This window comes from Pseudoduganella sp. GCM10020061, from assembly GCF_042683405.1.
GTDB lineage: Bacteria > Pseudomonadota > Gammaproteobacteria > Burkholderiales > Burkholderiaceae_D > Telluria.
Genome location: NZ_JBHUJS010000011.1, coordinates 229,766 through 285,612 on the forward strand (window position 1 = coordinate 229,766; position 55,847 = coordinate 285,612).

Annotated in this window: 54 protein-coding genes (2 of these 54 running past the window's edge); 24 read left to right on the forward strand and 30 right to left on the reverse strand. The window is 67.1% G+C overall.

Annotation, left to right across the window (positions count from 1 at the left end):
• From ACFSQR_RS15370 to nadC, 4 genes are all read left to right on the forward strand, one after another.
• On the forward strand, positions 1-435 hold the final stretch of the coding sequence (locus ACFSQR_RS15370) for an NAD(P)/FAD-dependent oxidoreductase (protein WP_377730827.1). It extends 843 nt beyond the left edge of the window; the window shows 435 of its 1,278 coding nt (coding positions 844-1,278); its start codon lies off the left edge, out of view; its stop codon occupies positions 433-435.
• A gap of 104 nt (positions 436-539) precedes the next feature.
• Positions 540-2,138: an ABC-F family ATPase gene (locus ACFSQR_RS15375; RefSeq protein WP_377730828.1), complete on the forward strand. Its 1,599-nt coding sequence runs from the start codon at positions 540-542 to the stop codon at positions 2,136-2,138.
• A gap of 113 nt (positions 2,139-2,251) precedes the next feature.
• The gene (nadA, locus tag ACFSQR_RS15380; protein ID WP_377730830.1) at positions 2,252-3,385 is read left to right on the forward strand and encodes a quinolinate synthase NadA; all 1,134 of its coding nucleotides are present in this window, start codon (positions 2,252-2,254) and stop codon (positions 3,383-3,385) included.
• On the forward strand, positions 3,382-4,245 hold the full coding sequence (nadC, locus tag ACFSQR_RS15385) for a carboxylating nicotinate-nucleotide diphosphorylase (RefSeq protein ID WP_377730831.1): 864 nt from the start codon (positions 3,382-3,384) through the stop codon (positions 4,243-4,245). Before nadA ends, nadC begins: the two co-directional genes overlap by 4 nt.
• A 40-nt stretch (positions 4,246-4,285) precedes the next feature.
• On the opposite strand, the gene ACFSQR_RS15390 is transcribed toward nadC, so the two are convergent.
• Together ACFSQR_RS15390 and nadB are read right to left on the reverse strand one after the other, a co-directional pair.
• Positions 4,286-5,185, reverse strand: coding sequence for a DMT family transporter (locus ACFSQR_RS15390; RefSeq protein ID WP_377730832.1), 900 nt, complete (start codon positions 5,183-5,185; stop codon positions 4,286-4,288).
• Positions 5,182-6,810, reverse strand: coding sequence for an L-aspartate oxidase (gene nadB / locus ACFSQR_RS15395; RefSeq protein ID WP_377730834.1), 1,629 nt, complete (start codon positions 6,808-6,810; stop codon positions 5,182-5,184). Before nadB ends, ACFSQR_RS15390 begins: the two co-directional genes overlap by 4 nt.
• Positions 6,811-6,982: 172 nt before the next feature.
• On the opposite strand from nadB, the gene ACFSQR_RS15400 reads away from it, so the two are divergent.
• Positions 6,983-8,377 carry a TIGR03013 family XrtA/PEP-CTERM system glycosyltransferase gene (locus tag ACFSQR_RS15400; protein ID WP_377730835.1) on the forward strand — a complete coding sequence of 465 codons (1,395 nt, stop codon included), beginning with the start codon at positions 6,983-6,985 and terminating at the stop codon, positions 8,375-8,377.
• 8 nt (positions 8,378-8,385) lie between these two features.
• On the forward strand, positions 8,386-9,759 hold the full coding sequence (gene prsR, locus ACFSQR_RS15405; RefSeq protein ID WP_377730836.1) for a PEP-CTERM-box response regulator transcription factor: 1,374 nt from the start codon (positions 8,386-8,388) through the stop codon (positions 9,757-9,759).
• Between the two features lie 65 nt (positions 9,760-9,824).
• On the opposite strand, the gene ACFSQR_RS15410 is transcribed toward prsR, so the two are convergent.
• Genes ACFSQR_RS15410 through ACFSQR_RS15425 form a run of 4 tightly spaced genes read right to left on the reverse strand, consistent with a single transcriptional unit; the run spans position 9,825 to position 12,709 of the window.
• Complete coding sequence (locus ACFSQR_RS15410; RefSeq protein ID WP_377730837.1) at positions 9,825-10,406, reverse strand: tetratricopeptide repeat protein; 582 nt, start codon at positions 10,404-10,406, stop codon at positions 9,825-9,827.
• A gap of 4 nt (positions 10,407-10,410) precedes the next feature.
• The gene (locus tag ACFSQR_RS15415; RefSeq protein WP_377730839.1) at positions 10,411-11,187 is read right to left on the reverse strand and encodes a hydrolase 1, exosortase A system-associated; all 777 of its coding nucleotides are present in this window, start codon (positions 11,185-11,187) and stop codon (positions 10,411-10,413) included.
• Positions 11,184-11,972: a hydrolase 2, exosortase A system-associated gene (locus ACFSQR_RS15420; protein ID WP_377730840.1), complete on the reverse strand. Its 789-nt coding sequence runs from the start codon at positions 11,970-11,972 to the stop codon at positions 11,184-11,186. The genes ACFSQR_RS15415 and ACFSQR_RS15420 overlap by 4 nt, the downstream gene beginning before the upstream one ends.
• A 41-nt stretch (positions 11,973-12,013) precedes the next feature.
• Entirely contained in the window at positions 12,014-12,709 is a 696-nt protein-coding gene (locus ACFSQR_RS15425) for a hypothetical protein (protein ID WP_377730841.1), read from the reverse strand.
• A gap of 229 nt (positions 12,710-12,938) precedes the next feature.
• Between ACFSQR_RS15425 and ACFSQR_RS15430 the strand changes: the two genes are divergently transcribed.
• Complete coding sequence (locus tag ACFSQR_RS15430) at positions 12,939-14,393, forward strand: hypothetical protein (protein ID WP_377730842.1); 1,455 nt, start codon at positions 12,939-12,941, stop codon at positions 14,391-14,393.
• On the forward strand, positions 14,368-15,174 hold the full coding sequence (locus ACFSQR_RS15435; protein WP_377730843.1) for a class I SAM-dependent methyltransferase: 807 nt from the start codon (positions 14,368-14,370) through the stop codon (positions 15,172-15,174). Before ACFSQR_RS15430 ends, ACFSQR_RS15435 begins: the two co-directional genes overlap by 26 nt.
• On the opposite strand, the gene ACFSQR_RS15440 is transcribed toward ACFSQR_RS15435, so the two are convergent.
• Complete coding sequence (locus ACFSQR_RS15440; RefSeq protein WP_377730844.1) at positions 15,161-16,450, reverse strand: putative O-glycosylation ligase, exosortase A system-associated; 1,290 nt, start codon at positions 16,448-16,450, stop codon at positions 15,161-15,163. The genes ACFSQR_RS15435 and ACFSQR_RS15440 overlap by 14 nt on opposite strands.
• 96 nt (positions 16,451-16,546) lie before the next feature.
• Here ACFSQR_RS15440 and ACFSQR_RS15445 point away from each other — a divergent pair, with 96 nt between their 5' ends.
• The 5 genes from ACFSQR_RS15445 to ACFSQR_RS15465 are packed head-to-tail and all read left to right on the forward strand — an operon-like array spanning position 16,547 to position 23,747.
• Positions 16,547-18,622, forward strand: coding sequence for a glycosyltransferase (locus tag ACFSQR_RS15445; protein WP_377730845.1), 2,076 nt, complete (start codon positions 16,547-16,549; stop codon positions 18,620-18,622).
• Complete coding sequence (locus ACFSQR_RS15450) at positions 18,619-20,049, forward strand: oligosaccharide flippase family protein (protein WP_377730846.1); 1,431 nt, start codon at positions 18,619-18,621, stop codon at positions 20,047-20,049. The genes ACFSQR_RS15445 and ACFSQR_RS15450 overlap by 4 nt, the downstream gene beginning before the upstream one ends.
• An 11-nt stretch (positions 20,050-20,060) precedes the next feature.
• Positions 20,061-21,125, forward strand: a complete 1,065-nt coding sequence (locus ACFSQR_RS15455) for a glycosyltransferase family 4 protein (protein ID WP_377730847.1) — start codon at positions 20,061-20,063, stop codon at positions 21,123-21,125.
• On the forward strand, positions 21,115-22,542 hold the full coding sequence (locus ACFSQR_RS15460) for an MBOAT family O-acyltransferase (RefSeq protein ID WP_377730848.1): 1,428 nt from the start codon (positions 21,115-21,117) through the stop codon (positions 22,540-22,542). Before ACFSQR_RS15455 ends, ACFSQR_RS15460 begins: the two co-directional genes overlap by 11 nt.
• Positions 22,543-22,550: 8 nt before the next feature.
• Positions 22,551-23,747: a hypothetical protein gene (locus ACFSQR_RS15465; RefSeq protein WP_377730849.1), complete on the forward strand. Its 1,197-nt coding sequence runs from the start codon at positions 22,551-22,553 to the stop codon at positions 23,745-23,747.
• Between the two features lie 4 nt (positions 23,748-23,751).
• Here ACFSQR_RS15465 and ACFSQR_RS15470 read toward each other — a convergent pair whose 3' ends face one another.
• From ACFSQR_RS15470 to ACFSQR_RS15495, 6 genes are all read right to left on the reverse strand, one after another.
• Positions 23,752-24,510: a class I SAM-dependent methyltransferase gene (locus tag ACFSQR_RS15470; RefSeq protein ID WP_377730851.1), complete on the reverse strand. Its 759-nt coding sequence runs from the start codon at positions 24,508-24,510 to the stop codon at positions 23,752-23,754.
• A gap of 18 nt (positions 24,511-24,528) precedes the next feature.
• A complete protein-coding gene (locus ACFSQR_RS15475) occupies positions 24,529-25,701 on the reverse strand; it encodes a glycosyltransferase family 4 protein (RefSeq protein ID WP_377730852.1) in 1,173 nt (390 codons plus the stop codon).
• A gap of 44 nt (positions 25,702-25,745) precedes the next feature.
• Entirely contained in the window at positions 25,746-26,936 is a 1,191-nt protein-coding gene (locus tag ACFSQR_RS15480; protein ID WP_377730853.1) for a glycosyltransferase, read from the reverse strand.
• A 5-nt stretch (positions 26,937-26,941) separates the two neighbouring features.
• Complete coding sequence (locus tag ACFSQR_RS15485) at positions 26,942-27,688, reverse strand: XrtA-associated tyrosine autokinase (RefSeq protein WP_377730854.1); 747 nt, start codon at positions 27,686-27,688, stop codon at positions 26,942-26,944.
• 10 nt (positions 27,689-27,698) lie between these two features.
• Positions 27,699-29,228 (reverse strand): XrtA system polysaccharide chain length determinant, encoded by a 1,530-nt coding sequence (locus ACFSQR_RS15490; protein ID WP_377730855.1) that lies wholly within the window; start codon positions 29,226-29,228, stop codon positions 27,699-27,701.
• A 201-nt stretch (positions 29,229-29,429) separates the two neighbouring features.
• Positions 29,430-30,350, reverse strand: a complete 921-nt coding sequence (locus ACFSQR_RS15495) for an EDSAP-1 family PEP-CTERM protein (protein ID WP_377730856.1) — start codon at positions 30,348-30,350, stop codon at positions 29,430-29,432.
• A 430-nt stretch (positions 30,351-30,780) separates the two neighbouring features.
• On the opposite strand from ACFSQR_RS15495, the gene ACFSQR_RS15500 reads away from it, so the two are divergent.
• Together ACFSQR_RS15500 and ACFSQR_RS15505 are read left to right on the forward strand one after the other, a co-directional pair.
• Complete coding sequence (locus ACFSQR_RS15500; RefSeq protein ID WP_377730857.1) at positions 30,781-31,518, forward strand: long-chain N-acyl amino acid synthase; 738 nt, start codon at positions 30,781-30,783, stop codon at positions 31,516-31,518.
• 1 nt (position 31,519) lies between these two features.
• Positions 31,520-33,145 carry an FAD-binding oxidoreductase gene (locus tag ACFSQR_RS15505; protein ID WP_377730858.1) on the forward strand — a complete coding sequence of 542 codons (1,626 nt, stop codon included), beginning with the start codon at positions 31,520-31,522 and terminating at the stop codon, positions 33,143-33,145.
• 93 nt (positions 33,146-33,238) lie between these two features.
• Here the strand turns inward: ACFSQR_RS15505 and prsT are convergent, their stop codons facing one another.
• Entirely contained in the window at positions 33,239-35,995 is a 2,757-nt protein-coding gene (prsT, locus tag ACFSQR_RS15510; RefSeq protein ID WP_377730859.1) for an XrtA/PEP-CTERM system TPR-repeat protein PrsT, read from the reverse strand.
• 168 nt (positions 35,996-36,163) lie between these two features.
• Here prsT and ACFSQR_RS15515 point away from each other — a divergent pair, with 168 nt between their 5' ends.
• Positions 36,164-36,661, forward strand: coding sequence for a pyridoxamine 5'-phosphate oxidase family protein (locus ACFSQR_RS15515; RefSeq protein WP_377730860.1), 498 nt, complete (start codon positions 36,164-36,166; stop codon positions 36,659-36,661).
• Positions 36,662-36,726: 65 nt separating this feature from the next.
• Here ACFSQR_RS15515 and ACFSQR_RS15520 read toward each other — a convergent pair whose 3' ends face one another.
• A complete protein-coding gene (locus ACFSQR_RS15520) occupies positions 36,727-37,188 on the reverse strand; it encodes a MarR family winged helix-turn-helix transcriptional regulator (RefSeq protein ID WP_377730861.1) in 462 nt (153 codons plus the stop codon).
• Between the two features lie 142 nt (positions 37,189-37,330).
• Here ACFSQR_RS15520 and ACFSQR_RS15525 point away from each other — a divergent pair, with 142 nt between their 5' ends.
• Genes ACFSQR_RS15525 through ACFSQR_RS15535 form a run of 3 tightly spaced genes read left to right on the forward strand, consistent with a single transcriptional unit; the run spans position 37,331 to position 39,512 of the window.
• Positions 37,331-38,053 (forward strand): CBS domain-containing protein, encoded by a 723-nt coding sequence (locus tag ACFSQR_RS15525; protein WP_377730862.1) that lies wholly within the window; start codon positions 37,331-37,333, stop codon positions 38,051-38,053.
• An 8-nt stretch (positions 38,054-38,061) separates the two neighbouring features.
• On the forward strand, positions 38,062-38,526 hold the full coding sequence (locus ACFSQR_RS15530; RefSeq protein ID WP_377730863.1) for a universal stress protein: 465 nt from the start codon (positions 38,062-38,064) through the stop codon (positions 38,524-38,526).
• Entirely contained in the window at positions 38,523-39,512 is a 990-nt protein-coding gene (locus ACFSQR_RS15535) for a ribose-phosphate diphosphokinase (RefSeq protein ID WP_377730864.1), read from the forward strand. Before ACFSQR_RS15530 ends, ACFSQR_RS15535 begins: the two co-directional genes overlap by 4 nt.
• 60 nt (positions 39,513-39,572) lie before the next feature.
• Here the strand turns inward: ACFSQR_RS15535 and ACFSQR_RS15540 are convergent, their stop codons facing one another.
• The 4 genes from ACFSQR_RS15540 to ACFSQR_RS15555 form a co-directional block, all read right to left on the reverse strand.
• Positions 39,573-40,589, reverse strand: coding sequence for a hypothetical protein (locus ACFSQR_RS15540; RefSeq protein ID WP_377730865.1), 1,017 nt, complete (start codon positions 40,587-40,589; stop codon positions 39,573-39,575).
• 173 nt (positions 40,590-40,762) lie between these two features.
• Positions 40,763-41,086: a pyrimidine/purine nucleoside phosphorylase gene (locus ACFSQR_RS15545; RefSeq protein WP_377730866.1), complete on the reverse strand. Its 324-nt coding sequence runs from the start codon at positions 41,084-41,086 to the stop codon at positions 40,763-40,765.
• Positions 41,087-41,409: 323 nt separating this feature from the next.
• Positions 41,410-41,634 carry a DUF6139 family protein gene (locus tag ACFSQR_RS15550; protein WP_377730867.1) on the reverse strand — a complete coding sequence of 75 codons (225 nt, stop codon included), beginning with the start codon at positions 41,632-41,634 and terminating at the stop codon, positions 41,410-41,412.
• A gap of 153 nt (positions 41,635-41,787) precedes the next feature.
• On the reverse strand, positions 41,788-41,985 hold the full coding sequence (locus tag ACFSQR_RS15555) for a hypothetical protein (RefSeq protein WP_377730868.1): 198 nt from the start codon (positions 41,983-41,985) through the stop codon (positions 41,788-41,790).
• A 220-nt stretch (positions 41,986-42,205) separates the two neighbouring features.
• Here ACFSQR_RS15555 and ACFSQR_RS15560 point away from each other — a divergent pair, with 220 nt between their 5' ends.
• A complete protein-coding gene (locus ACFSQR_RS15560) occupies positions 42,206-43,402 on the forward strand; it encodes a PepSY-associated TM helix domain-containing protein (protein WP_377730869.1) in 1,197 nt (398 codons plus the stop codon).
• 27 nt (positions 43,403-43,429) lie between these two features.
• Here ACFSQR_RS15560 and ACFSQR_RS15565 read toward each other — a convergent pair whose 3' ends face one another.
• From ACFSQR_RS15565 to mltG, 8 genes are all read right to left on the reverse strand, one after another.
• On the reverse strand, positions 43,430-44,353 hold the full coding sequence (locus ACFSQR_RS15565; protein WP_377730870.1) for a methyltransferase domain-containing protein: 924 nt from the start codon (positions 44,351-44,353) through the stop codon (positions 43,430-43,432).
• A gap of 103 nt (positions 44,354-44,456) precedes the next feature.
• The gene (locus tag ACFSQR_RS15570; RefSeq protein ID WP_377730871.1) at positions 44,457-45,122 is read right to left on the reverse strand and encodes an ankyrin repeat domain-containing protein; all 666 of its coding nucleotides are present in this window, start codon (positions 45,120-45,122) and stop codon (positions 44,457-44,459) included.
• Between the two features lie 13 nt (positions 45,123-45,135).
• Positions 45,136-45,915 (reverse strand): TatD family hydrolase, encoded by a 780-nt coding sequence (locus ACFSQR_RS15575; protein ID WP_377730872.1) that lies wholly within the window; start codon positions 45,913-45,915, stop codon positions 45,136-45,138.
• Between the two features lie 50 nt (positions 45,916-45,965).
• Entirely contained in the window at positions 45,966-46,478 is a 513-nt protein-coding gene (locus tag ACFSQR_RS15580; protein WP_377730873.1) for a GNAT family N-acetyltransferase, read from the reverse strand.
• A 7-nt stretch (positions 46,479-46,485) separates the two neighbouring features.
• Positions 46,486-46,863, reverse strand: coding sequence for a PilZ domain-containing protein (locus ACFSQR_RS15585; RefSeq protein WP_377730874.1), 378 nt, complete (start codon positions 46,861-46,863; stop codon positions 46,486-46,488).
• 10 nt (positions 46,864-46,873) lie between these two features.
• Positions 46,874-47,905: a DNA polymerase III subunit delta' gene (locus ACFSQR_RS15590; RefSeq protein WP_377730875.1), complete on the reverse strand. Its 1,032-nt coding sequence runs from the start codon at positions 47,903-47,905 to the stop codon at positions 46,874-46,876.
• Between the two features lie 64 nt (positions 47,906-47,969).
• Positions 47,970-48,590: a dTMP kinase gene (tmk, locus tag ACFSQR_RS15595; protein WP_377730876.1), complete on the reverse strand. Its 621-nt coding sequence runs from the start codon at positions 48,588-48,590 to the stop codon at positions 47,970-47,972.
• Positions 48,587-49,576 (reverse strand): endolytic transglycosylase MltG, encoded by a 990-nt coding sequence (gene mltG, locus ACFSQR_RS15600; protein ID WP_377730909.1) that lies wholly within the window; start codon positions 49,574-49,576, stop codon positions 48,587-48,589. The genes tmk and mltG overlap by 4 nt, the downstream gene beginning before the upstream one ends.
• 108 nt (positions 49,577-49,684) lie before the next feature.
• Here mltG and ACFSQR_RS15605 point away from each other — a divergent pair, with 108 nt between their 5' ends.
• Genes ACFSQR_RS15605 through ACFSQR_RS15615 form a run of 3 tightly spaced genes read left to right on the forward strand, consistent with a single transcriptional unit; the run spans position 49,685 to position 51,684 of the window.
• Positions 49,685-50,683 (forward strand): YgfZ/GcvT domain-containing protein, encoded by a 999-nt coding sequence (locus tag ACFSQR_RS15605; protein ID WP_377730877.1) that lies wholly within the window; start codon positions 49,685-49,687, stop codon positions 50,681-50,683.
• Positions 50,680-50,946, forward strand: a complete 267-nt coding sequence (locus tag ACFSQR_RS15610; protein WP_377730878.1) for a DUF4936 family protein — start codon at positions 50,680-50,682, stop codon at positions 50,944-50,946. Before ACFSQR_RS15605 ends, ACFSQR_RS15610 begins: the two co-directional genes overlap by 4 nt.
• Positions 50,947-51,684 (forward strand): NRDE family protein, encoded by a 738-nt coding sequence (locus ACFSQR_RS15615; RefSeq protein ID WP_377730880.1) that lies wholly within the window; start codon positions 50,947-50,949, stop codon positions 51,682-51,684.
• Positions 51,685-51,799: 115 nt separating this feature from the next.
• Here ACFSQR_RS15615 and ACFSQR_RS15620 read toward each other — a convergent pair whose 3' ends face one another.
• From ACFSQR_RS15620 to ACFSQR_RS15630, 3 genes are read right to left on the reverse strand one after another with little or no spacing between them, the layout of a single operon-like run.
• A complete protein-coding gene (locus tag ACFSQR_RS15620; protein WP_377730881.1) occupies positions 51,800-52,798 on the reverse strand; it encodes an NADP-dependent oxidoreductase in 999 nt (332 codons plus the stop codon).
• Between the two features lie 4 nt (positions 52,799-52,802).
• Positions 52,803-53,105, reverse strand: a complete 303-nt coding sequence (locus ACFSQR_RS15625) for a Dabb family protein (RefSeq protein ID WP_377730882.1) — start codon at positions 53,103-53,105, stop codon at positions 52,803-52,805.
• An 18-nt stretch (positions 53,106-53,123) separates the two neighbouring features.
• Positions 53,124-54,302, reverse strand: a complete 1,179-nt coding sequence (locus tag ACFSQR_RS15630) for an acetyl-CoA C-acyltransferase (protein ID WP_377730883.1) — start codon at positions 54,300-54,302, stop codon at positions 53,124-53,126.
• A gap of 227 nt (positions 54,303-54,529) precedes the next feature.
• Here ACFSQR_RS15630 and ACFSQR_RS15635 point away from each other — a divergent pair, with 227 nt between their 5' ends.
• Positions 54,530-55,847: the 5' portion of an MFS transporter gene (locus tag ACFSQR_RS15635; protein WP_377730884.1), read on the forward strand. 380 nt of this gene lie beyond the right edge of the window; 1,318 of the gene's 1,698 nt are visible here — the first part of the coding sequence; it begins with the start codon at positions 54,530-54,532; its stop codon lies off the right edge, out of view.

Here is a 55,847-nt window from a genome sequence, read left to right on the forward strand (position 1 = left end):
ACCCGGTTCGCCTTCGATTACTACCGGCCGCTGGCCGATTCGCGCATCCTGTGGGGCGGGCGCATCTCGGTGCGCGACCGCAGCCCGGCCGACGTGGCGCGCCTGCTGTTCGGCGACATGATGAAGGTCTATCCGCAGCTGGCCGGGACCCGCGTGGACTACGCCTGGAGCGGCATGATGAGCTACGGCCGCCACAAGATGCCGCAGCTTGGGCGCCTGCCCGAGGGCCTGTGGTACGGCATGGGCTTCGGCGGCCACGGCGTCGGTCCGACCACGCTGGCGGGCGACGTCCTTGCCGCCGCCATCTGCGGCGACGGCGTCACGCTCGACCGCTTTGCGCCGTGGGGCCTGCCATCGACAGGCGGCCCCGCCGGGCTGGTTGCCGCGCAGTTGACATACTGGTACTACGAGCTGCGCGACTGGCTGCGCCAGTGACACGCAGGGGAGCATTCTGCCGCTCCGCGGCGCAGGACGGTTCCCCCATTGCTCAGTGGTAGAATAGAGGGTTATCCCATACCGCATCTTTAGAGGCATTACCCGTGCTACAAACAGCAAACATCACCATGCAATTCGGCGCCAAGCCGCTGTTCGAGAACATCTCGGTCAAGTTTGGCGACGGCAACCGTTACGGCCTGATCGGCGCGAACGGCTGCGGCAAGTCCACCTTCATGAAAATCCTCGGCGGCGACCTGGAGCCGAGCGCCGGCAACGTGTCGCTGGACGTGAACGAGCGCCTGGGCAAGCTGCGCCAGGACCAGTTCGCGTACGAAGACATGCGCGTGCTGGACGTGGTCATGATGGGCCACACCGAGATGTGGGCGGCGATCCAGCAGCGTGACGCGATCTACGCGAACCCCGAAGCGACCGACGACGACTACATGCAGGCGGCCGAGCTGGAAGGCAAAGTGGCCGAGTACGACGGCTACACCGCCGAGTCGCGCGCGGGCGAACTGCTGCTGGGCGTGGGCGTGTCGATCGACCTGCACCACGGCCCGATGAGCGCCGTAGCGCCGGGCTGGAAGCTGCGCGTGCTGCTGGCGCAGGCACTGTTCTCGAACCCGGACATCCTGCTGCTCGACGAGCCGACCAACAACCTGGACATCAACACGATCCGCTGGCTGGAAGATGTGCTCAACGAGCGCAACTCCACCATGATCATCATCTCCCACGATCGCCACTTCCTGAACCAGGTCTGCACCCACGTCGCCGATATGGACTACGGCACGCTGAAGATCTATCCGGGCAACTACGACGACTACATGCTCGCCTCGACCCAGGCGCGCAACCAGCAATTGGCCAACAACGTCAAGGCCAAGGAAAAGGTCGCCGAACTGCAGGACTTCGTGCGCCGCTTCTCGGCCAACAAGTCCAAGGCCCGCCAGGCGACTTCCCGCCTGAAGATGATCGACAAGATCAAGGTCGACGACATCAAGCCGTCTTCGCGCGCCTATCCGTTCGTGCGTTTCGAAGGCGAGAAGAAGCTGCACCGCCTGGCGGTGGAGGTCGAGGGCATCGAAAAGACGTACGACCGCACGCTCTTCAAGAACTTCAGCATCATGGTCGAAGCGGGCGAGAAGATTGCGATCATTGGCGCCAACGGTGCCGGTAAGACCACGCTGCTGCGCTGTATCGGCGGCGACCTGGCCGGCCTGCATCCGGACCGCGGCATCGTCAAGTGGGCGGAAAACGCCAACGTCGGCTACATGCCGCAGGATCCGACCGAGGACTTCGCGACCGACACCACGCTGACCGACTGGATGGGCCAGTGGACCAAGGAAGGCGACGACGACCAGGCCGTGCGCTCGATCCTGGGCCGCCTGCTGTTCTCCGGCGACGAAGTCAAGAAGTCCGTGCGCGTGCTGTCCGGCGGCGAAAAGGGCCGCATGATGTACGGCAAGCTCATGCTGGGCCGCCACAACGTGCTGCTGCTCGACGAGCCGACCAACCACATGGACATGGAATCGATCGAGTCGCTGAACATTGCGCTGGACAAGTACGCCGGCACCATGATCTTTGTGTCGCACGACCGCGAGTTCGTCTCCTCGCTGGCCACCCGCGTCATCGAGATCAAGGAAAACGAGATCATCGACTTCCGCGGCAATTACGAAGAGTACCTGACCAGCCAGGGCATCGCCTAAAGCGTCATCCCCGCGAAAGCGGGGACCCATACGGGCCAGGATGGCGGCGTCAGCATGGGTTCCCGCGCCTGCGGGAATGACGGCGCTTTTCAATCTGTGGGATAGTAATAGCTATGCAAATACTACCGATCAAAACCGTCGAGTACGACCTTCCGCAGGCGGGCCAGACCTGCACCGCCCACGCATGGGCGCGCACCCCGGCCCCGCTGGAGCCGGCCCAGAAAAAAGAACTCAAGGAGCGCATCCGGCGCCTGCTCAAGGAGCAGGAAGCCGTCCTGGTCGCCCACTATTATGTGGACGCCGAGCTGCAGGACCTGGCCGAGGAAACCGGCGGCTGCGTGTCCGACTCGCTCGAGATGGCGCGCTTCGGCCGCGACCACCCGGCCAAAACGCTGGTGGTTGCAGGCGTGCGCTTCATGGGCGAAACGGCCAAGATCCTGAGCCCGGAAAAGCGCATCCTGATGCCGGACCTGGACGCGACCTGCTCGCTCGACCTGGGCTGCCCGATCGAGGAGTTTTCCGCCTTCTGCGACCAGCACCCGGACCGCACCGTCGTGGTGTACGCGAATACCAGCGCCGCCGTGAAGGCGCGCGCGGACTGGATGGTCACCTCGTCGATCGGCCTGGACATCGTCGCCCACCTGCATGCGCAGGGCAGGAAGATCCTGTGGGCGCCCGACCGCCACCTGGGCTCCTACATCCAGAAGAAGACCGGCGCCGACATGCTGCTGTGGCAGGGCTCGTGCATCGTCCATGACGAATTCAAGGGCATTGAACTGGACCTGCTCAAGGCGGAGCACCCGGACGCGAAGATCCTCGTGCACCCCGAGTCGCCGGCGAACGTGGTGGCCCTGGCCGACGTGGTCGGCTCGACCACGCAGCTGATCAACGCCGCCGTGACCATGGATGCCACGCGCTTCATCGTCGCGACCGACAACGGCATCCTGCACAAGATGAAAATGGCCGCGCCCGGCAAGGAATTCATCGAAGCGCCGACCGCCGGCAACAGCGCCACCTGCAAGAGCTGCGCGCACTGCCCGTGGATGGCCATGAACGGCCTGCAGAACCTGGCCGACGTGCTCGAATCCGGCCGCAACGAAGTGTTCGTGGATCCCGAGATCGGCAGGCAGGCGGTGCGTGCGATCGACCGCATGCTCGACTTCGCCGCCGCCAAGAAAGCCAAGGCGTTCCCGACCGGCAAGCTGGAGCAGGAATCCAATCTATTCAAGGGAATCGGCCCCGCATGAGCACGTTGCGCAACCCGTATGACCAGTTCGACGAGGCCCTGCAAAAGGCCTTTGAATCCAATCTCCTCGCGGCGCTGCTGGAAGACGTCGGCACCGGCGACCTGACCGGGCAGCTGGTACCGGCAGACACGCGCGTGAAGGCGCGCGTGCTGGTGCGCGAAGAAGCCGTCCTGTGCGGCGCGCCGTGGTTCGAAGGCGTGATGCGCGCGCTCGACCACAGCATCCGCATCGAGTGGAACTATGCCGAGGGCGACCTGATGGAGGCGAACAGCATCGTGTGCATGATCGATGCACCGCCACGTTCGCTGCTGACGGCAGAGCGCAGCGCGCTCAACTTCATGCAGCTGCTGTCCGGCGTGGCGACGGCCACCCGCAAGTACGTGGAAGTCGTCGCCGGCACCAATGCGCGCATCCTCGACACGCGCAAGACCGTGCCGGGCCTGCGCCAGGCGCAGAAATATGCGGTGCGCGTGGGCGGTGGCCAGAACCAGCGCATGGCGCTGTACGACGGCATCCTGATCAAGGAAAACCACATCGCGGCGGCGGGAGGCGTGACGCAGGCGCTCAAGGCGGCCGAGCAGCTCGGCGCCGGCGTGCCGGTGCAGGTGGAAGTGGAGACGCTGGCGCAGCTGGAAGAAGCATTGGCGGCGGGCGCCAAGTCGATCCTGCTCGATAACTTCGACCTCGACAAGATGCGCGAGGCGGTGAAAATCAACGCCGGGCGCGCGCTGCTGGAAGCGTCCGGCGGCGTCAACATGAGCACCGTGCGCGCGATCGCCGAGACGGGCGTGGACCGCATTTCGATCGGCGCCCTGACCAAGGACGTGCGCGCGGTCGACTACTCCCTGCGCATCATTTAGCGTATTTGCCATCCCCGCGTCGGCGGGGATGGCGAAACGCTTAGCGGCGGGAGGAGAGCACGATTCCCGCCACGATCAGCCCGAACGCGCCCGCGTGATACAGCTGCGGCGCCTCGCCCAGGAACGCCGACGACAGCAGCGCCGCGAATAGCGGCGTCAGGTTGCTGAAGAACGCCGCCACATTCGGCCCGGCGCGCTGCACGCCGGCGCCCCAGCAGCGCAGCGCCACCACCGCCGGTCCCACCGCCACATACAGTAATCCCAGCACCAGCGTCCACCCGAACTCGATCCGCACCGGCACGAGCGCCCACTCGGCCGCCGTGAACAATCCCGACCACGCGACGCCATACAGCACCTGCGCGAACATGAACGCCGCCCAGTCCGCGCGAATCGCGGGCGGATCGCCCGGCTGCAACAGCAGCCAGGTGTAGAACGCCCACGCGATCGACGCCGCGATCATGTACAGGTCGCCCGGCACCAGGCGCAGCGACTGCAGCACGGCTGGGTCGCCGCGCGAGAGCACGAGCAGCACGCCGGCGATCGACAGCGCGGCTCCCGCGACCTGGCGCGCGCGCACCTGCATCCGGAAGAACAGCAGGCCGACCAGCATCATCCACACCGGCATGCTGGCAGCAACCAGGGTCACGTTGATCGGCGTGGAGGTACGCAGCGCCAGATACTGGAGCGAGTTGTACAGGCCGATGCCGAGCAGGCCGAGCATGCCGAAGCGCCGCCAGTTGCTCCATAAGCCGCTTCCGGGCGCGAACACGGCGCGCGCCAGCGGCAGCACGATCAGCAGCGCGAGCGACCAGCGCAGCAGGTTGAGCGTCATCGGTGGGACGGCGTCGCGCAGCAGGCGGCCGGCGATTGCATTGCCGGCCCAAAGGACGGGCGGCACCGTCAGCAGCAGCGCCGTCGAGGGGGAAAGCTTGTGATTCAACGCGGCGGCGGCGTGAGGACGCTCGGCAGCGCCTTCGGCAGCGTGTCAGGATAGTCGCGGCTGAAGTGCAGGCCGCGGCTCTCGTGGCGCGAGAGCGCGCTGTCGACAATCAGCGATGCCACTTCCACCAGGTTGCGCAGCTCCAGCAGGTCCGGGGTGATGCGGAAATTGCGGTAGTACTCGTCGATTTCCTCGCGCAGCAGTTCGATGCGGTGCGCGGCGCGTTCCAGCCGCTTGGTGGTGCGCACGATGCCGACGTAGTTCCACATCGAGCGGCGCAGTTCGTCCCAGTTGTGCGAGATGACGACTTCCTCGTCGGCGTCGGTGACGCGGCTCTCGTCCCACTCAGGCAGGTCGCGCGCCGGTTCGACCGGCAGCGCGGCGATGTCCTGGGCGCAGGCCCGCCCGATCACCACGCATTCGAGCAGCGAGTTGCTGGCCAGGCGGTTGGCGCCGTGCAGTCCGGTGCAGGCGGTCTCGCCGACCGCGTACAGGTTGGCGATGTCGGTGCGGCCGGCCAGGTCGGTGACCACGCCGCCGCAAGTAAAGTGCACGGCCGGCACCACCGGGATCGGCTCCCTGGAAATGTCGATGCCCAGCTCCAGGCAGCGCGCGTAGATGGTCGGGAAGTGCTCCTTGAGGAACTGCGGCGACTGGTGCGAGATGTCGAGGTGGACGTATTCCAGGCCGCGCTTTTTCATCTCAAAGTCGATTGCGCGCGCCACCACGTCGCGCGGGGCCAGCTCGGCGCGCGGATCGTGCGCGGGCATGAAGCGGGTGCCGGCAGCGGCGCCGGCTTCCGGCGGCAGCTTGAGCAGGCCGCCTTCGCCGCGGATCGCCTCGGTAATCAGGAAGGATTTGACGAACGGATGGTACAGGCAGGTCGGATGGAACTGGATGAACTCCATGTTGGACACCCGGCAGCCGGCCCGCCATGCCATTGCGATGCCGTCGCCGGTCGCGGTGTCGGGATTGGTCGTGTACAGGTAGACCTTGCCCGCGCCGCCCGTGGCCAGCACCGTCTGGCCGGCTTCGAAGGTGATGACCTTGCCGCTCTTTTCGTCCTGCACGTACAGCCCGAGGCATTGCGCCCGCGCCGGCGGGTGCGCCGCACCGGTGTGGACCGTGGTGCGGTCAAGCTTGTCGCTGGTGATGACGTCGATCGCGCAGTGATGCTCGAACAGCGTGATGTTCGGGTGCGCGCGCACTTTCTGTTCCAGCGTGACCTGCACCGCGTGGCCGGTTGCATCGGCCGCGTGGATGATGCGCCGCTGACTGTGTCCGCCCTCGCGGGTGAGGTGGAAGCCCATTTCCGCGCTGGCGTCGCGCGTGAACGGCACGCCTTGCGCGATCAGCCATTCGATCGCTTCGCGACCGTGTTCCACGATGTAGCGCGTGGCAGGCTCGTCGCACAGGCCGGCGCCGGCGACCAGCGTGTCCTGGAGGTGCTCGTCGATGCTGTCGCCCGAGTCGAGGACCGCCGCGATGCCCCCTTGCGCCCAGTTGCTGGCGCCATCGAGCAGCGCACGTTTCGAGATGATGGCGACACGGCGCGTTTCGGCCAGGTGCAGGGCCACCGACAGGCCCGCAAGGCCGCTGCCGACGATGGCAACGTCAAATTTCATGGAATTTTGGGGTTATTTGCAACAAACACCACTATAGACCTTTGCGCGGCTCCCCTCAATGGCGCTTTAACCGTTCCGTTCCGTCGCCACGCTTGGTGTCGATCAAAGTGTGGTGCGCCATCTCGTCCAAGATGAGTTTTGACTAGCCCCGGTATTGACGCCCGGAGGACACGTGATACGCATCTTTAATCATTACGTTTCAAAGATGGCGTTCATCCTGCTCATGCTGGAACTGGCGATCCTGGTGACCGCCGCGACCATCGCAGGTGCGCTGCTCCCAACCGATTCGCACGGGTCTTCCGACCTGTACCATTCCAGCGTGGCATTCGCGCTGGTCGTCCTGTTCAGCATGAGCGCCCTCGGGATGTACCAGGGCAGCGGAAACGGAATGAAATCCACGCTGGGCCGCCTGACCCCGTCGTTCGCGCTGGGGTTCGCGCTGCTGCATGCACTGGTGGCGCTGCGGCCGGAGGTCGATCCCCACGCCATCAACCCGGAGCCCGGCGAGATCGCGCTGGTGTTCCTGCTGGGCGCGGCCGGGGTGGTGCTGACACGCCTGATTGTCTACCGCTCCGCTCGCTCGGAGCTGCTGGAGGCGCGCCTGCTGTTCATCGGCAGCGGGCAGCTGGCGCGCGAGTGCATGGAGCTGGCCCGCGGGCGGGCGGGCTTCCACCGCTTCCGGGTCATCGGGTGCGTGCCGGTGCCGGGCGAGGAGGACAGCGTGGCCGAGACCACCCAGCTCGAGCCTGGCGAAACGCTGCCTGGGCTGGCGCGGCGCCTGAATGCGACCGAGATCGTGGTGGCGGTGGCGAACCGGCGCAGCGGGGCCTATCCGGCTCGCCAGCTGCTCGAATGCGCGCTCAATGGCGTGCGGGTGATCGACAGCGCCACCTTCTTCGAGCGGGAGGCATGCCAGATCCGCGTCGATTCGCTCCAGCCCAGCTACCTGATCTTTGGCGGCGGCTTCGACCAGAGCTTCCTGCGCGCCGGATCCAAACGCGCGTTCGACCTGCTGGCCAGCGCCCTGATCTTCGCGGTGGCGTGGCCGGTGATGCTGGTTACCGCACTCATGGTGCGGCTGGAAGATGGCGGTCCCGTGATGTATGCGCAGGAACGGGTGGGCAAGGACGGGCGCCTGTTCAGGGTGCTGAAGTTCCGCAGCATGCGAACCGATGCGGAGATCGCCGGCCTGCCGACCTGGGCCAGCGAGGACGATCCGCGCGTCACGCGGGTGGGACGCATCATCCGCAAGCTGCGCATCGACGAGCTGCCGCAGATCGTCAATGTGTTCAAGGGCGAGATGAGCTTCGTCGGTCCGCGTCCCGAACGTGCGTACTTTGTCAGCCAGCTGGCCGAGGAAGTGCCGTACTACGAGATCCGCCACCGCATCAAGCCGGGCATCACGGGCCTGGCCCAGGTGCGTTACCAGTACGGCGCTTCGGTTGGCGATGCCGTCGAAAAGCTCCAGTACGACCTGTACTACGTGAAGAACAACAGCCTGTTCCTCGACCTGCTCATCCTGCTCGACACCGTGCAGGTGGTCCTGTCGGGAAAGGGCAGCCGCTAGGAGGAGGGATGGGCAAGCAGAAGCTGCTGGTGGTGGAAGACGACCCGGGCCTGCAAAAGCAGCTGCGCTGGTCGCTGTCCGACTACGAAGTCATCGTGGCCGGCGACCGGGAGGCTGCGGTGGTGCAGGTGCACCGGCACCGTCCCGGCGTGGTGACGCTGGACCTGGGCTTGCCGCCAGATGCGGACGGGGCGTCGGAGGGACTGGCTACGCTGCGCCAGATACTGGCCGCCGCGCCGGAAACCAAGGTGGTGGTGCTGTCCGGGAACCAGGACCGCGCCAACGCGCTCAAGGCGGTGGCGATGGGCGCCTACGACTTCCAGTGCAAGCCGGTGGATGTGGAGCTGCTGTCGCTGGTGGTGGCGCGGGCGTTCAACCTGTACGAGATGCAGCAGGAGAACCGGCGCATGGTGCAGATCGAGGCCGATTCGCCGCTGTCCGGCATCGTCACGCGCGATCCGGGCATGCTCAAGCTGTGCCGGAACCTGGAAAAGGTGGCGCCGTCCGGGGCCACCGTGATGCTGCTGGGCGACTCCGGCTGCGGCAAGGAACTGTTCGCGCGCGCGCTGCACAAGCTGGGCCGGCGCGCGGAGCATCGCTTCGTCGCGATCAACTGTGCGTCGATTCCCGAGCAACTGCTCGAGAGCGAACTGTTCGGGCACGAGAAGGGCGCGTTCACCGGGGCGGCCCAGCAAACGCTCGGCAAGATCGAGCTGGCCAACAACGGCACCTTCTTCCTCGACGAGATCGGCGACATGGCGCTGCCGCTGCAGGCCAAGCTGCTGCGCTTCCTGCAGGAGCGGGTGATCGAGCGGGTCGGCGGGCGCCGCGAGATCGCCGTCGACGTGCGCGTCGTCTGCGCCACCCACCAGGACCTGGACACCCTGGTGCGCGAAGGGCGCTTCCGGCGCGACCTGTACTACCGGCTGTCCGAGATCGTGCTGAGGATTCCGCCGCTGCGCGAGCGCGTCGGCGACCGCGCGCTGCTGGCGCACCACTTCAAGAACCGCTACTGTGCTGCGGAAGGGCGCGCGCAGCTCACATTCTCCGACGAAGCGCTGAAGCTGGTCGAACAGTATGACTGGCCGGGCAACGTGCGCGAGATGGAAAACTGCATCAAGCGTGCCGTCATCATGTGCGAGGGGCCGCAGATCGGGGTGCACGACCTGGGGCTGCCGCTGGAGCACGTTCCAGGGCAACCGGCGAGCCTGCGTGAAGTGCGCGAGGCCGCTGAGTACCAGGTGATGGTGGCCGCGCTGGCGCGCTCGGACGGCAATATCGTCAAGGCTGCCGAGATCCTTGGCGTCAGCCGGCCCACGCTGTACGACCTGATGAACCACCACGGGCTGCGCCGCTATCCTGCGGCGGACTCGCGGACGTAGCGGGCACTCTGCCGGCCGGGAACCCGGGGGACTGTCCCCTGCGAGGGGGCAGTCCCCTCGCGGCGCTACTTGTTCACGGTGGCGAGCTTGTTCTTCAGCCCTTCAAGGGGGAAGCCGCGAGCATAGGCTTCGTCGGCGTGGCTGCGCGCCCTGTCGTAGTCCTTGCGCTTGAAGTGCAGCAGGCCGAGGTTGTAGTGCGCCGTTGCGTTCTCGGGATCGGCTTCGATGACTGCCTGCAGCTGCGCCAGCGCTTCCTCTTCGCGCTTGGCCGCGAGCAAGTAGGCGGCATAGGTGCTGCGTACCTGCGCGTCACGCGCGTTCATGCTGAGCGCGCGCAGGAAGTAGCAGTCCACCGGATACGCCGCGCCGCGCGGCTGCGGTGACTTGTCGCGCAGGGCCAGCCTCGCCATCGCCGACAGCGCGCGGTGGTGGTTGGGGAAGCGTTCCAGCGTATAGCCGATGTCGCCGCCGATCGACCCGGACTGGCCGCGCCGCAGCGCCTCCACATCCGCATTGAAGTGGAACTGCTCGACCACCTTCAGCTTGCTGCGGTCGGACGGGTTCAGGTAGTCGCCGCCGGACGCAAGCCGGGCCGGCGCACCGCAATCGGACGCCAGGGCGGCCGCAAGCACAATCAGTTCGATCATCGGGTCACCATGAGACGATCCAGTTCGCGCTTTCCTGCGCCACGCGGTCGCGCCACTGGCTGGTTGAGAAGGTATGGTTGGCCTGTTCGATGTCCACGCGCCGGCAGCGCTGGAGCATGCGCGTGTCGAGCAGGCCGCAGAATTCGCGCGCGATACGGTCGTTCCCGCTCAGGACAAGCAGGACCTGGCCGTCGAAGCATTCGAGGCTGCGCAGCATGCGCTGGGGCAGCGCCTGTTTGGTGTCGCCGGCGCGCAGGCGCATCGCATGTCGCGCCGCGAACTGCGCGTCGGTCGCACCCACGCCCATCCAGAAATCGAGCTCGCCGCGCGGGGCGGCGGCCGCAGCCGCAGGAATCGACGCGGAGGGACGTACCCAGGGATTCATCAGGACCAGGCCGGTGACGCTGGTGTCGGTGTAGCCATAGAAGGCAGCTGCGGTGGCCGCATCGCATAATCCCAGGATGACAGATTCTTTCATTTCCGGCACCTGGATGAAAAATTCTTTCATGGCGCTGGCGATGTCGTCACCCAGTTCGTCGAAGCCGCGCACCGGGCCTTCGCTGTCGCCGCACCCGCGCGGGTCGAAACGCAGCACCGGGATGCCGGCCGAGGCGAGCGTGCGCGCCAGCAGTGTCATCTGGCGGTGGCTGCCTGCACGGTACTGGCTGCTGGCCGTGACGATCATGACGCCGCGCTGGATCGGCCGTTCCGGTACGTTGACGACGCCGACCAGGTGGCAGTCGTGGCAATCGATCAGCAGGGCGCGCTGTTCGCTGATCATCGCTGCATGCTCCCGAAGGTGTCCATGGTCACGCCGAGCAGCGCCAGCGACTCCGTGATCTCGGTGGTGGCCCAGAACGGCGGCCCGGCCACATGGCGGAAGCGCACCTCCGTCTCCGGCCACAGGGCCTGCAGGCGCGCAGCCAGCGCGGCGGCCGCCGATTCGGCCGGACTGCTGGTCGCTATCCATTCCACCAGTGGCGTGCGCGGGCGCATGCGGCTGGCATCGGCATGGTCGATCGCATAGACCAGGTCGGCCGCCAGTTCATAACCCGCGATCTCGATCGAGCCGTGCCCGATCAGCTGCGCGCGCAGCCCGGCGGTCGAACCGGTCTCGCCGCCGTCGAGCAGGCCCTGGGCGAGCCGCGTGCGCAGGAACTGGTTCATGCACTGGCGCCCGCTGACGACCGGCTGCCACAGGACGATGCCGTCCACCTTGTGCGTGCTGGCCACGTCCAGCGCGAGCAGGCCGCCCAGCCGCAGGCCCCACAGGTAGACGGGAACGCCATCGGTGCGGTTGCGCAGCCAGGCCAGCGCATTCTCGACATCCTCCTGCCAGAACTCCCAGCGCGCCGCGCTGAAATCGCCGCAGCTGTCGCCGCAGCCGAACAGGTCCACCTGCAGCACGGCGAAGCCGTTGGACGCAAACACCCGCGACTGCAGGGCCGCCATGCGGCGCGATTTGTTCATCTCTTCCGCAAACGGATGGATGTACAGCACGGCCCCGCGCGGCGTAATGCGGGGCGCATGGTAGATGCAGAAGCGCGTGCCACGATGGGTGTCCATGAAAAATGGCTCCGGTGGAAGCGGGGCGGGGAGGGCTGCGTTCATGCCTGGGCTCCGGATGCCGGTGGCGCAAGGCGCAGCTGCGGCACCGATTGGTCATTGCGCGAGCAGTGCACAAAAGGCGCCAGCGTGGCCGCCATCCACTGCCAGCCGCCGCAGCGCAGGAACACGGCGCTGCCGATCTCCACCGCGCCCAGACGCGCATGCGCGGCGCGCGACCCGGGATTGAAGGCCGAGATGCGGCTGATGCTCCAGCGGATACCGGCGGCATGCAGGCGCCGGTTGGCCTCGTCCCACAGGCGCGCGAATGCGAATCCGAGCTGGTGCTCGCTGAACACCTGCACGTCGAAGTCCCAGGCCGCGTCCGCGCTGCCGGGCACGAAACTGGCCCTGACTTCATCCTCGCGGTAGGGACCGACGCAGTACCACAGGTAGCCGGCCAGCCGACCCGCCACATAGGCCGCCAGGCACTGCGCACCCTGTGCGAAGCGCTGCGACAGTACCTCCGCGCGGCGGCGGAACTGCTGCGGATCGATGCCGGGACCTTCCGTGCGCACGTCCACCGACCTGCCGCGGTTCCCGCACAGGGGCCGGGTCGTCACTGGCTGCGCGACGAAGCGGTATTTATACAGGGACCAGTGCCCGCGCGAGATGCGCGCCACGCCACGCGCCAGCGCGTACCAGCAGGCGTCGGCAAGACCGAGCTGGCGCAGCGTGGAGTGGATGTTCGGGTTCATGGCATGAATCCAGGGGGATGTCACTTTCATTAGACACCCGCTCACCTGCCTGTCATTGAGCGCACGCAAGCGAATTGGTGGCCGCGATTTGATTGAGGGGCCTCAATAAGCGGCACGGCATTTCTACCAATCATTCAGTGTCCCCCCGACAGGAAGAACACGCCATGCAACCGTCCGCCCGCGCTCCCGCCAGCATGCTTCGCTACCACCGCTGCTGTGGAGGCGCGCCATGAGCGGCTTCTGCGGCTCGTTCGGCCCCGGGCAGGAGGCCTTCGATCCCGAGCGCATGGCGGTGGCGGTCCGCCGGCCAGCGCTGCCGCTGCGGGTCGGCCGCTGCGCCGGAGGGACGGTGGCGCTGGCCGCGAACGCAGGCGAGGGGCGCCTGTTCCGCGACGACGGCCTGCTGATCGCGGTGTGGGGCGGCTGCGCGGCGACACTGGCACGCCAGTGGCGCACCGGCGGCGCTGCCGGCTGCGCCGACATGGGCGGCTCGTTCGCCTTCGCGCTGATCGACGAATACCGGGGCGAAGCATTGCTGGGCGTGGACCGCCTGGCCAGCCGTCCGCTGTGCTACCGGGTGCATGGCGGAACGCTGTCGTTCGCTACGTGCGCGGATGCGCTGGCGCGGCCAGGCGCAAGCGCCGCCCATGATCCCCAAGCCCTCTTCGACTACCTCTACTTCCAGTACATTCCTCCCGGCGCCAGCCTGCATCCGGAAATCGCGCGCCTCGGACCCGGCGAGACGCTGCACTTCGCGCGCGGCCACGCGTTACGCCGGCGCGCATCGCAACCCTTGATGATCGCCGCGCTGGCCGACGATACGACCGAAGTCCTGCCGGCCGCAGGCAGCCTTGCCGACGCCGTGCCGGACATGGCCGCCGCCCTCGACCAGCCGTTCGGCAAGCCCGTGCTGGGCGCGGCCTGGATGGCGGCGCAGCGTGCGGCCGCCAGGGGTGAAGCTGTCGCCTTCGACATCGTCTTCGACAGCGAGCGCCATGCGCGCGAGCGCTTGCGCAGCCGCTACGCCCAGTTGCCGGGACCATTACGACAGGTCGTGATCGAACCGGTGCTGTTCCACATGCTGGGCGGGGTGCACAGCGCCGGGCTGGAAGAGATGCGCGGCCGCGTCGCGCAGTGTGTGGCCTGGCTGCCCGAAGCCCTGGAGGCCGGCAGCCTGCTCGGCATCTACGGCATCGACAAGGTGGTGGACCGCGACCTGCTGGCGGCGGTCGACCGCCAGCGCCCGCTCAAGCTGCTGCGCGACGCGTGGTGGTCCACCTACGGCGAGGACGACGCGCGCCGCCTGGCTGCGATCGACCTGCAGTTCGAAGTGGCCGGCGGCGCCTTGCCTGCCATGGCGGCAGCCTGCGACGCGTTCGGCGTGGCGTTGTCCGTGCCGGCGCTCGACAACGCCGCGCCCAGCGCCACCCTTGGCCGCGCCGCACGGGCCGACTCGTGGCTGGAGCGTGACGAGCACCTGCGTGCGCTTGCCTATGACAGCCTGCTCGACCTGAAGCGCCGCCGTATCGTGCGCGGCGCCTTCATCGACATGCTGCTGTCGCTGAGTGCTCCTGCCAACGCCGACATGGTATGGATGCTGATGATGCTGGAGCAGTGGTTCGCGCAGCGCAGCCGCGCCGCGCAGGGGAGCGTCGCACATGAACAAGCCGCCTGCTGCAAATGAGCCGGGCTGGGACACCGGCACCCACGAAGCGTTCTACCGCTACTACGAGGCGCAGAGCGCAGGCGAGGAGTCGCTGCAGCGCTTCGAAGCCATCTACGCGACGCTCGCACGCATGCTCGGCCAGCGCGGCCCGCTCGACGTGGCCGACATCGGCTGCGGCGCCGGCACCCAGGGACGCCTGTGGGCTGCGCGCGGCCATCGCGTGCGCGGCGCCGACATCAACGAGGCGCTGGTCGGGCTGGGACGCAAGCGCGCCCGCGAGGATGGCCTCGATATCCGTTTCGACGTCGCCTCGGCCACCGCGCTGCCATGGCCCGATGCGTCGATCGACGTTTGCATAGCGCCGGAACTGCTGGAGCATGTGGAGGACTGGAAGGGATGCATCGCCGAGTTCGCGCGCATCCTGCGGCCGGGCGGCGCGCTGTACCTGAGCACCAGCAACCGCCTGTGCCCGAAGCAGCAGGAGTTCACGCTGCCGCTGTATTCCTGGTACCCCGCGCCGCTCAAGCGCCACTGCGTGCGCCTGGCCCGCAGTACGCACCCTCACATCGCCGGGTACGCCACCTATCCGGCCGTGAACTGGTTCACCTTCTACCAGTTGCGCAAACACCTGGCAGGCTACGGCATGCGCTCGTTCGACCGTTTCGACATGGTGGACCTGGCCGCACAGGGCGCGCTCGGCCGTGCCGCCATCGGCGCCGTGCGCGCACTGCCGCCGCTGCGCTGGTGCGCGCACGTGCTCACCCCGTACCTGTCCCTGCTCGCGGTCAGGCAGGAATAGGCGCCCCGGTTCCTCCTGCGGCACGGGCAGCCGCAGCCTGCTCGTCGATGTGGTTCTCCATCAGCCGGCGCGTGACCACCAGTGCGCACAGGAGGTAATAGGGGACGTCGAAGTAGGCCAGGCTGAGGAACGCACCGCCCACCATGAAGCCGACCAGGCTGGTCTGGATCGCCATCGCCATATCGCCGGCCCACTGGAACTCGCTTCGCTCGCTCGCGGTGCGGATGATCCAGCGCGCCGTGCGCCAGGTCAGGATGCCAAGCAGGAGGTACAGGCCCAGCCCGATGAATCCATGCTCGCCCAACACCTGGAAGTAGATGCTGTGCGCGGCGTGGACCGCATTCGGATTCGGCGCATAGACCGCGAACACGGACGGCGTGTAGACCTCGAATCCGCCGCCGAACAGCCGGTCGCTCGCCAGCCGGTAGGCCATCGCCCACGCGTTCAGGCGGCCCTGCGCCGAGGCATCCAGCTCGTAGTTGTCGATCGTATCCATGCGCGAGACCCACTGCTGCGGCATGAACAACAGCAGCAGCGGCGCCGCCAGCAGCAGCGCGCTGCCGACCGCGATCCGCCTGCGGCTCTTGTACACCATGAACAGCCCCATGGCCGCGATCGCGACGAAGCCGCCGCGCGAATAGGACCCCAGCGCGGCGAGCGCAGACAGAAGAATAGTGGCGAGCAGCAGGTAGCGCAGCAGCCGCCGTTTTGTCAGCGTCAGCAGGTAGTACAGCAGCGGGATCGCCATGATGAGGGCAAGTGCGATCGCGTTGTTGTCGCCGATGAAGGTGCCCTCCGGTCCCCATACCCGGTAGGCGCCGCCGGAGCTGATCGTGAAGATGCCACCTTTGAATCCGTAGAAGCCCAGCGACAGCGCCAGCACCCACAGCAGCCGTTCCACCTGCGCTCGGGTCTTCACCAGCGCGAGTACCACGAAGGTCATCAGCAGGATCTTCATGACGCGCGACCACAGTGGCACGGACTGCTCGAAATGCAGCGAGAACGGCAGCGTGACGATCATCCAGGCGCCGAACAGGAGCAGAACGACGGTCACCGGCGACCATGGCACCGATTTGGGCTCGCGCGTGACCAGCATGCTGAAGATGGTGGCGCCGGCGACCAGCGCGGCGAACGGAAAGCTGGTAGCGAAGCCCCAGCCCTGCGTGTGCGGATTCATCACGCTGATCCAGACCCACATCATCACGCCGTTCACGGGCGAACGCAGGATGAAAGGCAGCGAGCCAAAGACGAGCAGGCAAACGAGGATGTCGCGCACCTAATTGGCCTCCTTGAGCCGGCTCAACGAAGCGCCGGTGCTGATCGGTACACTGCCTTCAGGTTCACGCCATACTAGTTCACCATGGAGGCGCGCTTGTTGACGGTTCTCATGGCCAGTTTCAACGGCGCGGGCACGCTGCCCCAGGTTCTCGATGCCTATTGCAGGCTGCTCCCGCCGGACGGCGGCTGGGTGCTCCGGATCGTTGACGACGGCAGCACCGATGGCACCGCACAGCTGGTGGCCGGCTACCGCGGGCGCCTGCCGCTCCAGCTCCTGCGCCTGCCGCGCGGCGGCAAGAGCGCCGCCCTCAACGCCGCGATCGAGCTCGCGCTGCGCGAGGATGCGTCCGGCCTGTTCGTGTTCACCGACGACGACGCTACGCCCGACCCCGACTGGCTGCGCCAGCTCGATGCCTGCGCCCGCGCGCATCCGGGCCACGCGGTATTCGGCGGCACCATCGTGCCCGGCTGGCCGGAGCCGCCTCCCGGCTGGGTGCTGCGCCAGGTCCCGCTCGGGGTGGCGTTCGGGGTGACCGCCTGCACCGAGGGCCCGGTTTTCCCCGGTCTCGTCTGGGGCGCCAATATGGCCGTGCGCCGCGGCGTGTTCGAGGCGGGTCACCGCTTCGACCACCGCATCGGACCCAACGCCGGCGCTTACGCGATGGGCAGCGAGACCGAGTTCACGCGGAGGCTGGGCCAGCAGGGCTACCACGCCTGGTTCTGCGAGGCCGCCCGCGTGACGCACCACATCCGGCCGTCCCAGTTGCGGCGTGAATGGTTGCTGGGACGCGTCTACCGCTTCGGGCGCGGCGCAAGGCGGCAGGAACAGCCGCCGGAGGAGGCGATCCCGCAGCTGTTCGGCGTGCCGCGCTGGATGCTGGCCAAGTACGCCTCCGAGCTTGCGCGCCGGCTGGGCGCGACGCTGATGCGCCGGCACGAGCAGGCGTTCGCGCATGCGTGGGAGCTGGCCTGGCTGCGCGGCTACTTCGTGCAGGCGTGGCGGGGCGCCGACCGCCCTCACATCGTGCTGACCGGCCTGTGCGGCGCGCTGGGCGGCATGGAACTGCGCATGGCGCAGGAAGCGGGCATGCTGGCCGCATCGGGCTACCGCAGCACGCTCGCCTTGCCGCGTTTTCCTGGCGCCGCGCGCATCGCGGAGCTGGCCCGCGCGGGCGGCGCCGGCGCGCGCAACTTCGAGCCGCCCTGGTTCCTCGAGACCTGGCCGTGGCGCCGGACCCGCAAGCTGTGGGCCGCCACCGTGTCGCGCCTGCAGCTCGCGCTGATGCGCCCCAGCCTGGTGCATGTTTCGTTCTGCTGGACCAGCTATGGCGCCACGCTGCTCTGGCTGGCCCGCAAGTGCGGCCGCCCGAGCGTCGTCGCAGTCCATAACGCATTCCCCCCCGCGACGATCCCGGACTGGCATGCGCCGCACTACCGGGAGGCATTCCAGGCAGTGCGCGGGGTGTACGCGGTCTCGAACTCCGCGCTGTCGCACTTCCTGCGGCTGTATTCGCACCTGCTGCCGCCGGGCGTGCGGCTGGCGGTGATCCCCAACTGCGTCGATCCGGAGCGTTTCCTGCCTTGCCCCCTGCGACGCAACGCAGCACGCCAGCGTTATGGACTCGCGTCCGACGCGCTGGTCATCGGCTCGGTGGCCCGGCTGGCGCCGCAGAAGCGGCCGGCCGCGCTGATCGAACTGCTGGCCATGCTGCGTCCGCGCTTCCCAAGCCTGCACCTTCTGCTGGTCGGGTCGGGTCCGCTGGAAGCGGAGCTGCGCGCGCTGGTGCGCGAAAAGGGACTCGAGGAGGCGGTGCGCTTCGCCGGCCACGTGGACGCTGTGGAAGACGTCATTCCGGCGCTGGACCTGCACCTGCTGGTGTCGCGCAACGAGGGGTTCGGCACGGCGACCATCGAGGCGATGTCGTGCGCCGTGCCTGCCGTCGGCACCGACGTTCCCGGCACTGCCGACGTGCTGGCGGAGAGCGCGGGCGGAGTCCTGGTGCCGCTCGGCGACGCGCAGGCGCTGGCGCAGGAGGTCGCCGCGCTGCTGGACGACCCGCTGCGCCGCATCCACATGGGGCGCAGCGGACGCGCGGAAGTGCAGGCCCGCTATACGCCCCAGCTGATGCAGCGGCGCGTGCGCGAGTTCTATGCGGGATTGTCGGCGTGAGCAGCACGCGCGTGTCGCTGCTGTTCTCGTTCAGCGAAAAATACCTGCTCCTGATCGTCTCGACCGCCGGCACCATGGTGCTGGCGCGCCTGCTCACGCCCGAAGAAACCGGGATCTATTCGGTAGCGGCAGTGCTGGTCGGGCTTGCGCAGGTGCTGCGTGACTTCGGCATCGGCCAGTACGTGATCCAGGCGCCGCAGCTCGGCACTGCGGACCTGCGCGCCGTGCTGGGCGCCAGCTACCTCGCCTCTGCGGTGCTGGCGCTTGCGCTGGCGGCGGCCAGCGGCACGCTGGCGGCGTTCTACGGCGAGCCGGGCATCGCCCGGGTGGTGCAGCTGCTGGCGGTGAATATCCTGCTGGTGCCGCTGGTGTCGGTCACGCTGCCGCTGCTGCGCCGCGAGATGCGCTTCGGCGCCGTGTGCGCGGTCAACCTGGCATCCGGCGTCAGCGCGACGCTGGTCTCGGTGCTCCTGGCCTGGCGCGGCTTCGGCTACGCCAGCATGGCCTGGGGCGTACTGGCTGGCACTGGCGCCGGAGTGCTGGCCAGCCTCGCCGTGCGTCCGCGCGGCATGCCCTGGCTGCCTTCGCACCGCGGCATGCGCAAGGTGTTCGGCTTTGGCGCCTACGCCACCGCCGGCACGCTGGTGGACGAGGCGGGAAATTCGGCGCCGGACCTCATCATCGGCAAGATGATCGGGATGGAAGGCGCCGGCCTGTACGCCAAGGCGCAGGCGATCCTCGCGGTGTTCCGGCAGGCGGTGCTGGCGGCCGTGACGCCGGTGCTGCTGCCGCTGTATGCCGCGCGGGCGCGCGAGTCCGGCGGGGCAAGCGGGGCATTCCTTTCCACCGTCGGCTACCTCACCGCTTGTGCGTGGCCGTTCTACGCTTTCGTCGCGGCGACAGCGCCGGAGCTGGTCCGGGTGCTGTATGGCGATCAATGGGACCGGGCCGCGATCCTGATCCGCATCATGTGCATCGCCGCGGCCCTGTATAGCATGGGGACGGTGTCGCGCTACCTGCTGGTGGCGATCGGGCAGGTGCGGCTGCAGGCCAGGCTCGATGCCCTGGCGGCGCTGGCGCGCATCGTCCTGCTATTGGCCGCGTGCGGCGCCGGCCTGGAGGCTGCGGCCTGGGCGATGGTCGCCACGGCCGCGATCCGGACCTGGCTGACCTTCCGCTACCTCGCCCGCGCGGCCGCGATCAGCGCCGGACAACTGGCGCGGTCCTGCGTCCGCAGTGCGCTGGTCACGCTGGCAAGCGGGGCGGCGGCGTTGTCGATGGCGGGGCAGGGCGACGGGTTGGTGTCGCTGGTGTCGGCGGCCTGCGCGACCGGGGCGGCCTGGCTGGCCGCGTTGTTCCTCGTGCGCCACCCGATGCGCGGCGAACTGCAGCTGGCATGGCGCCGGATCGCCGGTGCGCTGACCTGAAAGGATCGCATATGCGAGTCGGATTGCTCTCATATCCCATGCTGTTCCAGCGCGAAGGCGGCCTGCAGATCCAGGTGCGCGAGACGCTGGCCGCGCTCGGGCGGCTGGCGCCTCGCGTGGACGCGATCCTGGCGGACCCGGCCCGGGTGCGGCTTGACCAGTTCGACGTGGTGCACGTATTCGCCGCCATTCATGGCAACGACCGGGTAGTGGAAACGGCGCGCGACATGGGCGTGCCGGTGGTGCTGTCGGCGCTGGTGCCTCCAGGCTGGAACCGCGCCAACGGCACCCGCGCGCGCGTCGCGGACCGGGTACTTGGCAATGTCACCCGCTGGAACGTGCACACCAGCTATGCCCAGATGCGGCGCGCGCTGCAGCAGGCGACCCTGGTGGTGGCGCTGGGCGAAGACGAGCGGCGCGCGATCCGCGACGGCTTCCTGGTGGACGATGGAAAGGTGCGTGTCCTGCCGAACGGGATTGCCCCGGGGTTCTTCGCATCCCGGCCGGCCTTGTTCCGCGAGCGCAGCGGGATCGCCGGCCCCTTCGTGCTGGCGACGGGCGCGGTTTCACCCTACAAGAACCAGCTCGGTATTGCGCGCGCCCTGTCCGGGCTGGACCTGCCGTTCGTGGTGATCGGCGAAGCGCAGGAACGCGACCGCGCCTACCTCGACTCCCTGCGCGATGTGCGCGGCGTGCGCTGGATGGGCGCTTTGAAGCATGACGATCCGATGCTGGCCAGCGCCTACGCGGCCGCATCGGTGTTCGTGCTTCCCAGCCAGGGCGAAGTTGCGCCGCTGTCTGTGCTGGAGGCGCTGGCGGCGGGAACCCCCGTGGTGATGACGGAGGACAGCGCGCTTTCGCTGCCCGGCAGCGAGTTTGCGCTGGAGAAGGTGCGCTGGACCGATGCCGAGGCGCAGAAGCGCGCCGTGCTGCGCTTCCTCGCGACTCCACCTGCGCGTGAAGAGGTCAGCGCGCTGGTGCGGGGCCTGACCTGGGACCGGGTGGCCGAATCCCTGGTCCGGGTATACCAGGAAGCGCTGGCGGTGCCTGCCATTGGAGCGCGCCATGCTGTTTAATTCCTTCGGCTTTCTGTTCCTGTACTTGCCGGTGGTGCTGGCGGTCTATTTCGGCCTTGGACGGATCGGTGTGCGCCTGCCGGTCGCCTGGCTGGCCATCGCGTCGCTGTTCTTCTACGGCTACTGGAGCATCGACTTCCTGCCGTTGCTGCTCGCCTCGATCGTTTTCAATTACTGGTGCGGACGCGCGATCGCGTCCAGCGCCGGTCCTGCGCGTCGCCGGGCGCTGGTGTTCGGCGTGACCCTCGACCTGGTCCTGCTTGGCTACTACAAGTACATGGACTTCTTCCTGCTGACAGCAGGCGAGGACCCGATCGGCATCATCCTGCCTGTCGGGATTTCGTTCTTTACCTTTACCCAGATTGCGTTCCTGGTCGATTGCGCGCGCGGGCAGGCCAGCGAATACCTCTTCATCCCGTATGTGCTGTTCGTCAGCTATTTTCCGCACCTGGTGGCCGGCCCGGTCCTGCACCACAAGGAGATGATGCCGCAGTTTGCCGATCCCGAACGCTCGCGTTTTTCCAGCACCGACTGCGCGGTCGGGCTGTCGATCTTCGTGATCGGGCTGGCCAAAAAGGTGCTGATCGCGGACAACCTGGCACCGCTGGCAGCACCGGTCTTCGAACAGGGCGCAAACCCGCAGGCCATCGAAGCGTGGGTCGGCGCGCTGGCCTACACCTTCCAGCTCTACTTCGATTTTTCCGGCTATTCGGACATGGCGATCGGCCTGTCGCGCATGTTCCGCGTCGACCTGCCGCTCAATTTCAATGCGCCGTACAAGGCGCACGACATCGCCGATTTCTGGCGGCGCTGGCACATGACGCTGTCGCGCTTCCTGCGCGACTACCTGTACATCCCGCTGGGCGGAAACCGGGGCGGCGAAGCGCGGCGCTACCGCAACCTGCTCCTGACCATGCTGCTGGGAGGGCTGTGGCACGGGGCGGGATGGACCTTTGTGGCTTGGGGCGGGCTCCACGGAGCCTATCTCGTGCTGCACCAGGCCTGGGCACGCAATGCGCGCTGGCGGCTGCCCGCGACCGGCGCCCGTATGCTGACCTTCCTCGCAGTGGTGGTGGCCTGGGTGTTCTTCCGCGCCCCGGACTTCCACACCGCCTTCGACGTACTGCGCGGGATGGCGGGCGGGAACGGGATCTCCCTGCCGCGCGGGCTGGCCGCGTATGCGGACTGGCTGGGCTTTGCCAACTTCGACGGCCTGCGCTGGATCGAGTTCGAAGGGCCGGGGCTGCCGGCGCTGGGCATTGCCGCCGTCCTTGCGTTCTGGGCGCCGACCACGCAGGAACTGATGGCGCGCAGCTGGCGTCCCGATTCGCGCTGGAGCCTGGCCTGCGCCGCGCTGTTCTTCGCCTGCGTGCTGGGCATCAACCGGCCGACGGAATTCCTGTACTTCCAGTTTTAGGGGATGCAATGCGCAAGTACCTGGCGATCTTCTGTGGTGTCAGCCTGCTGTCGGTGGGCTCGGTGGCGGCGCTCAACTACGTGGTTGACCCGTATATGATTCACCAATGGGACACGCCCGAGGTGCAGCGCCTGCGTCCCCCGCGCGAGAAGCTGAGTGCATGGGGCAAGACTTACGCCGTCGCCCGCTACCGCCCGGCCGTACTCTACCTGGGCAATTCGCGCACCGAACTGGCGCTGCCGGCGCCCCATCCGGCCTTCGGCGGCGCGCCCTCATTCAATGCCGCACTTTCGGGCGCATCGCTGGGGGACATGGTCGCGATGGCGCGCCATGCGATGGCGCTTGGTCCGGTCGATACCGTGGTGTGGGGAATCGACGCCCCGTCGTTCTCGCTGGTGCTGGGGACGCTGGACTTCGACCGCGAACTGGTCGCCAGCGGCGGCGACTACCTTCCGCGCCGCGCGCTGCTCGACGTGAAGCGTGCGCTGACGCTCGACATGACGCTCGATTCGGTCAGCCTGCTGCGCGGCAGCTTCGGCAGCGTATGCCGCTCCAACCTGGCATTCAACGGGCAGCGCGACGAATCGTGCATCGTCGACCATATGCAGGGTTGGGGCGGGACCGCAGCCGCGGTCAGGCCGCGGCTGGCCGAGTTCGTCCGCGGCGAAGGGCCGACTGCCGCTGCGTTGTCCTCCTTCGATGCAGCCTTGGGCGCGCTGTGCAGCAGCGGCACGCGGATTCGCGCCTACATCAATCCTACCCACGCCAGCATGCACGTGGCGCTGCACGCGGCGGGAAAGTGGCAGGCGCTGGAGCGCTGGCAGCAGCGCCTCGCGGGCATCGCGGCGCGCCGCCGGGCGGCCGGTTGCGACCTGCGGCTGTACGATTTTTCGGGGTTCAACAGCATCACGGCCGAGCCGCTGCCGCAGGCCAGCGGGGCGCGTGAAATGCGCTACTACTGGGAGCCTTCCCACTACCGCGCGAACGTGGGGCGCATGCTGATCCAGGCCATGTTCGGCGGCGACCCGCAGGCGCAGGTCCCGGCCGGGTTTGGCGTCGAGCTCACCCCGGAATCGATCGCGATCCACCAGCTGGCCCAGCGCGCGGCGCGCGACAGCTACATCGCGAACAACCCGGTCGAGGCGGCGATTGCGCGCAGCGTGGCGCGCGAAGAGTCGGCCAAGGCCGCGCGCCTGAAACGTTGACCGGTCAGCGCTGAGCGGACAAGCGCAGAACGGCGCAGCCTTTTTCGCAGTCCCGGTGCGTTTCCACGAGCTGCGGGAATTCCTCCTTCCAGCGTTGCAGGATCGCGCGTTCGTCCTCGCGCTTGGAGTCGTCCAGGAACACCGCGCCGAACGGCGCCAGGCGCGGGAACAGGGCCGGGCCGGCCGGGTAGCGCGCCAGTTTTCCGGTGTCCTTCGGCGGCCCGTCGATCGCAATCATGTCGATCTCGGCGAGCGGCGGCAGCACGTCGTGCACGTACCACTGCCAGGTGTCCTGGCCGGCAGTGAAGGAGTTCAGCGGCGCGTACAGCACGTCGGCGTACTCCGACAGCCCATGCCGTTCCAGCTGCGCGCGGGTCTCCTGCGCATACTTCGGGTCATGCTCAAGGCTGTACACCTTGCCCGCGCCGTTCTTCTGCATGCATTTGGCCAGGATCAGCGTGGAGGCGCCGCTGCTGCACTCGACCACCACCTTCGGCTTTTCCGCCAGCGCGTGGCGCGCCAGCTCCATCAGGAAGTCCGGCGATGCGGCCCAGCCGCGCGTACACGGCAGGCTCTTGGTGAATCCGAGCTCGATGTAGAGACCCTGCAGCGCCTCCATCTGCCGGAACAGGCGCGCGGATTCCTCCTGCGTCAGGTCGTAAAGCCCGACCAGGATGCGCTGCACGCGCCGGACCTTGTGGACCAGGTCGAGCAACAGCCCGACCGAAACCAGGTACATCAGGGATGCGGCATATACGATCATGATTTCCTCCCTTTGGATCTATCGGAGCATCCGCTGGTACAGCGGCGCGTAGCGGGCCACGCTGGCTTCCCAGGTACGGCGCTCCACCACGAAGCGGCGCGCCTGCGTGCGGATCCGCGCCTGCTGCAGCGGATCGGACAGCAGCCCGATCACGGTCGCCGCGAGCGCCTCCGCGCTACCCGGCTCGAACAGCAAGCCGGTGCGGCCGTTTTCGATCAGCTCGGCATGACCGCCGGTATCGGATGCCGCGACCGCACTGCCGTGCGCCATTGCCTCGAGCGGCAGGAACGGGACACAGAGCGCCGCGTGGCGGCTGGGCAGGCGCGGGAACACCAGCACGTCGGCGAGCGGATAATAGTGGTGCATCTGGCCCGGGGCCGCGTCAGTCGCAAATATTGTGTGGCGCGTGATCCCGCGCATGTCCGCCTGGCTGCGGAGGGCGCCGAGGGCGGGCCCGTCGCCGGCGACAAGCAGGCGCGCAGAAGGGGAGGCCAGCAGGATGCGGGGAAGCGCGTCGAGCAGCAGCGCGACGCCCTCGTGCTCGCGCAGTTCCCCCACATATGCGATTACCGGGCCGGGGCCGAGGTCGAGCTGTGACCTGAGCTGAACCGCATTCGATGGGGCGCAGCCGGTGCTGTAGGGGTCGATCGCGGGCGGGATCAGCGCACCCGGTCCGCGTGCGCCGCGCGCGCGCAGTTCTCCCAGCATGGCATGGCTGCTGGCAGCCACGCCGTCCGCGTGCCGCGCGACCCAGGTTTCGGCGGCGGAAGCCATCCGTGCGACGATGCCGGCATCGCGTTCCGGATCGGTCCACCAGTCGCGCGCCTCATAAATGACGGGCAGCCGGCAGCGCCGGCCCACGCGCAGCGCCGCGATGCCGTTCAGCGGCGGCGCGTGCGCGTGCAGGATCTGCGGACGCGTCAGGCGCACCACCTGGCGGATGCGGGATGACAGCGCGCGCGCCGCCAGCCAGTGCGACAGCAGCGGGGCCCGCGCCAGCGGAGGGGCGGCCGGCCGGGTGCGGAAGAACTGCCAGCCGTCCGGATCCGCCCCGGCGCTGCCGTGCGCTGGGCCGGTGAGCTGGACCGTCTGCCAGCCCCGTGCGCGCTGCTCGGCGATCACTGCATGGCTGCGCAATGCATAGCCGGTGCGGCGCGGGAGCGAATGGTCGAAGATGTGAAGGATGCGCATTGATCCATGGTGGCGAACTTTGCGCATGGCGCCCTTGTGTGCGCTCAAGTGCGGCCCAGCGCGGCGGGCGCGCCGTCCTGTTGCGCGGTCAGCGCGTCGTACACGGCCAGGTAGCCCTGCGCCATTGCGGGCAGGCTATGGTGCGCGATCACCTGCGCGCGCGCGCGTGCGCCCTGGCGCTGTGCCAGTTCGGGCAGGCGGCAATAGTCGCCGATGGCAAAGGCCAGCATCTGCGCGCTCATGGACGGCACCAGGATGCCGGTAAAGCCGGTACCGACCAGCTCCGCGTTGATGCTGGCGGTGCTGGCCACCACCGGCAGGCCGGAAGCCATCGCTTCCAGGATCGGCGCGCAGCGGCCTTCGCGTTCGGAAGGTTCCACAAACACATCCATTGACCGCAGCAGCTGGGCATGGTCGGGCCGCCATCCGGGCAGCCACGCCAGGTGACCGGCGCCGGCGCGGCGCAGCATGTCGAGGCATGTGGCGCGGGCCGGTCCATCGCCCGGAATCACAAGCCGCAGGCGCTGGGCCAGCGCGGCGTCGTTGGAGAGCATGCGCAGGAAGGCCTCGACCAGCAGCGGATGGTTGGCCCGCTCGTCCATCGGGCCGGCCGCGCCGATCACGAAGGTGTGGTCGTGCATGAAGCCGGGCGGCCCGATGGCGGCCTTGGGCCCGAGGCGCGGGTGGAACTGGATGCTGTCCACGCCGTTGGCGATGCGCGAGACTCGCGCCGGGGCCGCACCGACCGAATCGACCAGCCACTGAGCCAGCTCCGGACTGGCTGCGATGAAGTGCCCGACCAGTGGCCGCAGCAGCCGCCGCAGCAAGCGGTAGCGCAGGCGCGCCACCGGCGGCCCGTCCGCATCGCGCGCATGCTCGCCGTGCACGCGCAGCTTGACGCCGGCCAGCGCCGCCACCAGCTGCGCTTCGATGCCGCACTGGTTGCGCGTGTGGATGACGTCGGGATGCAGCGCCCGCAGAGTGCGGAACAGGCGCAGGTAGTGCGCGAAGTCCTTGCCTTCGCGCTTGGCCAGCGTGATCACTTCCACGTCGCGGTGGCGGAACAGCGCACCCTGCCCGGAGTGGTCCTTCAGGCAGACGATGGCATGGCGATAGCGCCCGGGCGGCATGTGCCGGATCAGGTTCACGAGGCCGGTTTCGGCGCCGCCGGTGTCGAGCCGGTGCACCAGGTGCACGACCAGCTTCTGGCGTTCGATCGAGGGGCTGGCATCCATGGCCGCTATTCGTAGTAGCCGTAGTAGTCGCTGCCGGGGAAGGCGCGGTTCTTGTTGCAGATGATACTGATGTGCTTGCAGGTGTCGATGCGCGCCAGCGCGTCCTTCACGGCGCGTTGGGTGGTGCGTTCCGATTCGATCACCATCACCACCTGTCCCATCTGGCCGGCCAGCACGCTCGATTCGGTGGTCAGCAGCAGCGGCGGCGAATCGAACACCACGATCCGGTCGGGATAGCGGCTGGAGATCTCTTCCAGCAGCGCGCTCATGGCCTGGCTGGCCAGCAGTTCGGTCGCATGCTTGTTGCTGCGGCCCGCCGGCAGCAGCGAGAGCGAGGGGATGTTGGTGCGCAGGATGACGTCGGCCAGCGCGAGACGGTCATTCAGCAGGATGTCCATCAGTCCAGGCGCCGAGGGCAGGCCAAGCACCTTGAGCACCGAGGGCCGCGCCACGTCGGCGTCGACCAGCATCACGGTGTGATCCTTTTCCATGGCGATGCTCATGGCCAGGTTGATCGCGCAGTAGGTTTTTCCCTCTCCTGGCAGGGCGCTGGTCACCACGATCAGGTTCGAGTGCTTCTCGCCGCGGTCCTCGCCGAGCGCGGCGCGCAGCAGCGGGCGCTTGATGATGCGGAAGTCCTCCGATGCGCTGGTGCGTCCGCCGTCCTGCGTCACCATGCCCATGTCGTGCAGGCGCGCCAGGTTGATCTCGACGGTGCGCCGCTCCGCGGTATTCAGTTCGACGATGGCCACGGCCACCTCCTTAATGTCGTGATAGTGCGGTTGCGAGGAATCCGCCGTAGGCCGCGAGCAGGGCGGCGACGGCGACGGCGAGCACGTAGTGGCCGCGGCGCCGCTGCGCAAGCGCACGCGCGGTCCAGTTGAGCGCGACCGTGCCAATCACGTTCAGCCCCGTCACCTGGCGCATCGCGGCCGGTCCAAGGAAGGTCGGGCGTACCTGGCTGATCAGGAGACCGGCGGCCGGCCCGCCGAACAGGGCCGCCAGCAAGACCGCGCTGTACAGCATGGGGCGGTTGGGTCCCACCGGCGCCTGGGGCAGGGTGGGCGGGTCGATGATCTTGAAGCTCATCATCTCCGTGGTATTGGTCAGCTCCCCCGACAGCTTGGCCGCCTCGCGCTTGGCGATCAGCTTTTCATAATTGTCCTTGTTGATCAGGTAGTCGCGATTCAGCTGCGCCAGCTGCGACTCGATTTCCGGAATCGCATTGCTCTGTGCCAGCAGGCGTTCGTGCCGCGCGGTGTACTCCTGCACCCGCGCGCGCATCGCGGCGACCTTGGCGTCGGCCTCGGTCAGCGCTACCTTGAGCTGCTGCAGCATGGGGCTGAAGTGGCGGCCCGGATCCGCGTCGGCGCCTTTCTCGCGGCTCTCGGCCAGCTTGCGTGCTTCCAGCTGCGCGATCAGGCGCTTGCCGGCCACGATGTCAGGGTGCGCCTCCGTATACTGCATGCGCAGCAGGTCGAGGTTCTTGTTGAGCGCCTCGATGCGGCTGTCGATTTCCGGATTGACGATGTCGGCGGGCTTGGCCTCGAGGCCGAGGACCGGCTCGTCGCCGCTGATCTGCGCCTTGATGGCGTTGCGCGCCTGTTCGGCCTCCTGCAGCTCGAGCCGCGCCGTGCCCAGCGCGTCGGCGGACGCGCCCAGCTGGCTGCTGTAGTCGGTGCCCTGGCGCGGCAGCAGCATGGTATTGCGCAGCTTGAACTCCTTGACCGCATTTTCCGCCTCCACCAGGCGCGCCTCGTAGCTCCTGATCTGGTCGTCGATGAACTGGACCGCCTTCTCGGACTCGCCGCGGTTGCCGCGGAAACTCCCTTCCAGGAAGATCGCCAGCAGCGACTGCACCACGTCGCGCACCAGCTTGGGATCCTTGTTGTGGTAGCTGATCGTATAGATGTCGGTGGCGGATGTCCCTGCAATGCGGATCTCGCGCATCAGTTCATTGGTCAATTCCTCCTTCTCGCGCGGAGACTTCACCTTGACGTCGAGGTCGACCATCCGCATCACCCGTTCGACATTGGGGCGCGAGATCAGCGTCTTGCTCATGATGTCGACTTCGAGCTCGGTGTTGCGGGTCTGCGTCATGCCCTGCATCAGCGGCTTGAGGATGCTTTGCGTGTCGACGAACACGCGCGCGGTGCTCTGGTAGTCGTCCGGCAGCGTGTAGACCCGCGCCCATCCGGCCAGCGCCACCAGCCAGGTGACGGCGAGCGCATGCCAGCGGTGGTTCCAGATGCCCTTGAGCGCGGACACCAGCTGGTTCAGGAACTCCTCCATGATCGCGCACCTTTCGAAAGGTTCAGCCTATCGGGTCACTCGATTATAGGTCGCGCAATCCGCGCCTCAGTTGGGCTGCGGTCGCTTGGATTGAGTTCAGTCAAGCGGACTGTTCAATGCGTTGTTTTTCCTGCCCCAATTCGTTGCAGGCAAAAAAAAACCGGCCCGAAGGCCGGCAAATGCAGCTCCCACAAGGAGGGGTTACGACTTCCGGCGGCGTGCCACGGCGGTCATGCCAAGCAGGCCGATACCGAAGATGGCGAGCGAGGCAGGCTCGGGCACCCGCTGTTGCAGCGCGTTGGCCAGCGTGTTGTGCTGGATCGTAATCTGGTACACCACGTCCGCCGACAGCAGCGGCGTGGTCGCGCTGAACGCCAGGGTGCCCGGGTTGTAGGTCGAGGTGCCCGGAGCGCCGTCGGTGCGGCTGACGTTCGACAGCGCGTTCAGTTCCGCTGGTGCGTAGCTGAACACCGTGGTGCCGGTGGCGGTGTCGATAATGTTGACGCTCCACGACAGGCGCGCATTGGCGTTGGTGGTCGGGCTGGCGGCGGCGTCAACCCAGGCCTGGGTGAACGGGGTGCCGTCGAACGAGAACGTCATGGTGTCGGCCGCGGCCAGCGTGAAGCTGAACGTGGTCGAGGTGCCGACGTCCGAGTTACCCGATGCCACGCCATCCACCTGCAGCGAAGCGTCCGCACGGGTAGTTGCACGGGCGCCGGCCGGCGCCATGCCGATCGTGATCGTGCTACCGGTCAGTTGCTGGTCGGCGTAGCCGAAGGTGCCTGGTGCTGGCGGCGGGAACGGGAACGGGGTGAAGTCGTTCTCGGGCTTCGCCGGGCAGGGGACGCCCACACACTGATGCGGCACGTCGGGGTTCAGGCCCGACAGGATGCCGAAGGACTGCGCGCCATTGGCGAAAACGCCGTTCAGGCTGGCCGTTGCGTGGGCGTCGTTGGTGCCGGTCAGCGTGTCGAAGTCGGCCGTCGAGAACGGCACGCCGGACGAATGCAGCAGGCGGAAGTTATTGATGTCGAGGATGGCGGATGCAAAGCTGTCCGCGTAGGCACTGCCCATGGCGCCCAGCGCGAGGCTGGCGGCAACCAGTGTGTTGCGAAGTTTCATGATGGCTCTCCTGTCAGTGTGAGTCGATGCACGGGACTGTTGAGCAGAAAGCGTGCCAGCACCGGAAAAGCGTGCAGATTCAGTCACTTGGCGTTGGGCGGGCTTGGCGCTCGCTACGGTGGCGGGAGGCGCTGGCAATTCTTCCGACACCTGGAGCGGCGCGGCAGGCGGCGCCGCAGTGCTGGCCCGTCCGGAACATCGGGCGTGAGCGGCCGCAGCTGCACGGCGCAGCCGGCACATGCTTGGAATATTCAGCACTTCCGCTCAGCAGGCACGGGCGCAGGTATCGCCCGCGCCTGGCGTTGAAAATTTTTCCGACATTTGTGCTGCAGGATGCGGAACTTTCCATTCCTGACCCTGTCTTAACTGCTACGCAGGCTCGCGCCGCCAACGCGGGCAGCATTTGTGGCGGAAAGGACGGAAAAAAACCATGTTTGATGACGAAGAGCCGATCGTGTCGTTTGAAACGCCCGTAGGATTGCACGACATGTGCATCGAAGGCCGGCCCCAGGATGAGGCGCAACCCATGGACGTACAAGTGTTCAATATCAGGATGGCAAACTCGGAAGGCCGGCGCGAAGCGGCCAGCCTGCTGATCCGCAAGATGTACGGCTGGCGAGGTTATGCGGTCGAGCACACGGTCCACCAGGAACCGAACAAGATCCTGCTGTACGCCGAGACGCGCGGCGTCACGGTCGGGACCATGAGCCTGTGCCTGGACGGCAGCGCAGGCCTGCCGGCGGACGAAAACTTCCGCGACCGGATCGACGAGCTGCGTGCGCAGGACCGGCGCCTGTGCGAACCGTCGCGGCTGGCCATCGACAAGGGCGTATCGAAGCGCGTATTCGCCTCGCTGATCCACATTTCCTATATTTTTGCCCACAACATCCACGGCTACAGCGACTACATCATCGAGGTCAATCCGCGCCACGTCATGTTCTACAAGCGCATGCTGGGTTTCACCGATTTCGGCGGCCAGCGCGACTGCAGCCGGGTCGGCGCGCCGGCGGTCCTGCTGCGGCTGGAACTCGACTACATGCGCGAGCAGATCCGCCGCTTCGGCGGCATGTTCGAGAACAGCGGCACGGAGCGCTCCTTCTATCCTTATTTCTTCCCCGTGCGCGACGAGCCGGGTATCACCGCCCGCATCATCTCCGGGCGGAGCTGAGATGGCGCCCGAGGCAAGCGTGCTGCTGTCCGCCATGCGCGAGGTCGTGGGTGCGGCACACGTGCGCGACGACGAGGCCACCCTGGCGGCCTACGCCAGCAGCACCGCCGCGCGCAGCACGCGCGCGCTGGCGGTGGTGTACCCGGCGTCGCTGGAGGAAGTAGTCGCTTTGGTGCGGCTGGCTGCGCGCCACCGCGTGCCGCTCTATCCCGTGTCAACAGGACGCAACTGGGGCTATGGCGACGCCTGTCCGGTGCTGGAAGGGCAGGTCACCCTGTCGCTGTCGCGCATGAACCGGATCGCCGCCTACGATCCCGAGCTGGGCTACGCGGTGATCGAGCCGGGCGTGACCCAGCAGCAGCTGTCCGACTTCCTGCGCGAGCAAGGCGACCTGCAGTGGATGGACAGCACCGGCGCCGGTCCGGATACCAGCCTGGTGGGGAATATCCTGGAGCGCGGCTTCGGCCATTCGCCGTACGGCAACCGCCTGCAGAACGTGAGCGGCATGCAGGTCGTGCTGGCCAGCGGCGAGGTGCTGGAGACCGGCTTCGGCCACTATCCGTCGGCGCGCGCGACCCATGTGTTCCCGTATGGCGTCGGCCCGTTCCTGGACGGGATGTTCACGCAATCGAACTTCGGCATCGTCACCCGTCTGGGCCTGTGGCTGATGCCGCGTGCGGAGACCATCAACCACTTCCTGGCGCAGGTCGAGCGCCATGACGATATCGCGCCGGTCGTCGACGCGCTGCGGCCGCTGCGCATGGATGGCACGCTGCGCAGCATCCTCCACATCGGCAACGACTTGCGCGTGCTCTCCGGCGGCACGGTGTTCCCGCGCGAGCAGGCGGGCGGCAGCAGCGCGCTGCCGCCCCAGGTGCGCGAGCAGATGCGGCGCCAGGCCGGCGTGGGCGCCTGGACGGTGTCCGGCGCGCTATATGGCAGCGCGCGCCAGGTGGCGGCGGCACGCCACGCGTTGCGCGCCGCCTTGCGGCCCACGCCGGCGCGCCCCGTCTTCATCACCGAAGCCAAACTGAGGATGGGCGAACGGGTGGCGCGCCTGCTCGGTTCCAGCGCGATGGGGCGCAGGCTGCGCGCGCAGGTCGCGCTGGGCCAGTCGCTGTTCGCGATGAACCGGGGCGTACCCAATGGCCGCTTCCTGGCCGGCGCGTACTGGCGGCGGCGCGGCGGTCTGCCGCCGGACTTCCCGCGCGGCGCCAATCCGGCGGTCGACAATTGCGGGCTGCTGTGGGTCTCGCCCATCGTGCCGGCGCGCGGGAGCGAGATGCTGCAGGTGTACGGCATGGTGGAGCCGGTGTTCGCCGAACATGGATTCGACCTGTTTGCGACCTTTAGCATGATCACCGAACGGGCGCTGGGCGGCGTGCTGACCATCGCCTACGACAAGGACGATCCGGACGAAGTGGCGCGCGCGCGCGCGTGCTACCGGGCCAGCTTCGATATCCTGATGGCGGCGGGCTACATCCCTTACCGCGTCGGCAACCAGTCGATGGCGGACCTGGACCCGCACGGCGACACGTACTGGAAGACCGTCCGGACGCTCAAGGATGCGCTCGATCCGCTGGGGATCATCGCGCCGGGGCGCTACGAGCCCGGCCGGGCGCGCTGAAACCGCGCGACTAGTCCTCGATCCCGCGATCACCCCGGGATCGAACACCCGGGGACGGTCCCTCGTACGCTTCCTTCCGCGCGCATGCCTGCGCTATAGCGAGCGGAGCGCGTCGCGGGCACGCTCTGCGCGGCCGGCATCGCTGCGGTCGGCGGCGACCCGCTCCAGCTCGCGCCGGGCAGCCGCCTTGTCGCCGCTGCGTCCGAGCAGCACGCCCAGGTGGTAGCGCACGGAGTTCGAATCCGGCGCAAGCTGGCTGGCTTGCCGGATCAGCGGCAGGGCCTTGCCCGTGTCGCCGCCGGCCGCGTGGATCCAGCCCAGCGTGTCCATCACCACCGGGCTGCGCGGCGCCAGCTTGTAGGCCCGTTCCGCATAGCCAAGCGCTCGCTTGTCGCCCATGTGGTGCAGCGCCCATGCCAGGTCGTTCAGCGCCACCACATTGTCCGGGTCCAGTAACAGCACCTGTTCCAGCGGCGCGGCCGCCGCCTTGTAGTCGCCCTTGGTCAGCTTGTGCCCGGCCAGGTACATGCGGGTCGGGATGTCCTTGTCGTTCTTGCGCAGCCATTCGTCGATGCGCTTGTCCGCCTCCGCCTGCTTGCCGATACCGGACAGCGTAGTGTGCAGCAGCACCATGCCGGCGCCGCTCGGCTGCAGCGCGAATGCGCGCTCGTAGAGCCGCAGCGCGTCGAGCTGCTTGCCTTGCGCGGTCAGCACGTCTCCCTCCAGGCGGAAGCCGATGGCCCCGGTCGGGAACTGCTTCTGCACGTCGCGCGCGGCGCGCAGGGCTTCCGCGTGGCGCTTCTGGAGCAGCAGGAGCGCCACGTTCAGCCGGTGCGCTTCGATGGAGTTGGGACGGCTCTTGATGATGCGGCGCACGGTGTCCAGCGCGCCCGCGTTGTCCTGCGCGGCCAGCTGGGCGCGGGCCTGGTTCATCAGCGGCGCCACCGCGCCCGGCATGGTCGCGGCCAGCTTGCCGTAGGTGTCGGCCGCCGCACGTACGTCGCCGCTGGCAGCCTGCGTCCGTGCCAGCATGTTCAGTGCGTCCGGGTGGGTGGGGTTGGAGCTTTGCAGCTTGTGCGCCAGGGTCAGCGCGCGCTCCTTGTTCCCGGCGCCGGTATAGTAGTCGGCCAGCCGCAAGCCTAGCCGCAGGTCGTCCGGATTGTCCTGGTAGGCTTTCTCCAGCCAGCCGGTCGCCCCCGCCACATTGCCCAGCCGCGTCTCCAGGCGGGCCAGCGCCTCCATCAGCAGCGCGTTGCGCGGGGCGCTTTCCAGCGCCTTGCGGTAGCGCGCCCGGGCCTGCTCGGGTCGCTTCTCCAGCAGGTCGAGCTGGGCCAGGTTGTCGAGCGCGGGCATGTGCAGCGGATCGAGCTTGAGTGCGCTGGCGAAGCTGTCGCGCGCCTTGACGAAATCCTGCCGCGCGAGGTACACGCCGCCCTTGAGGTTCTGCACCGCCGGGCTGTTGGCCTGTTTTTCCATCTCGCCGACCGTGGCCAGCGCTTTATCCGTTTGGCCCCCGCGCAGGTAGGTCACGACCAGAAGCATCTTCGTACGCATGGTGTCGCCGCCCGAACTGGCGCTGCGTTCCAGCTGTTCCGCTGCCCGGGCGGTGTCGCCGCTGCGCAGGTGCACCAGCGCGGCCGCCGTGTACAGCGATCCGGCGCGCGGCGCCAGCGCGCTGGCCTTCTCGAAGTATTCGGTCGCTCGCGAGAACTGGCGCGAACGCATTGCCGCTTCGCCCGCGATCGCCAGCAGTTCCGGATCGTCGCCATGCTCGTCGACCAGCGCCTCGGCCAGCGCCAGGGCCTGACCCGGCTGGTTCTGGCGCAGTTTCACGTTGGCCATCAGCTTGTTGGCGAACAGGTCGCGCGGATAGGCGGACAGGAACTTGGCCACATGCAGCTCGGCCGGCTGGATCGCGTTCAGCTTGTACTCGACCGCGCCTGCCAGCAGGACGCTCGGGTAGTGCTCGGGTGCGACCGACAGCAGCTGTTGCAGGCCTTCGCGCGCCGCATTGAACTTGCCTTCGCGGTAGTCCAGCAGGGCCTGGGTGTGGAACAAGCCGAGCGTGGCGGTGGATCCCTTGCGCGCGATCTGCAGTTGCTTGCGCGCCTCGTCGAACTTGCCTGCATCGACCAGCATGCTGGCCAGGTCGACACGCGCCGGACCGTAGCCCGGGCGCACCTTGATCAGGTGGTGGTATACCGCCATCGCCTCATCGGTCTTGTTGTCGGCCCGCAGCAGCTCGGCCTTGAAGCGCAGGCATTCCACGTCGTCGGGGTGCTGCGCCAGGGCGCGTTCGAGCAGCGCACGGGCATCTTCCATGCGCTGCGCAGCCACTTCCAGCCGCGCCAGTCCCAGCGCCGCTGCCGGGAGGGCGGAATCGGCCGCGAGGGCGCGTTCGAACATGCTCCTGGCCTCGTCGTTGCGCTGCAGGCCGAGCAGGGCGTTGCCGCGCAGGGCCAGCGCCTCCGGGCTCTCACCAGGGCCGGCCTGCAGCGTGAACTCGTCCAGCACCTCCTGGAACTTGCCCTGCAACAGGAGCGCGCGCGCAAGCTGGAGCGTGGCGCCATCCTGGCGCAGGTCGGCGGCGCGCCGCAGTTCCTTCTCGGCCGATACCGCATCGCCGTGTTCCAGGTAGACGTTGCCCAGCCGCATGCGTACGTCCCCGTTGCCCGGGTCCAGCTGGACCGCATTCTTGAGCTGGATGATCGCGGCATTCAGCTCGCCCTTCTTCTGGTAGGCGGCGGCTTGCGCCACCAGGCTGTTGACGTCCTGTTCACTCTGGCACCCGCCCAGGGCGAGCGCCGCAGCGATGATGGTGGTTGCCGGAAGGCGGGCAAGTCGGGACATGGCATTCTCCTGTCGGGGCCGAAACCAAAGCGTAAGGACAGGGGAGGGGAGGCTTCTTGATATTCGACAACGGCAGGCCGTGCGGCGCAGTGTACGAGGCCGCACAGAGGCGCTGTCCGCCCCTTGCTAGGATCGGCTGGCACCGACTCCCATGAAAGGCCCGTCACCATGAGCACCTCCAGCCAGCAAGCCGACCTCTCGGCGCGGATCAAGAACATCCGGATCGCCATGTTTACCACCATCGACGAACACGGTTTCCTGGTATCGCACCCGATGACCAGCCAGGACCTCGACGCCGATGGCTACCTGTGGTTCTTCACGTCCGACCAGACCGCGGTGTGGCGGCATGTGGGCGCCAACAACCATGTGAACGTCAGCTATTCCGACATCGATAACAGTGTCTACGTGTCCGTGAGTGGCCATGCGGAGCAGTCGCGCGACCAGGCGCGCATGCGCGAACTGTGGAATCCGATGCTCGAGGCCTGGTTCCCGAAGGGGCTGGGCGACCCGCACCTCTCGCTGTTGCGCGTGCATGCACATACGGCCGAGTACTGGGACGCGCATGCCAGCAAGATGGTGCAGATGTTCCGCCTGGCGAAGGCCGCCGTGACGGGCCATCCGCCGCCGACGGAGCCGGGCGAGCACGGCACCATCCGGCTGAACTGACTCTCCGGGATAGTTGATAGCCTCAACGATTCCCGCCAGAGCGGCCAGGCGGATCGTTGATGATGTCAACCTTCTTCGATGGCCGCGTCTTGCGCTCCAAGCTGCTGCCCCATGCGTTCGAGCATGCGCGCCAGCCGCGCCCGCTTGCCCGGATCGAATCCGCCCAACATCTTCTCGGCCAGTCCGGCGCGAATCTTCGCCGCGCGCCGGTGCAGCGCCTGTCCCGCCTCCGTCAGCCACAGGCGGTTGAGGCGGCGGTCCTGCTCGTCCGGCAGCGAGACCACCAGTGCGCGTTCGATCAGCGGCTTGACCAGCCGCGCCACTTGCGCCTTGTCGCGTCCGATGTACTGGACAAAATCGGCCTGGGTGCAGCCTGGATTGCGCTGCAGGAAGGCCAGGGCCTGGGCTTCCATCGGCGCCAGGCCCAGCGCGCTCGCATCCATATCGGCGCGTAGCTGCGCGTTCACTGCGTACATGAGCTGGTTGAGCAGGTCGAGCAGGGCATGCCCGTCGGGAGCAGTATTCATTCGCTGAAAAAATTAGTTGAGTCTATCAACGATTATCTCAGGCGGCCTGCCGGCGATCAAGTGCGCCGTTTTTGACAAAGATCATGGGAATTCCGGGCCCAGCCGCGCATGCTGAACCATTCAAACCAACCAGTGCCCTCCGATGAAGGTCGCGGAAATCATGACCCGGCACGTGCTCACGGTGCCGCAGGACGCTCCCGTCGAACGGGCAGCGCAGCTCATGCTCGACCATCGCATCGGCGGCCTGCCCGTGAGCGGACCTGACGGCAAGCTGGTCGGCATCGTGTCGGACAGCGACCTGCTGCGCCGCGCCGAAGCGGGCACCCAGAAGCGCCGCCCACGCTGGCTCGAATTCGTGCTCGGTCCCGGCCGGCTGGCGGACGAATACTCCCATGCGCACGGCCGCCTGGTCTGCGAGATCATGACGCGCGACCCGGTCACCGCTTCGCCGCATGACAGCCTGGACCAGGTGGTGCGACTGATGGAACGCAAGCGCATCCACCGCATCCCCGTGGTGGATGACGGTCTCCTGGCCGGCATGGTCACGCGGGCGGACCTGATGCGCGCCTTGCTCGCTGCCGCCCACCATATCCCGGAGGGTCCCGTGAGCGACGAACAGATCCGCCGCCATCTCTGGACCGAGCTCGAACGCCAGCCCTGGGCCACGCCTGGCATGGTGCAGGTGCACGTGCAGGACGGCGTGGTCACGCTCAGTGGAGGCGTACCCGATCCGCGCCAGATCGACGCGCTGCGGGTGCTGGCCGAGAATGTGCCCGGCGTGCGCTCGGTGCAGGACGAGATGGTCTGGTGCGACTACCTGAGCGGCGCCGTGGTCGACATGTCGGACCGCGAGAAGGCGCAGTGAGGGCGCCCATGTACCGGCACATCCTGCTTCCCGTCGACGGCTCGGAGGCATCCCGCCAGGCCGTGCAGGCCGGCATCCGCCTGGCCGCCGCAGGGGGAGGGCGGGTGACCGCGCTGCACGTGATCCCGACGGTGCGCCACGACCTGCTGGAAGCATGGGCCCATGAAGACCCCGATTACGAACGCCGCCGCCATGCGCTCCTCAGCCGGTTCGCCGACGCCTGGCTGTCCGCCGCGGAGCGCGCGGCTGCCGCCGCGGGCGTCGCCTGCACCCGCGACCGCCAGGACGGGACCGCGCACCGCGTGATCGTTGCCCGCGCCCTGCAGCTGGAGTGCGACCTGATCTTCATGGCCTCGCACGGCTGGAGCGGCGGCGACCTGGAACTGCTGGGCAGCGAAACCTTGAAAGTCCTGCTGCACAGCCAGGTGCCGGTGCTGGTGCACAAGGCGCACGCCGGCGCGGGTGCCGCATGACGGCGCCGCAGCCGCCGTCGCCGCCTCCGCTGCTGTTCGCACTCGGATCGAGCGCGGCGTTCGGGCAACAGGTCGCGGCCGGAATGGGGCTGCAGTTGTCGCCACATGAAGAGCGCGAATTCGAGGACGGCGAGCACAAGGCGCGCACCCTGGTTCCGGTGCGCGGGCGCTCCGCCTTCGTCATCCACTCCTTGCACGGCGACGCGCAGCAAAGCGCCAACGACAAGCTGTGCCGCATGCTGTTCTTCATCGCCTCCCTGCGGGACGCCGGCGCCGCCAGCGTAACCGCGGTGGCGCCGTACCTTGCGTACGCCCGCAAGGACCGTCGCACCAAGCCCTTCGACCCCGTGATCACGCGTTACGTTGCCGACCTGTTCGCGGCGGTCGGCACCGATGCGGTCGTGACGATCGACGTGCACAACATCGCCGCGTTCGAGAACGCTTTTTCCTGCCGCACCACCAACATCGAAGCTGCAGCGCTGTTTGCCGCACACCTCGCTCCGCTGCTGGGCGACGGACTGGTCGTGGTCGCACCGGACGCGGGCGCGGTCAAGCGCGCCGACCAGTTCCGCCAGCAATTGGCGCTCGCCGGCATCGATGCCGGCAGCGCCCTCGCCGAGAAGTACCGCAGCGGCGGCGCCCTGACCGGCAGCCTGCTGGTCGGCGACCTGAAGGACCGGCCCGCGCTCATCTTCGACGACCTGGTCGCAAGCGGCGAAACGCTGGTGCGCACCGCGCGCGCCTGCCGCGAGATGGGAGCGAACCGCGTGATCGGCGTCGCCACCCACGGCGCGTTTGCGCCGGGCGCGGCGGAGATCCTGTCCGACCCGGCGCTGGAAGCGATCTACGTGACCGACACCGTCGGGACTGGCCGGCTGGCCGGCAGTCCCACCGCCGACAAGGTCAGCGTGCTGCCTTGCGCGCAGTTGTTCGCCGACGCGATCCGTTCGCTGCACGACGGTGCGGATGGCGACAGCGAGTTCTGAGCCTGTCTGGTCAGCCTGCACCGGCTCGCAAGCCGGCAGGGCGTCCCGCCGGTTCCCGGCTCACGGTGGCAGGTGGGTGCGCGCCAGCCGCAGATAGTCCAGCGCCCGCTCGCGCCACTTCTCCGACTCCCGGTAGCGCGGCTCACCCAGGTGCCGGATCGCCACCGTCGCGCGCGTTACCGCGCGCACGCTCTGGTAGAAGTGGCGCAGTTCGCAGGCCGTCTCCTGTCCCGAGTGGTGCGCATAGCTGGCCAGGAAGGCGTCGCCCAGTGCCGGCGCGCCCAGTCGTTCGCACTCGAGCGCAAGGAATCCCGCTTCGTCCAGGCTGTCGAGGGTGCGCAGGTCGCGTGAGAACTCGATGCAGTCGATGATCGCGACCGGCTCGCCCAGGTACACATGCTCCGGCCGCAGGTCGCCATGGCCCTCGACCACCCGTCCCAGCTCCGGACGCTGGTCGATCATGGAAGCCAGCCGTGCCAGCACCCTTTGCTGCGCCTGCGAAACGGGCCTGACTACTTCCTCCCCCAGTTCGTACTGGGGCGAAAGCAGCTCCTGCTCATGCCGTGCAATGATCTCGGCGAGCCGCCGGGAGAATGCCTGCGCGCGTGGCGTCGCCTTTCGGCAGGCGCCGTGGAAGTGCGCCAGCAATTCGGCGACGCGGTCCATGTCGCTAGCCGTTGCGCGTCCTTCCGCGATGGTCCGGTCGAGCATCTGCGCATGCGGCAGGCGCAGCATCTTCACCAGCCAGTCCACCGCCACCCCGTCGCCCAGCAGTTCGAGGCGCCCGTCGTGGCGCATGACCAGCGGCACGGCGGCCAGGTAGATGCCGGCCGCCAGCCGCCGGTTCAGCCGGACCTCTTCGGCGCAGTAGAAATGGCGCATCGCCACGAGGCGCGCGTCGAGCGGCCCATAGCGGATCGGCTTCTTGAGTTTGTACGCGTAGCGGTCGGTGAGGAAGACCCAGGACATATGGGTTTCGACTGTTACCACCTTGCGGGTCTGCTCGGGGTAGCTACCCGGATGGTTCAGGAACAACAGTTCCGCATCCAGCGGAATGTGACACGAAGACGGGCTCATGAGGGACCCGGCAGGAAATCAGGCGAGGGTGCCGGATCAACTCAGTATAGTCCGAGTTCCCGGATCGGGAAGGGCGCTTGCGCGCGCTTGCCGGCGATGGCGCGCGGCAGGCGCAAGCAGGCGACTCCCGCCCGCTGATGCCGCATGGCGGGAGTCCGACCGGCCACGGCCAGTCAGGAATGCATATGGCAGACGTAGTGCGTCGGCTCGATCGCCTCCATTTCGAACATGGCGTCGGCTGGCACGTGGAAGCGCTCGCCGGCGTGATAGTCTTTCCATTCACCATGCGCATCGAAGCGGACGCGGCAGCGGCCAGCCACGATCTCGATCGTTTCCGCGACGTCTGCGCGGAACGGGACGGTGGAGCGCAGCACCACGCCCAGTGTCTTGTGGGTATGGCCCGGGAAGTCCAGGTCGTACGAGACGCAATTGCCGTCCATATACACGTTCGCCTTCTTGGCGATCGACACGTGCTCGAAGTTGTTGTGAGTGCCCATGATGTCTCCTCTTGTAAGAATGGCTCGCCCGGCGGATCCGGAGGTTCGGCGTGCGCCTGTCCGCTTACCATACTCCTGTTGGAGGCGGCTGGCGAGCGAGGCGCGCGCGTTACCTCGGCAGTAGCGCGGGACAGCAATCTTGACGAGAAACGGAGGAGGACGGGACGGTAACTGGGGTGGGCTTGCGCTGGATCATAGGGGCGTGCACAGCCGACGCGGCAGCCCGGTTCAGATTGAAACGTCCTTATACGTCATTTGACATAATATAAATTATGCGAAGTGTGGGCGATATCCTACAGCGGGCAAGATGCCCGCCGCGGCCATCAGTGCAACGCAGTCATGGCGTAGCCTTTTTCCGCCAGTTGCTCGTTCAGGCGATCGATCTCGTAGTCCGGCAAGCCGTCTGCCTCGTCCTGGACTTCGACGGATCGCGCTTCGATGACCCAGTCCGTGTTGGTCGCTTCTTCAGGGATTTGCTGTTCTTCGGGAACAGCCAGGAAGGAAAATGAGCCGTCCGTTTCCGGGCGGCGATAGATGTCCAGACGCATGATTCTGATCCTTTTAAAATGAGTCCGAACTCGACTGTCCACCTCGCCGGATTCCGTGTCTGTTAGCTGAAGCACAGTTCTCGACGGCTTCCATCAAAGGGTTCCGAACAGTCCCGATTCGTTGCCGGCGAGACCAGATTATCGTTGGCCAGCCTAGCTCCGGCGGCCGCCGAGTACCCTGGCCGGCAACATGACGATTGCGCGCAGCAGTTCGAACACGGCCTCGACGCCGATTCCGATCAGACGAAATGGCAACAACAGCAACCAGACCAGCGGATACAAGACCAGCGCGGCCACTGCGAGCGGCCAGCACAGGATCAGCAACAGGAGCCAGAGCAGGAAACCGAACATGGAAAGCCCTTTCTTTCAGTAGATGCGCGGACTTTAGCGAAGCGTAGCGGTTCCGGCAAACCTGGTACGACCAGCGGCCTGAAATCATGGTCCAAATGCGTCATTCAGGGGGCGAACGGTTCGGGCGTCGCCACCGACATATTGCGAATGATTCTCGTTTTCGATAAGATGGCGGGCGCGGCAACATTGCCGTGAGCCTGATTCGCGCGGAAACCACTCAATGAAGAAACTCGGACGCACCCTGCACCTGTGGCTTGGCCTCGTGTGTGGCAGCGTGTTCGTCATACTGGGCCTGACCGGTAGCGTGATCGCGTGGCTGCCCGAGCTGGACCGCATGCTCAACCCGGAGTTGCTGCAGGCGCCAGTCCAGCAGGGCGCGCGCATGGGCGATCCGCTGCGGGTGACGCCAAGCGCCGTCCAGGCCGTCTTCGACCGTCTGGAGGCCGATCCCGCGTACGGGCGCCCTTCCCAGCTGGCTTTCCCATCCTTTGCCGGTGACGTGTACGTGGCCACCTACCGCGTCCCGCAGGGCAAATCGCCGTTCGAGCTCGCGGTGTCGCGCCAGGTCATGCTCGACCCGGCCACGCTCGCCGTGCTGGGCGAACGCAACTGGGGCGAAACCGGCCTCAGCCGCCCTCTTCTCATGCCGACCCTGTTCCACCTGCACCGCTACATGGTCGCGGGCGAAGCGGGCAAGACTGTGGTGGGCGCGTGCGGGATCGTGATGGTGATCCTCGCGCTGACGGGGCTGATCCTCTGGTGGCCAAGGCCGACCTGGACGTCGATCAAGGCCGCGCTGACGGTGCGGTTCGGCGGCTCATGGCCAAAGCTCAACTACAGCCTGCACCGTGCGGCAGGCTTCTTCCTGGCGCCGGCGCTGCTGGTGCAGGGCTTTTCCGGCAGCTACATGAACCTGCCCGCGGTGATTGCGCCTGCCGTGAACGTGGTCGCGCCGGTCAGCAGCACGGCCAAGCTGAAGAACCGCGATCCTGGCGCCGGGCTGGCACTTGACGTGCACGCGGCACTGGAGCGTGCGCAGGCGGTGTTTCCGGATGCGCGCACCTCGCGCATCGTGATTCCGAAGCCGGGCGTGCCGTACGAGATCCGCGTGCGCCAGGAGGGCGAGATCCGCCACGACGACGGCGCCACGCGCATCACCATCGATTCGGCCAGCGGCCAGGTCCTGCGCGTGGTCGATCCGCTCGCCGGCCCGCGCGGCGATGTGCTGCTGTCCTGGATGTTCCCCCTGCATACCGGGGACGCATTCGGCATCGCCGGCCGCATCTTCATCACGCTGTTCGGATTGACGCCGCTGGCGTTCATGGTGACGGGCGTTGCAGTCTGGCTCAAGCAGCGCCGCAGCAAGCACGTTGTGCGCAACAGGATGGCAGCGGCCGCCGCGGCAGCTGCCGCCTAGGCTCCGCAGCCAGTTTCGCGGCGTCGCTCAGGCAGCGGCGGAGGCGCGTTGCAGGCCCGCTGCAATGGCGTCGTGCATCACTTCGACGCGCAGCGAGGCTTCCAGCGATGGGATCGAGCCGCCCGCACGGTACGAGAACGACACCGCCAGTACGTCGCCGGCGTGCACATTGACCGGCTCCGCGAGCGGCAGCGTCATGTAGTGGTTCAGCCAGTCGATCGTGCTCGATTCTTCCGGCACGACCGCTAGCACGTTCTTGGTAATGAAGCGCAGCGCGTTGAGCATGCCCGACTTCTCGGCCAGGAACAGTCCTTCCCATGCAATCTGCATGTCGTTCGGCTGGGTAAAGTCGATGATGCTGTAGACCTGCGGGACCGCCAGTTCGACCGTGCCCGGATACGTGACGCTGGTCGGCTGGAACTGCACGATCGGCGCGTAGTAGCCTTCAAAATCGTAGTCCTGCTGCAGCGGCTGCACCGCCATGATCACCGCCTCCGGCAGGAACACGGGCAGCGGGCCGCCGAACCTGGCCGCATAGCGGCGCTTGAACGACTCGATCACCTCGACCTGCTTCTCGCGCAGCATGGCCACGTGGATCATCTCGCAGATGACGACGTCCACCGGCTCCGGCGGCAGGTATTCGAAGGCGTCCGCATGCACGACCTCGACGCGGTGGCCGTTATGGTTGCGGGCCAGCAGCCGGCGCGCCTCGGTCACCATGTCCGGATTGAACTCGACGCAATACACCTTGGACGCCTGCTGCGCCGCGAAGAACGACAGCACGCCAGTGCCTCCGCCCAGTTCCAGCACCTTCATGCCCGGCTTGACGGCGTAGTGGATCGCCGACCGGAACCCGTGCATGCGGTTCTGGTCCATCAGCATGTTGTGGTGGTAGTGCGCCGGGATGAATTGTCCCAGGTAGCAGCTCTCGATTTCGCGTTCGTTCAGCATCGTGTCCTTTTGTACCGCGCAAATGCGGTAGCGTGGACGCCATTATGCGCAGGCGACTAACGCGGCAATGGACGGAGCTGGGCGGCTTTTGCTGCCCAATTTGCTACTTCGACGATGCGCCGGGCGCCGGATTGGAAGCCATGTGGGCGGCGATATCCCTGACAATGCCGCGCTTGTCGGCCAGTTCGGCGATGCGCAGTGCCGTGCGGCGGTGGTCGTCCAGGAGATACGCGTTGGCGCCGCGTTCCAGCAGCAGGCGCACCACGGCCTCCTGTCCTTCCTGGGCCGCCATCATTAAGGACGTGGTGCCGTTGGGCGCCCGCGCGTCGATGTCGGCCTGGCGGTCCAGCAGGAGCGAAGCGATACCGGCATCGCCTCCGGCCGCTGCATAGTGCAGCGGCGTCCAGCCCGTGCGCCTGACGGCCGCGCCACGCTCGATCAGGTCCAGCACGGCCTGGCGCTTGCCCTTGAAGGCCGCCATCATCAGCGCCGTGTTGCCATTGGCGGCTGGCTGGTCGACACGGACCGCCGGATGCCTGAGCAGAATGCCGAAGGTGCGCATCGAGTCCTCGCGCAACGCGACGATCAGGCCGTTCTCGCCGCGTGCTGGCTCCGTCATGTTCAGGTCGATGTTCCCGGCGATCAGGCGCTGGAGCGTGCGCTCGTCGTCGACCTTGACCGCCCGGAAGAAGTCGCCCTGCGGGTCGGCCTGCGCGGCCAATGGCAGCGCGAGCGCGGCGGCAAGCAGGATGCGGGCGGCGATCTTCATCGGGAGGGCCTCGTCAGGCGGGAACGTTGAACAGCGTGCGGAAGTTATCGCTGGTCTGGCGCGCGACCTGCTCCAGCGGCACATCCTTGAGCGTGGCGATGTACTCGGCCACGTGGCGCACGTAGCCCGGCTCGTTCATCTTGCCGCGGAACGGCACCGGGGCCAGGTATGGGGAATCGGTCTCGATCAGCATGCGCTCCAGCGGCACTTCGCGCGCCACGGCCTGCAGCTCCTTTGCGCTCTTGAAGGTGACGATGCCGGAAAAGGAGATGTAGAAGCCCATCGCCAGCGCTGCCTGCGCGACCTCCAGCGACTCGGTGAAGCAGTGCATCACGCCGGCGACGCCGCCCTTGTCCGTGCCTGCGCCCTCTTCTTCCATGATGCGCAGCGTGTCGGCGCTGGCCGAACGGGTGTGGATGATCAGCGGCTTGCGCGTCTCGCGCGACGCGCGGATGTGGACGCGGAAGCGTTCGCGCTGCCATTCGAGGTCGCCTTCCAGCCGGTAGTAGTCCAGGCCCGTCTCGCCGATCGCGAGGATCCTGGGATGCTGGGCAAGCTGCACCAGCTGTTCAACGCTGGGCTCCGGCGTGTCTTCATAGTCCGGATGGACGCCGACCGATGCGTAGATATTGGGGTACTGTTCGGCCAGCGCGAGCACCTGCGGAAAGTCCGGCAGGTCCACCGAGACGCACAGGGCGTGCGTGACCTTGTTTTCTTCCATTTTCGCGAGGATGGCGGGCATGCGCTCGGCCAGCTCGGGGAAGTTGATGTGGCAGTGGGAATCGATGTACATCCCGCGATTGTACCGCGTTGGGGACTGTCCCTATGGGACGGTCTCCGAACCTACCCGACGCGCTTGCCGAGGATGACGAGGTCGCGCTCGATCCCGTCCAGGTTCGCCACGCGCGGCAGGTTCGCCCACATTGCAAAGCCGAACTTCTCGAACAGGCCCAGGCTGGGGATGTTATGCCCGAAGATGAAGCCGAGCAGCGTGTGTACGCCGGCCTGCGGCGCGTACTTGATCGCTTCGGCCACGCAGAACTGGCCGATGCCCTTGCCGCGCCACTTCTCGGCCAGGTAGATCGACAGTTCGGCCGTGCCGCTGTACGCCGGGCGGCCGTAGAAGTTCGAGTACGACATCCAGCCCACGATCTCCGGCTCGGCGGCATCGTCGTCCGCGCGGTGCACCACCCAGAGCGGACGGCGCGCAGGATCGTGGTCGGCGAACCACTTGTGGCGCGACTCGACCGACACCGGTTCGGTATCGGCGGTCACTTCGCGCGACGCGACGGTCGAATTGTAGATGGCGACGATGGCCGGCAGGTCTTCGAAACGGGCGATGCGCAGAACGTACATGATGGTCTTAAAGCGTATGGGTAGCGCGCGACGACCGCAGCGCGGCGCCGAGGATCTCTTCGATGCGCGCCCGGGCGCGCTGGCCGCTCTCGTCGGCGGGGAAATGCACGCCGATTCCCTGCGCCTTGTTGTTGTTGGCGCCGGCCGGGGTGATCCATGCAACCTTGCCCGCGATCGGATACTTGTTCGGGTCGTCCATGAGCGTGAGGATCAGGTAGATCTCGTCGCCCAGCTTGTAGGCCTTCTGGGTCGGCACGAACATCCCGCCATTGGCGAGGAAAGGCATGTAGGCGGCGTACAGCGCGGCCTTCTCCTTGATGGCAAGCGAGAGCACCGAGGGGCGCGCAACCTGCGCAGCGTTCGGATCTTGCGGATTGCCGGTCATTGCGGTCCTTTCAGGTACAGCATGCAGCGTAGTCAAGCAGCATCTCCTCGACGAATAACTTGGGCGACAGCGGATGGTCAGCGATCGCGCGCCGCTCGTTCGCCGATTTCAGCGCGCGCATCAGGCCTTCAGTGTGCACGCGCCCGGCCAGCGCGGCAAGCTCCTTGCCGTAGCGGGGATAATAGCGCACCTTGCCGCTCATCTTGACCGAAAACGCGTCGTACAGCCAGCGCTGCTGCCACGATACCAGCGCGGACAGCGGCGTCTTGCTGAGTTTTTCGGCAGTGCGGATCGCGCCTTCGACGCTCGGATTGGCCAGCAGCTGGAGCAGCGTGTCCATGTCCTCGCGGCTTCCGGACGCGGACGCCTCCAGTGCCGCCAGGGGCGCGCCGCCCTGCTCGCGCAGCCAGCCGTCCGCATCGGCCAGGCCCTGTTCCTTCAGCCAGGCCAGCGCCTCCTGGTGCGCGGGCAACGGAAGGGCGAACTTGCGGCAGCGCGACAGGATGGTGGGCAGCAGGCGGTCAAGCCCGTGGGACGCGAGCAGGAACACGGTGCCCGGCGGCGGCTCTTCCAGCGTCTTGAGCAGCGCGTTCGAGGCAGGTGTGTTGAGCGCTTCGGCGGGGTACAGCACCACCACGCGCAGGCCGCGCCGGTGGGTCGATATATTCATGAAATCGGCCAGCGCGCGGATCTGTTCGATCTTGATTTCCCTGGACGGCGCCTTGGCGGACTTGGCGGACTTCTTGGCAGGCTCCTCGCCGCCCTCATCCCCTTCCGGCTCGTCTTCCAGCGCTTCCGGGCGCACGCGCCGGTAGTCGGGATGACTGCCCTGCGCGAACCAGCCGCAGGATGCGCAGCTACCGCAGGCCTGGCCGTCCGGCTGCACCGCCTCGCACAGCAGCGACTGCGCGAACGCTTCGATGAATCCGGACTTGCCGATGCCCTGCGGACCGTGGAACAGGATCGCGTGCGGCATGCGCCCGCGCATGGCGTTCAGCTGCTCCCAGCTATCGCGCTGCCACGGATAATAAGAAGTCGTCATCGGATGATTATGAATTAAAACAGTAGCTTGCGCGTCATTCTTGAAGTAACTTATTTAAAGTAACTTATCGGCTCAGCAGCTTGTCCAGGATCGAGGTCAGCTGGACCTGGATCGTGGCGATCGGCTGGGTCGAGTCGATGATCACGATGCGTTCCGGATGTTCGGCCGCGCGCGCCAGGTAGCCTTGCCGGGTCGCGTTGAAGAAGTCGGCCTGCTCGCGCTCGAACTTGTCGAGCGTGCGCGTCGCCTGCAGCCGCTCGCGTGCCACTTCGGTCGGCACGTCGAACAGCAGCGTCAGGTCCGGCTGCAGGTGCGGGTGCACCCACTGCTCCAGCGCTTCCAGCTTCGCCTTGGACAGCCCGCGCCCGCCGCCCTGGTAGGCGAAACTGGAATCGGTAAAGCGGTCCGAGACGACCCAGTCGCCGCGTTCCAGCGCCGGCTCGATCACCAGCGCCAGGTGCTCGCGGCGCGCGGCGAATACCAGCAGCGCCTCGGTTTCCAGGTGCATTTTCTGGTGGAGCACCATCTCGCGCAGCGTTTCGGATAGCGGCGTGCCGCCCGGCTCGCGGGTCGACACGACCGCCTTGCCATGCTGTTTCAGGTAGTCGACCGCGAACGCGATGTGGGTCGACTTGCCGGCGCCGTCAATGCCTTCGAAGGTGACGAACCTGCCGCGCGCGCTCATGGCGCACTCGCGCGCTGGTACTGGTTGACGGCCTTGTTGTGATCGCTCAGGTTGCCGGAGAAATGGCTGGTGCCGTCGCCGCGCGAGACGAAATACAGCGCGTCGGTACGGGCCGGCGACAGCGCCGCCGCCAGCGACTGCACGCCCGGCAGCGCGATCGGCGTCGGCGGCAGGCCGGCGCGCATATAGGTGTTGTACGGCGTGTCCGTCTGCAGGTCCTTCTTGCGGATGTCGCCATCGAAGCGCTCGCCAATGCCGTAGATGACGGCCGGATCGGTCTGCAGCATCATGCCCATCTTCAGGCGGTTGACGAATACGCCGGCGATCATGCCGCGTTCGGCCTTGCTGCCGGTTTCCTTTTCAATGATGGACGCCATGATCAGCGCATCGTAAGGCGTCTTGTACGGCAGGCCCGGATCGCGCTTTTCCCATGCCGCGTTCAGGTGGCTCATCATCATCGCATGCGCCTGCTTATACACCTGCAGGTCGCTCGCACCCTTGGCGAACAGGTAGGTATCGGGGAAGAACAGCCCTTCCGGCTGCTTGTACTGCGGGGCGATCCTGGCCATCAGTTCCGAATCCGACAGGCTCTTGGTGTCGTGGCGCAGCGCCGGGGTGGCCTCAATCGCCGCGCGCATCTGGCGGAAGGTCCAGCCTTCGATGATGCGCACCGACTCCTGCGCGAATTCGCCGCGCACCAGCTGGTCCAGCAGGTCCATCGGCGACGCGCCCGGCTTCAGCTCGTAAGCGCCGGCCTTGATGTTGCCGCTCTTGCGCGTGACGCGGCCCAGCAGCGACAGCATCTGCGGGTCGACCGGCACGCCGGCCGCCGCGATCTGGCGCATCGCACCCACGCCGCTGCTGCCCGGTTCGATCGTGAAGGGGATCGGCTCACCGGCCTGGGTGATCGGCTTGCTGGCCCAGTACCCGAACCACGATGCGGCGGCCAGGGTCAATACGGTGACGACAAAAAGCAGTTTCTTGATCAAGGTTGTTCTCGTTCCATTTTTTGAACCGCCAACGGCGCGAATTGCTCGACATCTCTATAATGAGCCCGTAATGATAATGCTTCCGATGGCTCATCACTGGATTTTATGAATTCCTGGCACCAATTTCTAGCGTCCGAAGGCGCGACCGCCCTCTCTCCCGCCCGCATGGCGGACGGATTTGCCGCTTCCCTCACGGATCTCGGCGTGATTTCGGTCACCGGCGAGGATGCCGCCACCTTCCTGCACAGCCAGTTGACCAACGATGTGCAGCATCTTACCCCCGCCGAAGCGCGTCTGGCAGGCTATTGTTCGCCGAAGGGGCGGCTGATGGCCACCTTCCTCATGTGGCGCAATGCCGAGTCGGTCTTCCTGCAGCTGCCTCGCGAACTGCAGCCGGCGCTCCAGAAGCGCCTGTCCATGTTCGTACTGCGCGCCAAAGCCAAGCTGTCCGACGCCACGCCGGAGGCCACCATCGGCTTTGGCGGCGCGCGCGCCCCGGCCGTACTGGAAAGCCTGTTCGGCACCCTTCCGCCTGCGCCGAACACGAAGATCGACCATCCGCTGGGCACCCTGATCCGCTTGCCGGACGGCTTCGGCGCGCCGCGCTACATGTGGCTGGCCGCGCCGGGCGCCGGCGAGCAGGCCTGGCCCGCGCTGTCGCAGCTGGCCCTCGGCGGCGCCGACAGCTGGCAGCTGGCGGCGATCCACGCCGGCGTGCCGCAGGTGACCGCGCGCACGCAGGAACAATTCGTCCCGCAAATGGTCAATCTTGAACTGCTGGGCGGCGTCAATTTTAAGAAGGGCTGCTATCCGGGGCAGGAGATCGTTGCACGCAGCCAGTACCTGGGCAAGCTGAAACGGCGCACCGCGCTGGCCAGCATAGCCGGCCAGGCGCAGGCGGGCGACGAAGTCTTCTCGCTGGTCGACCCGGGCCAGCCCTGCGGCATGGTAGTCAACGCGGCATCGAACGGCAATGGCGGCGTCGACGCCCTGGTCGAAATGAAGCTGGGCGCACTGGACGACGACGTGCGCTTGGGCTCGGCCGACGGTCCCCGTGTGGACTTCCTGCCCATGCCCTACCCGCTCGACGCACTGGAAGTATGAACGACCTGTATATCTACTACCGCGTGCGCCCTGCCAATGCGCAGGCGCTCGCGCCACTGGTGCGCGGCATGCAGGCCGCGCTCGGATCGGGCCAGCTCAAGCGGCGGCCTGGCGAAAAGGACGGGCTGCAGACGTGGATGGAAGTCTATCCGTCCGCCGGCCCCGACTTTCCCGTGCGGCTCGCGGCCGCAGCGTCTGATGCGGGCCTTGCCCGCTACATCGAAGGCGAACGCCACACCGAAGTATTTACGGACCTGATGTAAATGTGCCTGATTGTCTTTGCCTGGCAGGTGCTGCCGGGCGTCCCGCTGATTGCCGCGGCCAACCGTGACGAATTCTACGACCGTCCCGCCACCCAGGCAGCGCCCTGGCCGGAGAATCCGCGCATTTTCGGCGGCCGCGACCTGCAGGGCGGCGGCACCTGGATGGGCATCACCAAGGACGGCCCAAACGGCTCGCGCTTCGCCGCCATCACCAACGTGCGTGCACCGCAGGACTACCGCGGCGACGCGCCCACGCGCGGCGCGCTGGTCGCCGACTACCTTGGCGGGGAACTGGGCGCTGCCGATTTCATCGACAGCATCCGCGACGGTGCCGGTGCCTATAACGGCTTTAACCTCGTGATCGGCGACAAGGACAGCCTGTTCTGGTTTTCCAACCGCGCCGACGGCGACCCGCGCAACGGCAAGCCCCTCGAACCCGGCATCTACGGCATCTCGAACGGCCTGCTGGATGACCCGTGGCCGAAAGTCGTGCGCACCAAGGCGCAATTCGCGAGCCTGCTGTGCCAGGGCGCGCCCGAGGAAGCCTACTTCGAAATGCTGGCCGACACCACGCGCGCGCCCGACCGCCGCCTGCCGGAAACGGGCGTCCCGATCGACCTGGAACGCTCGCTGTCGGCCGTCTGCATCGAAACGCCGGGCTACGGCACCCGCACGTCCACCGTCGTCACCTTGCGCGCCGACGCGCCCGCGACCCTGAACGAACGACTGCTGCGCTGATACCGCTCACATAACCCGGGGGGGTATCCGGTTTCGGGGGCAGCGGCCGAAAAATCGAGGGGGGTATATCGGGACAGGCACCCTGGGGCGGCATACCCCCCTGCAAACAGCGCTGCTATGCCATCCGCACGAGCTGTTTGCCGAAGTTGCGGCCCTGTAGCAGGCCGATGAAGGCTTCCGGCGCTGCAGCCAAGCCTTCCGCGATCGTCTCGCGGTACTTTAGCTGGCCGGAAGCGACCAGGTCGGCCAGTTCCTCCAGCGCCTGCGGCCACACTTCCATGTGTTCGGTGATGATGAAGCCGCGCATCGACAGCCGGTTGACCAGCACGGAGCCGATGTTGTTGATGGGGACCGGCTTGCCGCCGTAGCCCGAGATCATGCCGCACAAGGCGATGCGGCCAAACGCGTTCATGCGCGCCAGCGCCGCGTCGAACACTTCGCCGCCTACGTTTTCAAACAGGCCGTCGATGCCATCGGGCGTCGCAACCGCCAGGTCTTCGGCCACTTTGCCGAGCTTGTAGTCGACACAGGCATCGAAGCCCAGCTCATCTACCACGTATGCGCACTTCTCCGGTCCGCCCGCGATGCCGACGGCCCGGCAACCATTGAGCCGGGCAAGCTGCCCGACCACGCCGCCCACGGCGCCGCTCGCCGCCGACACCACCACCGTATCGCCCGGCTTCGGCAGGATGATCTGGTTCAGCCCATACCATGCGGTCACGCCGGGCATGCCGAGCACGCCGAGATAGGCCGACAGCGGCGCGCTGGCGGCGTCCACCTTGCGCAGGTGCGCGCCGTCCGCCACGCCCATCTCCGCCCAGCCCAGCATGCCGGTCACGGCGTCGCCGGGCGCAAAGCGCGGATGGCGCGAATCGACCACCTCGCCGGCCGTCGCGCCGATCATCGTCTCGTCCAGCGCCTGCGATGCGGCGTAGCTCTTCGAGGCACTCATCCTGCCGCGCATATAGGGATCGAGCGAGAGGTAGCGGTTGCGCACCAGCACCTCGCCCTCGCGCAGTTCTGGAACCGGCACCGACTCCATGCGGAAGTTGTCCGGCGTGACCGCACCGCGAGGACGCGATGCCAGCACGATGCGCGAATAGTTGCCACTCATTGCTCTATACCTCGTAATCCATGCACTGCCGCGCTTCGCGCACGGCGCCGATGAACGGCTTGACCGCGACGTGGTCCGGATGGTCGGCATACGCGTCCAGCGCGGCCTTGTCCGCGAACTCGGAGTACAGCACCACGTCGTACGTTGCTTCCAGCCCCGGCTGCGCGAGGGCGACCTCGAACCGGAGGGTGCCCGGCACCAGATTCGCGCAGGTGTCCAGCATTTCCTTCATTTTTTTCGCGTTGGCGGCCTTGTCCTGCCCTTCCGCGAAGTCCTTCAGCTTCCACATGACAATGTGCTTGATCATCCGTTCCTCTTTGCTTGATTAAACCACTTCGAACAGGCCGGCGGCGCCCTGTCCGCCGCCGATGCACATGGTCACGACCACGTACTTCACGCCGCGCCGCTTGCCCTCGATGAGCGCGTGGCCCACCAGGCGCGCGCCGGAGACGCCGTACGGATGGCCTACCGCGATCGCGCCGCCGTTCACGTTCAGGCGGTCCATCGGAATGCCCAGCCGGTCTGCGCAATACAGCACCTGCACCGCGAACGCCTCGTTCAGTTCCCACAGGCCGATGTCGGCCACGGTCAGGCCCGCGCGCGACAGCAGCCGGGGCACGGCGAACACGGGACCGATGCCCATCTCGTCCGGCTCGCAGCCGGCCACCGCGAAGCCGCGGAACACGCCAAGCGGCTGCAAGCCGCGTGCCTGCGCCTCGCGCGCGCTCATCACGATGGAAACCGATGCGCCGTCCGAGAACTGGCTCGCATTCCCCGCCGTAATCACGCCGCCCGGCAGCGCGGTACGGATCTTCGAGACGCCTTCCAGCGTGGTATCGGCGCGGATGCCTTCGTCCGCCGCAATTGTCACTTCGCGCGTAGTCAGCATGCCGGACTCCTTGTCCGCCACGCCCATCACGGTGGTCATCGGCACGATCTCGTCGTCGAACTTGCCGGCCGACTGCGCGAATGCCGCGCGCTGCTGGCTCTGCACGCCGTATTCGTCCTGGCGGTCCTTGCCGATGTTGTAGCGCTTGGCGACCGTCTCGGCAGTCTGCAGCATCGGCCAGTAGATCGACGGTTTGTGCTCGCTGAGCCAGGTCTCCTTGTACATGTGCATGTTCATCTCCTGCTGCACGCAGGAGATCGACTCGACGCCGCCGGCCGCATAGATCTCGCCTTCGCCCGCCATGATGCGCTGCGCCGCCAGCGCGATCGTCTGCAGCCCGCTCGAGCAGAAGCGGTTGACCGTCATGCCGGCGGTGGTGACCGGACAGCCGGCGCGCAGCGCGATCTGGCGCGCGATATTGCCGCCGGTGGCCCCTTCCGGGTTGGCGCAGCCGATCAGCACGTCCTCGACCTCGCCCGGCTCGATGCCGGCGCGCGCGATCGCCGCCGCCAGCACATGCCCGCCCATGGTGGCGCCGTGCGTCATGTTGAACGCGCCCTTCCAGGACTTTGCCAGGCCCGTGCGGGCCGTCGAAACGATGACTGCGTCAACCATGTTGCCTCCTTGTGTCAGAAGCTGGCCAGAATAGCACAATAGAACGGTCGTTCGCAGACCCCGAAATGGGGACAGACCCCATTTTCGAAATGGGGTCTGTCCCCATTATTTGTAAGTTTGGTGTCAGTTTGAAGCAAGCATGACGTAAGTTTGAACCCCCACACTCCGTGACAGTCGAACAAGATCGGCTATCCGCTAACCGGATTTTTAAAACAACGGAGACAATCATGGCTAACACGAGCACGGCCGGCATGGGTGGAGTCAGCACCCCGTCGAGCGCGATGACCAAGGAGGAGCGCAAGGTCATCTTCGCTTCCTCGCTGGGTACCGTTTTTGAATGGTACGACTTCTATCTGTACGGCGCACTGGCCGTTACCATCGGCAAGCACTTCTTCCTGGGCGACCCGACCACCAGTTTCATCTTCGCACTGCTGACCTTCGCAGCCGGCTTCATCGTCCGTCCGTTCGGTGCGCTGGTGTTCGGCCGCCTTGGCGACCTGATCGGCCGCAAATACACCTTCCTGGTGACGATCCTTATCATGGGCGCATCGACCTTCCTGGTCGGCTTGCTGCCGGGCTATGCCACCATCGGCATCGCGGCGCCGATCCTGCTGGTGACCATGCGCGTGCTGCAGGGCCTGGCACTGGGCGGTGAATATGGCGGCGCGGCAACCTACGTGGCCGAACATGCGCCGCACGGCAAGCGCGGCCTGTTCACCTCCTTCATCCAGACCACCGCGACGCTCGGCCTGTTCCTATCGCTGCTGGTGATCCTGGGCGTGCGCAAGTCGATGTCGCCGGAAGACTTCGACGCTTGGGGCTGGCGCATTCCGTTCCTGGTGTCCGTCCTGCTGCTGGCCGTGTCGGTCTGGATCCGGATGTCGATGAACGAGTCCCCCGCCTTCGTCAAGATGAAGTCCGAGGGCAAGCTGTCCAAGGCGCCGCTGTCGGAAGCCTTCCTCAAGCCGAAGAACGCCAAGATCGTGTTCCTGGCGCTGGTCGGCCTGACGATGGGCCAGGCGGTGGTGTGGTACACGGGCCAGTTCTACGCGCTGTACTTCCTGACGCAGACCCTGAAGATCGACGCGGCCACCGCGCAGGTCCTCACCGCCATTGCGCTGCTGCTGGCGACTCCGTTCTTCCTGGTGTTCGGCGCGCTGTCGGACAAGATCGGCCGCAAGCCCATCATCCTGGGCGGCTGCGTGATCGCGGCGGCGACCTACTTCCCGATCTTCAGCGCTATCACCCACTACGGCAATCCGCAACTGGAACAGGCAATCCGCAGCTCCCCGGTGACCGTGATCGCCGATCCGGACACTTGCCACTTCCAGTTCAACGCGACCGGCACGGCCAAGTTTCCGGGTTCGTGCGACATGGCCACCAGCATGCTGGCCGCCGCATCGGTCAGCTACACCATCCAGCCGGCGCCTGCCGGGACGGTGGCGCAGGTGAAGGTGGGCGACAAGGTGTTCCAGTCGTTTAACGCGACCATGACGCCGGACGGCTACGACTTCGACGCAGCGTCCAAGGCAAAGCAGGCCGCCC

Bases quoted from the DNA above. Each gene is read 5' to 3' on its own strand.
- nadA (WP_377730830.1), top strand. From the start codon at position 2,252: ATGCAAATACTACCGATCAAAACCGTCGAGTACGACCTTCCGCAGGCG.
- nadC (WP_377730831.1), top strand. From the start codon at position 3,382: ATGAGCACGTTGCGCAACCCGTATGACCAGTTCGACGAGGCCCTGCAA.
- nadB (WP_377730834.1), bottom strand. From the start codon at position 6,810: ATGAAATTTGACGTTGCCATCGTCGGCAGCGGCCTTGCGGGCCTGTCG.
- prsR (WP_377730836.1), top strand. From the start codon at position 8,386: ATGGGCAAGCAGAAGCTGCTGGTGGTGGAAGACGACCCGGGCCTGCAA.
- ACFSQR_RS15410 (WP_377730837.1), bottom strand. From the start codon at position 10,406: ATGATCGAACTGATTGTGCTTGCGGCCGCCCTGGCGTCCGATTGCGGT.
- ACFSQR_RS15415 (WP_377730839.1), bottom strand. From the start codon at position 11,187: ATGATCAGCGAACAGCGCGCCCTGCTGATCGATTGCCACGACTGCCAC.
- ACFSQR_RS15420 (WP_377730840.1), bottom strand. From the start codon at position 11,972: ATGGACACCCATCGTGGCACGCGCTTCTGCATCTACCATGCGCCCCGC.
- ACFSQR_RS15425 (WP_377730841.1), bottom strand. From the start codon at position 12,709: ATGAACCCGAACATCCACTCCACGCTGCGCCAGCTCGGTCTTGCCGAC.
- ACFSQR_RS15430 (WP_377730842.1), top strand. From the start codon at position 12,939: ATGAGCGGCTTCTGCGGCTCGTTCGGCCCCGGGCAGGAGGCCTTCGAT.
- ACFSQR_RS15435 (WP_377730843.1), top strand. From the start codon at position 14,368: ATGAACAAGCCGCCTGCTGCAAATGAGCCGGGCTGGGACACCGGCACC.
- ACFSQR_RS15455 (WP_377730847.1), top strand. From the start codon at position 20,061: ATGCGAGTCGGATTGCTCTCATATCCCATGCTGTTCCAGCGCGAAGGC.
- ACFSQR_RS15460 (WP_377730848.1), top strand. From the start codon at position 21,115: ATGCTGTTTAATTCCTTCGGCTTTCTGTTCCTGTACTTGCCGGTGGTG.
- ACFSQR_RS15465 (WP_377730849.1), top strand. From the start codon at position 22,551: ATGCGCAAGTACCTGGCGATCTTCTGTGGTGTCAGCCTGCTGTCGGTG.
- ACFSQR_RS15470 (WP_377730851.1), bottom strand. From the start codon at position 24,510: ATGATCGTATATGCCGCATCCCTGATGTACCTGGTTTCGGTCGGGCTG.
- ACFSQR_RS15475 (WP_377730852.1), bottom strand. From the start codon at position 25,701: ATGCGCATCCTTCACATCTTCGACCATTCGCTCCCGCGCCGCACCGGC.
- ACFSQR_RS15480 (WP_377730853.1), bottom strand. From the start codon at position 26,936: ATGGATGCCAGCCCCTCGATCGAACGCCAGAAGCTGGTCGTGCACCTG.
- ACFSQR_RS15490 (WP_377730855.1), bottom strand. From the start codon at position 29,228: ATGGAGGAGTTCCTGAACCAGCTGGTGTCCGCGCTCAAGGGCATCTGG.
- ACFSQR_RS15495 (WP_377730856.1), bottom strand. From the start codon at position 30,350: ATGAAACTTCGCAACACACTGGTTGCCGCCAGCCTCGCGCTGGGCGCC.
- ACFSQR_RS15500 (WP_377730857.1), top strand. From the start codon at position 30,781: ATGTTTGATGACGAAGAGCCGATCGTGTCGTTTGAAACGCCCGTAGGA.
- ACFSQR_RS15505 (WP_377730858.1), top strand. From the start codon at position 31,520: ATGGCGCCCGAGGCAAGCGTGCTGCTGTCCGCCATGCGCGAGGTCGTG.
- prsT (WP_377730859.1), bottom strand. From the start codon at position 35,995: ATGTCCCGACTTGCCCGCCTTCCGGCAACCACCATCATCGCTGCGGCG.
- ACFSQR_RS15515 (WP_377730860.1), top strand. From the start codon at position 36,164: ATGAGCACCTCCAGCCAGCAAGCCGACCTCTCGGCGCGGATCAAGAAC.
- ACFSQR_RS15520 (WP_377730861.1), bottom strand. From the start codon at position 37,188: ATGAATACTGCTCCCGACGGGCATGCCCTGCTCGACCTGCTCAACCAG.
- ACFSQR_RS15525 (WP_377730862.1), top strand. From the start codon at position 37,331: ATGAAGGTCGCGGAAATCATGACCCGGCACGTGCTCACGGTGCCGCAG.
- ACFSQR_RS15530 (WP_377730863.1), top strand. From the start codon at position 38,062: ATGTACCGGCACATCCTGCTTCCCGTCGACGGCTCGGAGGCATCCCGC.
- ACFSQR_RS15535 (WP_377730864.1), top strand. From the start codon at position 38,523: ATGACGGCGCCGCAGCCGCCGTCGCCGCCTCCGCTGCTGTTCGCACTC.
- ACFSQR_RS15540 (WP_377730865.1), bottom strand. From the start codon at position 40,589: ATGAGCCCGTCTTCGTGTCACATTCCGCTGGATGCGGAACTGTTGTTC.
- ACFSQR_RS15545 (WP_377730866.1), bottom strand. From the start codon at position 41,086: ATGGGCACTCACAACAACTTCGAGCACGTGTCGATCGCCAAGAAGGCG.
- ACFSQR_RS15550 (WP_377730867.1), bottom strand. From the start codon at position 41,634: ATGCGTCTGGACATCTATCGCCGCCCGGAAACGGACGGCTCATTTTCC.
- ACFSQR_RS15555 (WP_377730868.1), bottom strand. From the start codon at position 41,985: ATGTTCGGTTTCCTGCTCTGGCTCCTGTTGCTGATCCTGTGCTGGCCG.
- ACFSQR_RS15560 (WP_377730869.1), top strand. From the start codon at position 42,206: ATGAAGAAACTCGGACGCACCCTGCACCTGTGGCTTGGCCTCGTGTGT.
- ACFSQR_RS15565 (WP_377730870.1), bottom strand. From the start codon at position 44,353: ATGCTGAACGAACGCGAAATCGAGAGCTGCTACCTGGGACAATTCATC.
- ACFSQR_RS15570 (WP_377730871.1), bottom strand. From the start codon at position 45,122: ATGAAGATCGCCGCCCGCATCCTGCTTGCCGCCGCGCTCGCGCTGCCA.
- ACFSQR_RS15575 (WP_377730872.1), bottom strand. From the start codon at position 45,915: ATGTACATCGATTCCCACTGCCACATCAACTTCCCCGAGCTGGCCGAG.
- ACFSQR_RS15580 (WP_377730873.1), bottom strand. From the start codon at position 46,478: ATGTACGTTCTGCGCATCGCCCGTTTCGAAGACCTGCCGGCCATCGTC.
- ACFSQR_RS15585 (WP_377730874.1), bottom strand. From the start codon at position 46,863: ATGACCGGCAATCCGCAAGATCCGAACGCTGCGCAGGTTGCGCGCCCC.
- ACFSQR_RS15590 (WP_377730875.1), bottom strand. From the start codon at position 47,905: ATGACGACTTCTTATTATCCGTGGCAGCGCGATAGCTGGGAGCAGCTG.
- tmk (WP_377730876.1), bottom strand. From the start codon at position 48,590: ATGAGCGCGCGCGGCAGGTTCGTCACCTTCGAAGGCATTGACGGCGCC.
- ACFSQR_RS15605 (WP_377730877.1), top strand. From the start codon at position 49,685: ATGAATTCCTGGCACCAATTTCTAGCGTCCGAAGGCGCGACCGCCCTC.
- ACFSQR_RS15610 (WP_377730878.1), top strand. From the start codon at position 50,680: ATGAACGACCTGTATATCTACTACCGCGTGCGCCCTGCCAATGCGCAG.
- ACFSQR_RS15615 (WP_377730880.1), top strand. From the start codon at position 50,947: ATGTGCCTGATTGTCTTTGCCTGGCAGGTGCTGCCGGGCGTCCCGCTG.
- ACFSQR_RS15620 (WP_377730881.1), bottom strand. From the start codon at position 52,798: ATGAGTGGCAACTATTCGCGCATCGTGCTGGCATCGCGTCCTCGCGGT.
- ACFSQR_RS15625 (WP_377730882.1), bottom strand. From the start codon at position 53,105: ATGATCAAGCACATTGTCATGTGGAAGCTGAAGGACTTCGCGGAAGGG.
- ACFSQR_RS15630 (WP_377730883.1), bottom strand. From the start codon at position 54,302: ATGGTTGACGCAGTCATCGTTTCGACGGCCCGCACGGGCCTGGCAAAG.